Genomic DNA, 57,671 nt, shown 5'->3' with positions numbered 1-57,671 from the left:
GGTAAGAGAATCTTGCATCAACAAATGACAAATCCCCAAGGCATTGTAACCTTGGGGATTTGTGATGCGTCTCGTGTAAAACGGAATTAGGCCATTGAATGATCCATAGACAGATGGACAATGTCATAAATGTGAATCTGCTGCTCTATATTCTCTGGCAATGAGTCCATAAAAGAATATTTGACGCATTTCCATTTATCGGGGTTATATACGATGACTTCACCCTTATTGTCGTTAAAATGGGAAAAGAGATGGGCGATATCTAGGTTTTCAAGGCAATCAGTAGGATGAATCGTCACATACTCTTCAAGAACGAATGTGCTACGATGAAAATCATCTGTTAAATGAACGGAATACGTGATGCCAATATTGATTTGTTTCCAGCCAAAAGAACGTAAAATATGATCAAATGACCCCTTAAACACAAAATCCGTCATGCCCTCAGATTGTTTCCAAATATACAATGGGCAATAGCCATTGTGTAAACTTCTATTTTTGTCTTTTTCAGTGATCAAATAAGCTTTAAATAATAAATCCTGATATCCATCTGTTTTCCATCCATTGTTCAGTACTCTTTTTCTAATGATATTCATATCATAATCCGCAGGCAGATCCACATGATATTGCATGGCATGCATTGAAACACTCCCTTTCAATAGCCATCATAATCGACTTCAAACCAGTTGAATAATACATATTTGTGTTATTGTTATCACAAAAAGTGATAGGTGATCATGATGAATATAAATGATTTGATTATTTTTATAGAGGTGTATCAAAAAGAATCGATTAATCAAGCGGCTAAAGCTTTAGGGTATGCGCAATCCAATATTTCTCAAAGAATTAAAGCGCTTGAAACTTTATATGATGCAACATTTTTTATCCGGCATCATCATGGAATCAGTTCAACAGGACAGGGGGATTTATTTTATCAATACGCTCAAAAAATCGTAAAAGAAACGAAGGACATTCAACAAAAATTGACTTCACAGAAAAAGACCGTTTTATGCTCTGAACTTCTATTTAACGTTTTATACGAGCAGCATGTTTTAGAGGATATTCAAGCCACTGATTTTATCATTGCTTCATCAAGTACGATCAACAAAAAGTTAACAGAGGATGTGTATGATCAAATTATTTCTTTTAATCAAATGGAAAAACCGGAATATCAATTAAAAGAGGTAAAGAGCTTGGCATTGAACGTGTATGGAAAATCTAAAGAAATATACGATGATGATATTTCATTGGTCGTGAATCGTGATCAGATTTGCCCATTAAGACATGAGGCAAGACGTATGCTGGGTGATCGAACCCTATTTGAGTTAGATTCGTTTGAAGGAATGATCAAAATCGTTGAACAGGGAGATGGTATTGCGTTACTTCCAACCAACTTAAAAAGCATTCAAACACTCGTGAAATTGCTAGAAAAAAATATTCACATCAACTATTACGTTTATGAAAGAATGTGATCGTAACACTCCTCTATGGGGATAGTCCCGTCAAAGGAGTGCCACGATTCATCTACATGAGCTGTTTTATTTCCCATAAATCGAGTCATACAGGCGTTTCACCGCTGGCTTAATATCCTCTGGCCGCATATGAGAGAAACCGAGGACAAGCGGGACAAAGCCTTCTTTGTGACCAGGCACATGCTCATCAAGGGTAAAACGGTCCATCCCGTACATTTTCAGCTTTCGGTCTTTGGCACGCTGTAAAATCTCATGCTGCGTCCGATCTGAGCGGAATTCTGCGATAAAATGCAGCCCTGCATTTTCCCCGATAATCCGTACGTTGTCACAAAAGACAGTGTCGAGCTCTCCAATGAGCTGTTTTCGTTTTTCCTCGTATAGCCCATTCATTCTTTTAATATGCCGCTGATAGGCGCCATCTTTTATAAAATAAAGAAGGGTGTATTGTGTAAAAAGGTTGGCCGTTTGGATGAAAAAGTGCTGTTCTTCCTTATAGCGTCTTAATAAATGTTGCGGTAGCACCATGTAGCTGATCCTCAAGCCGGGCAGCAATGATTTCGAAAAGGTCCCCATATAAATGACTTTGTCATAGCGGTCAAGGCTCTGCAGCGCCGGTATGCTGTCTGTGCCGTACTTAAATTCACTGTCATAATCGTCCTCAATGATATAGCGATCTGGCTGATCAGCTGCCCAGTTTAATAGCTGTATCCGCCTAGAAATCGGCATGATCACCCCTGTTGGGAACTGATGAGAAGGCGTAATGATCAAGACATTTGGCTCTTTCTTCTGAATATCGCTCATCCGCACCCCTTTTTGATCAATGCCAATCGTTTCAATCCGGTGATGATTGTTTTTCAGCATTTGATACAGTCTGCGGTAGCCGGGGTTTTCTAATCCATATATTTGATCAGCTGGAAGGATGCTAGATAACGAATGAATGAGCGACTGTGTACCTGCACTTAAAATGAGCTGTTCAGGGTAGCATTTGACCCCTCGTGCAAGTCCAATCAGCCGGGCAATCGTTTCCCGCAGCTCATAGACGCCTTGTGGGTGCGGCAGCTCACCAAAGGCGTCTTGGTGGAGATGAATCGCTTTTTGCTCACTTTTCAGCCAGCTTTTAAAAGGAAAATTGGCTGTATCAACAGAAATATGTGAAAAGGAATACCAGTCATCTCGCTCAATCGGATTTTCCTTTAAATCTGCTGGAAGGGAAGAGGGTTTCAGTTGACCTGATTCATGAAATGTTTCCAGTGATTCCACAAAAAAGCCTTTCCGTTCAACTGAATATAAATATCCCTCGGCAAGCAGCTGCTGATAGGCGCCATTCACTGAATTGACGCTGACGTTTAAAGTATCTGCTAACTCTCGTTTAGATGGTAATTGATCGTGTGGTTGCAGGTTACGGTTTAAAATTTCCTCTTTAATTTTTGTATAAATTTGATGATAAATAAATCCGTTTTCCCCTGTTTGATCTAGTTGAATTGTCAGCATCTCGTCATTCCATCCTCTCTGGTACCATGAAAAAAATGATATTGGTACTTTCTATCATACCAAAAAATATTCAGAATAATAAAAAAGACATAAAGGGGATGGATGACAATGAGTCAAACGACAACAAACCGTTTTTCAACAGAGGAATGGCAGGGGAAAAGAGATCAATACGTCGCAAGAGGCGTAAGTAATGGCAACCGTCATCTTGCAGCGAAAGGAAAGGGAGCCGAGCTTTTCGATATTGATGGCAATCGTTTTATCGATTTTGCAGGGGCCATCGGTACATTAAATGTAGGACACTCTCATCCAAAGGTTGTGGAAGCAGTCAAAGCGCAGGCAGACAGCCTGATTCACCCAGGATTTAATGTCATGATGTACGAATCCTATATCGAATTAGCAGAAAAGCTATGCCACCTTACACCAGGCGACCATGACAAAAAAGCCATTTTCTTAAATTCAGGTGCAGAAGCGGTTGAGAACGCAGTGAAAATTGCCCGTAAATATACGAAAAGACAAGCGGTTGTCTCATTTACAAGAGGGTTCCACGGAAGAACGAATATGACGATGAGCATGACAAGCAAGGTCAAGCCTTATAAATTTGGATTCGGCCCATTTGCATCAGAGGTCTATCAAGCGCCGTATCCTTATTACTATGAAAAACCTGAAGGATTAAGCGATGCAGCCTACGACGAATACATCATTGATCAGTTCAATCAATTCTTTGTCGCAACCGTTGCACCAGAAACGGTCGCTTGTGTGGTGATGGAGCCAGTCCAAGGGGAGGGCGGATTCATTGTACCATCGAAGCGTTTTGTCCAGCACGTCGCTTCATTCTGTCAGCAGCATGGAATCGTATTCGTGGCAGATGAAATCCAAACAGGATTTGCAAGAACAGGGAAATATTTTGCGATTGAGCACTACGATGTGGTGCCAGACTTAATCACTGTGTCAAAATCACTTGCAGCTGGCCTGCCGCTGAGCGGTGTTGTTGGCAGAAAAGAATTGCTGGATGCAGCGGACCCAGGGGAGCTAGGAGGGACGTATGCTGGCAGTCCATTAGGCTGTGTGGCAGCTTTGGCTGTACTTGATATTATTGAAACAGAACAACTGAATGAACGATCTGAACACATTGGACAAGTCATTGAGGACAAAGCGAATGAGTGGAGAAGTAAGTACTCATTCATCGGGGAAGTCCGGCGATTAGGGGCAATGGCGGCCATTGAAATTGTGGAAGATCAAACAACGCGTACACCAGATAAGAAGACAGCCGCAGCGATTGCAGCCTATGCAAACAAGCACGGACTACTCTTATTAACGGCAGGGATCAATGGGAATATTATTCGCTTTTTAACACCACTTGTCATCACAGATGAGCTGCTGCAAGAAGGACTAGGGATTATCGAAGACGCCTTCACAGCACGCTAAACAACAAAGGGGGATGGTTGTATGCAAAAACAACAAATGGCTAAAACCATGTCGCAGTCAGACGTACTGTTTTTATCCATTGGTGCAATGCTTGGCTGGGGCTGGGTTGTACTTTCGGGAGATTGGATTTTAACAGCTGGATTTTTAGGAAGTGTGATTGCCTTTGTCATAGGGGGCATTCTCGTGATCTTTATTGGACTAACGTATGCAGAGCTTTCCTCTGCGATTCCAGAAACAGGCGGAGGACTCGTCTTTGTCCAGCGGGCATTTGGGATCAAATCAGCGTTTGTCTCCGCATGGGGCGTATTGTTCGGTTATGTGTCCGTGATTACGTTTGAAGCGGTCGCACTTCCGACAGTCATTGACTATGTCATTCCAACACAGCATGTTGGTTTCCTATGGAATATAGGAGGATGGGATGTTTACTTTACATGGGTGTTGATTGGATCTGGCGGTGCGCTGTTTTTAACAGCTCTGAACTACATTGGCGCAAAGCCTGCTGCCATTTTTCAATCGGTGTTCACAGTGGCCATTATCCTGACAGGTTTTCTTCTATTAGGCGGAGCTACATTTAATGGAGATTTTGCAAACCTTGAGCCGATGTTTCAGGGCGGGGTTGGCGGTCTGATGGCTGTGTTAGTGATGATTCCCTTTTTATTCGTTGGGTTTGATGTCATCCCGCAGGTAGCGGCGGAGATTAATGCACCTAAGAAGATCATCGGGAGAATTTTGATTATCTCCATTGTGAGTGCGGTTGTATTTTATCTACTCATTGTCTTTGGAGTAGCGGCAGGATTGTCAAAAGGTCAGCTTGAGGCTTCATCACTGGCAACAGCAGATGCCATGGTACAGCTTCTTGGTCATCAGGCGTTTGGGACTGTGCTTGTCATTGGTGGTGTAGCAGGCATTGTGACGAGCTGGAATGCATTTATCATTGGTGCAAGCCGTATCCTCTACGCAATGGCGGAAAGAGGCATGATTTCCAAATGGTTTGCGTATATTCATCCGAAGTATAAAACACCGACAAATGCCATTTTGTTCTTAGGTGCACTTGCATTTTTTGCACCATTACTAGGCCGACCTGCCCTCGTGTGGATTGTTAATGCAGGCGGTGTGGGCATCATCGTTGGGTATTTGATTGTGTCCATTGCCTTTATGAGACTTCGCAAGAAAGAACCTGAGCTTGAGCGACCATACCGCATTAAATATTGGCGGACGACCGGCGTTTTAGCCATTGGACTTAGTTTCCTTTTTCTTTCATTTTATTTTCCAGGGATGCCGGCCTCCTTATCATGGCCAGCTGAATGGATTTTGCTTTTAGGTTGGGCACTCATTGGGTATATACTATATGTAATGAATCCAAGAACGAAGGAGAAGGTAGAGCATGACAAACGAACTCAAAGTGTATAATCCTGCAACCGGAGAAGAAATTGCCTCAGTTGCTCAGCATACAAAAAAACAGATTGAAGCTGCGATCACTCGCTCACACAAAGCATTCAAAACATGGGCAAAAACGTCAGCCCATGAACGTGCAAATATCATTCGCAAGTGGTTTGATCTCATGATTGAGCATAAAGAAAGGCTTGCAAAAATCATCACAGAAGAAAACGGGAAGCCGTATCAAGAAGCATTAGGGGAAATCGTCTATGCCGCTGGATATATTGAATGGTACGCAGAGGAAGCAAAGCGGATTTACGGCAGAACGATCCCGTCTCATACGACAAACAAGCGCCTATTTGTCACAAAACAGCCAGTCGGTCCTGTTGCCGCCATTACACCATGGAATTTCCCTGCGGCGATGATTACAAGGAAGGCTGCACCAGCGCTTGCGGCGGGCTGTACGTTTATCGTGAAACCTGCTGAAGACACGCCGCTTACGGCCATTGAGCTTGTGAAATTAGGCCATGAAGCCGGAATTCCAGAGGATGCCTTGCAATGGGTGATTGGAGATGGAAAAGAAGTGGGGGAAATCTTCACAGATAGTCCATTGATCCGCAAGATCACGTTTACTGGCTCAACACCAGTTGGAAAACATCTCATCAAAAACAGTGCGAGCACAGTGAAACACGTTTCTATGGAACTTGGCGGTCATGCCCCGCTGATCGTAGATAAGGACGCCAACCTTGAATTGGCTGTGAAACAAGCAGTGGCATCTAAATTCCGTAATGCAGGTCAGACGTGTGTTTGTGCCAATCGATTAATTGTCCATGAAGAAATTCATGAAGCATTTGCGCAAAGTTTCAGCAAAGAAGTGGAAAAGCTGAAAGTAGGAAATGGGTTTGAGGAAGGCACGTCCATCGGACCGATTATCAATAAGCGAGGCTTCGATAAAATTGTCGACCAAATTCAAGATGCCGTGGATAAAGGGGCGAAAGTTCTTGTCGGCGGCGATACACATTTTGACGATGAGAAGTCGTATTATTTTGTTCAGCCGACGGTGCTAACTCATGTCGATCCTTCAATGAACATTATGCATGAAGAGACGTTTGGTCCAGTTGCACCCATTACGACATTTAGCACATTAGATGAAGCCATTGAATTAGCGAACGATACACCTTTTGGACTTGCGGCTTATTTCTTTACAGAGAATTACCGCAATGGTCTCTATATATCTGAGAATCTAGATTACGGGATTATTGGCTGGAATGACGGCGGACCATCCGCTGTGCAGGCACCTTTCGGCGGTATGAAAGAGAGCGGTATTGGCCGTGAAGGTGGCATCGAAGGCATCGAGCCTTATTTAGAAACGAAGTATGTGTCAATTGGTTTAGACGAATAACATGTGAAAAAGACTGTCCGAGAAGCCTCGGTAGTCTTTTTTATGTTAAACAGCCGGTGGGAAAAGTTGATCCACCGTTTCTTTTGTTTCTTTGAGAATCTCGTGGATGTCGTCTGCAGATGCTTGTTCCATGCTGCTGAACAAGAGCCGTTCGACTGGCTCAACGCCGATCAGATCGAAGGCGGCTGTATCTGTCGTCATGTGATGGCTGGGGGTGATGATCATATTTGAATCAAGAAAGGTCCTCGGTGCATCATGCGTATTAATAATGACCCCTTTTTTGTCTCGAAGCAGATTTTTCACCACTCCGTTTTCATTGATCTCATACGCAAACCCCTCTGAAAAAACGCGCTCCACATAACCCTTTAGCATCGCCGGCAAGCCTGTCCACCATATTGGAAAGATAAACGTGAGGACATCAGCTTGTTGAATCAGCTTCTGCTCTCTTTGAACCGGTACCGGCACATGTCCGTTTCTCATGGCAACCTTTTCTGCTGTTGTCAGCTCTGGCGGAAAGCCAATGCTATACACATCACGAACCGTCACATCATGACCATTGTTCAAAAGAGTGCTTACAACAAGATCTAATAGGGTTTGATTTAAGCTTTGCTGGGGATGAGCAAATATGATTAGATGGTTCATCTCATAGCCTCCTAGGTGGTCATGTGTCTCATTATGGCATGCACGAGTATCCTATTCAATCCTATATTGGAAATGATAGGTTGGGAAAATAAAAAGCGACCGCTTGAAAAAACGATCGCTCATGTAAGGCTTATTTCTTTCTAAAAGCAAGTCCAAGTGCAATCAATGCCACAACTAAGGCTGCAATGGACAGACCAAGAACAAGTGGTGAAGAAGAAGAAGAGGCTGTTTCAGATGCCTTTTCTTCTTTTGGTTTTTCTTGACCATGTGAATCCGTTACGGTATTAGACGCAACAATGTTTGTGATCGAATGAGGCTTATCAGCGTCCTTGTCGCCAGTCCATTCAACTACTGTTCCATCCTTGTAATATTGATAGGCATCCCATGCCGCTTCGCCGGCTTTTTCAGGGTTTTTTGCGACAAACACGAATTGCTGGAACTGGCCAGCAAGGACACCATCGCCAGTTGCTTCCCAAGTGACTCTTGTGACTTTTCCGTTTTTCTCTTCAGTTGTTGTTTTCCAGCCAGGCACTGGCTCGTATTGCTGGAATTCTACGCCTTTAGGCATCGTGATGACAACCTTTGTTGTCGGACTGTCGCTTTCAGAAGGTACTTTTAACGTATAGGTTTCCCAAGCATTCGTTGCAGATGTATCAGGTTTGACTGTCACGTGTGCACTCACAGGAATCGCCAGTAAAAATGAAGCGAGAAGCATTGGTAATAAAGCTTTAACGTATTTTTTCATATGATATGAACTCCTTTTAGTTTCTTCTAATGAATGTCGTATCGATGTTGTCAAAAGAACCAGTTAATGCATGAATCTCAATTTTCCAAGTGCCTTTTTCATTTAGTAAGAGGTTTTCAGCCGAGAAGTGTCCATTCTTTAATCGTTTCAGCTGAAATTCGTTTGGCGTTTCATCACCGAACAAGGAGACTTTGTGGATCTTAGCTGTCACAGATTGAATGTCTGTGATCGTTTGTCCATCCTTCTTCGTAAATGCCACCTCGAACGTGTTTTTACCAGGAGCATTCGGGGTAATGCTCAAAGACACAAGGTCACGATGCTCCACCTGATTGGCTCCAAAGAATGGCTCTGGTGCAGGCGGCGGAGGGCTTGGGATATTGGTGAATACGGCTGTTAATAGTAAAATAGCGATCCCAATGATCCACTCTGCTCGTAAAGATACGTTTCGTTTCTGCTTCTTTTCCCATCTCAGCATCAAATAATGGACGAGCCCAAGTAGACCCATGATGATAAATAAACCAAGTTTGATTAAGAAGGTGCGTCCATAGGCTGATTGGAAAAGGGCATCAAATGATTGCAGGATAAAAATCGCATTCACAAACCCAGAAAACACAATCAGTCCAACTGAGAGCAGTGCCCACGGATGAAAAGCTGTCAGGGTGCTGCGTATGAGCGGCTGATCTTCATTCGGCAGTTTCTTCATCAAAAGAAGGACAATGGCTGTTAAGCCGCCGACCCAAATAGATGCAGAAACGAGATGAATGAAATCGAGTGACGTTGTCAGTATTTTATTATCTGTAGCGGCTGGATGACCGATTTGTGCTTTCAGCCAAAGAAGCACGATGAAAATGAGCAGTGGAAACAGCCATACCCGGAAGGAAGTGAAGTTTCCTTTTTTCATCGCCACAATTGTCCAGATCGTCAGTAGAACAAATGACGCCATTAGCATCATCCACAGACTCCCGCCCGAAGTCGACGCAATGGTTTCTTGTAAAAGCGATGGTTGAAATGCCCCTAAAAAGGACACGTCTGCTGCTGATTTTGTTTGAATCGGTAGCTGAAACAAGAGTGCTCCGCCCATCATGATCAGTGAAACAGTCAAAAGTCGCTTCATTCGCCGGGCTAAAACGTCGGTTATGGCCGCTTTAAACCATAGAAGCCCAAATAAAATGGTTCCAAGAAATAAGCTAAATGACGTATACAGAAAGGCTTTGTCAATGGTTGAAGCCATGTCGATGGATTCACTTGATTGTCCTTGATCTAATTGATCAAATCCTCCATCCGCTTTTCCGATACTAAACGGAATCATGCCAGCCACAGAGTGTCCATCGGCTGATACCGCATTCCATTGAATGGTGTAAATTCCTTTAGGTAAATTCTTTTTTAAAGCTGCTTCCATGATCTTTTGCTCTTTGATGACCGTATCTCCTTGATCGACACGATCCCCTTTTGCATTGAACACCTTAATGGCATGAAATCCGCTTTCGATTCCTTCACTAAAGGTGATCGAGACTGCAGGAGGCTGCTGATCCAGCTCTTCATTTGCTACTGGATTTGAGCTCACCACATATGCATGAGCAAATGCTTCTTTTGGAATGAAAAATGAGAACATGAAGATGAGCAGCAGAAGCCACTTACGATATTTCAACAATGTGAATAACCGCCTTTCTACCTATGAAAATGTCTCATGTATCAGAAAGAAAGCGGCAGTAAACTGTGAGTCACAGAAAAAACCGCTCTTTCTATTGTACCGCCCACTCTAAAAGGTAAACGAAACAAATAGCAAGATGGTTCACTTTTTCTGTGTCATGTCTTGTCTGCGCAGACGTTTCTTGAATGTTTGATCAATATAAGCCTATTCGATTTATGTAAAGGAAACAAGAAGTGACGATTTGAAAGTTGTGAAATTCCAATGAATTTTCGAGAAAATGCCGGCTGATTCACCTTTTCAGCCACTATCTTCTATGATCTGAAAGAGAATTCACATCATTTTTCAATTTTGTCACACACTAAGTGACAAAGTGACATTTAGTTTCAATTGAAGGGAAAGTGAAAGCGTTTTACGATAGGTATAAGGGCTTCACTGACTCTTGTTCTTATATCTTTTGACCTATAAAGCCCGAAATAAAGGGAGAGAAGAAAGGGGTTTTCACAGATGCAGGAAAAAAGCGGATTCCGCGTGAAAGTACAGCGCTTTGGAAGCTATTTAAGCGGCATGATTATGCCGAATATTGGTGCATTTATTGCATGGGGACTCATTACAGCTTTGTTCATTCCAAGTGGTTATCTTCCGAATGAACAATTAGCTACACTCGTTGGACCGATGATTAACTACTTACTACCGCTCTTAATTGGTTACACAGGCGGTAAACTCGTCTATGACCATCGAGGCGGAGTGCTCGGTGCTACGGCTACGATTGGCGTCATTGTTGGCTCAGACATTCCAATGTTTTTAGGTGCCATGATCATGGGACCGCTTGGCGGTTATCTCATAAAGAAAATTGACCAGCTGTTCAAAGACCGAATCAAATCTGGCTTTGAAATGCTTGTGAATAACTTTACGGCAGGTATCCTCGGTGCCATTCTCGTTGCCATTGCATTCTATGCCATCGGCCCAGTGGTACTAGGTCTGAATAAAGCCCTTGCGGCAGGTGTAGATATCATTGTCAATGCTCATTTACTACCGCTGGCAAGTATCTTCATTGAACCAGCAAAAGTATTGTTCTTAAACAATGCGATTAACCAAGGTATTTTAGGTCCGTTAGGGGTGGAGCAAGCAGCGAAGACAGGGCAGTCTGTTCTGTTCTTGCTTGAAACAAACCCAGGGCCAGGTTTAGGTGTTCTTCTTGCGTATATGTTCTTTGGAAGAGGAAATGCGAAACAGTCTGCACCAGGTGCCATTGTGATTCAGTTCTTAGGAGGAATCCATGAAATTTACTTCCCGTACATCTTAATGAAACCAAAACTTATTTTGGCTGTCATTGCAGGGGAGCAAGTGGTGTCCTGACGTTCACATTATTAAATGCAGGATTAAAAGCTGTGCCGTCACCAGGGAGTATTATTGCGCTTATGCTGATGTCGCCAAAAGGCGGTCATCTTGCGGTTTTAGCAGGGGTTGTCGTAGCAGCCATCGTATCGTTCCTTGTTGCATCTGTCATTTTGAAAGCGTCTAAAGAAGTTGACGAAGACTTAACAGCAGCAACAGAAAAGATGCAGGACATGAAAGGCAAGAAAAGTGCAGCGGCCGCTGCTCTTACAGCACAAAATGAAAACGCTGAAGCAAACGAGCAAGCAGCATCTCCAAGTGACGTCAATCCAGATGACGTGAATAAAATCATCTTTGCCTGCGATGCAGGGATGGGCTCAAGTGCAATGGGTGCGTCCATTCTGAAAAACAAAGTGAAAAAGGCAGAGCTTGATATCGATGTGACAAACACATCGATCAGCAACATCCCAGACGATGCGGATGTGGTCTTTACTCATAAAGATTTAACAGACAGAGCCAAGGCAAAGCTGCCAGGCGCTGTGCATATCTCAGTGGATAATTTCTTAAACAGCCCGAAATATGATGAGCTGATTGAGAAATTGAAAAAATAACATGACGAAACGGGTTGAGTCCAATTTTTCCTAATTGAACTCCCCGTTTTGGTTGTTTTCCTGATTTTTATTCTAAAAAAGGTGTGTGATCATGTATGAAACAAGTACTTTCTAAAGACAATATTTTTCTAAACGAACAAGCAGGTTCTAAAGAAGAAGCCATCAAAAAAGCAGGCGAAGTCCTCGTAGCAAACGGCTATGTCACAAGTGATTATGTCGACAAAATGTTTGAAAGAGAAAACATCTCTTCTACATTCATGGGGAACGGCATTGCGATCCCTCATGGAACAGAGGATGCGAAAGCGGCTGTCCTTCATTCAGGGATTTCCATTATCCAAATTCCTGATGGCGTTGAATACGGTGAAGGAAATATGGCCAAAGTCGTCTTTGGGATCGCTGGGAAAAACAACGAGCATCTTGATATTCTTTCTCAAATTGCGATTGTCTGTTCAGAAGAAGAAAATGTAGAACGGATCATTCATGCAAAGGATCAGGATGAACTGATCGCCATCTTTAACGAGGTGAACTAACATGAAGGCACTTCATTTTGGAGCAGGGAATATTGGCAGAGGGTTTATCGGATCTTTGTTAAAGACATCAGGCTTTGAGCTTGTCTTTACCGATGTGAATGAAGCGGTCATCAATGAGCTGAATGAAAGAGGAGAATACACGGTTGAACTCGCAGCACCAGGGCAGAAGCAAGAAGTAGTCGGGCCAGTATCAGCGATCAATTCTTCGCAAAACCCAGCGGCATTAACAGAGGCCGTTGCCACAGCCAATTTGATTACAACAGCTGTTGGACCAGCCGTATTGAAGATCATTGCCTCATCGATTGCTGAAGGATTAAAACAAAAAAAGCCGGACCATATCATCAACATCGTGGCATGTGAAAATATGATTGGGGGAAGTGCTCATTTAAAAGAAGCGGTGTTCTCTCATTTAACAGCAGATGAGCAAGCAGCGATATCACAAACCGTTGGCTTTCCGAACGCTGCGGTTGATCGCATTGTTCCGATTCAGCACCATGAGGACATTCTCAAAGTGTCGGTTGAACCATTTTTCGAGTGGGTCATTGATGAGACGGGCTTTATTGGAGATGTTCCTCAAATTGACGGAGCGACCTTTGTCCAAGATTTGACGCCGTATATTGAACGGAAGCTCTTCACCGTCAATACAGGACATGCACTAGCGGCTTATGTCGGGTATCAGCAAGGCGTAAAAACCATTAAAGAAGCTGTTGATACACCAGACATTCGTCAGGTTGTCGAAGGTGCCCTTCATGAAACGGGCAGTTATTTAATTGACGCGTATGGCTTCCGAAAAGAAGAACATGATGCGTATATTCAAAAAATCATCAAGCGATTTGAAAATGCTTTTATTTCCGATGAAGTGACTCGTGTCGCACGCTCTCCTCTTAGAAAGCTGGGAGCAGATGACCGTTTAATCGGTCCAGCGAAAAAGATCAAGCAGCCAGTGTACTTAATCAAAGGGATCGCTGCCGCTTTGGCTTACGACTTTGCAGAAGACGAAGAAGCGGTTCGCTTGCAGGCATTAAGGAAAGAAAAAGGCATTGAAGGTGTGCTTCAAGAGGTATGTGGACTCAAACCTGAAGACGATCTCTATCAAGACATCCTCAAAGAAACCGAGCGATAATCAAAAAATCCCTTTCTAACGTGAAAGGGATTTTTCTATGACTTTTTTAATACTTTCCCCTGCATGACGATATATGTAGTAAGGGGGAATTAGAACATGAAAAAGAAAGCGTTTGCTTCAAGGAGTGTCTTTTTTCAATTGATGTCAGCCATTATCGTTATTACAATTTTAACAGGCGGACTTGTAGGAACAACGGGGTATTTTTTAGCGAAAAATGTCTTAATTGATGCAGGGAAAGCAGATTTAAAACACATCGTAAATGGAGCGATGGCCACTCTTGAACAATTGAACGACCGTGTGGAGAACAAAGAACTGACGCTTGAACAGGCGCAGGAACAAGCCCGTATTTACTTGAGCGGGCCTAAAAATGACAACGGCAAAGGGTACCAATTTCAAAAATCAGATTTTATCTATAAAAATAAAGGCTACCTTGTCGCATATGGAGCCGATTATTCATCACAGGTTCATCCGGTTAACGACATCGACGTCATCCCAGATAACACGACAAATCGTCAAAAAATGGTCGCTGGCGCCACAGCAAAAGGCGAGGATGCACACTATATCACCTATATGGATAAAGACGATGCCACGGGGGAAGAAAAGCAAAAACTCGCTTATATGAACCAGTTTACACCGTGGAATTGGAGTATAGGAATCGCCGTATTTCAGGATGAATTTTATAAAGAACTAGAGCAGATGAAGCTCTATATTATTCTCATTACAGCAGGTGTTGCTCTTTTAAGTATGGGTGTCTTTTATTTGGCAGCCCGAGGTAAAGTGAGACTGCTCAAGCAAGTCACGGCTGCTTCAAAAGAAATTGCGGCGGGCAATCTTGAACGCACCAGCTTAAAAGAAACCTCGGATGAAATTGGGCAGTTGGCAAAAGGCTTTAATCATATGTCAGGAGAGCTCAGAACACTTGTGAGCGGTTTGCAGGAAACGAGCAGCCAGCTCGTCGAATCTGCGACAGATCTATCCGCCATCTCTGAAGAAACATCCGCTAGCAGTGAAGAAATTGGCAGAGCGATTGGAGACATCTCAACAGGGACCCTTCATCAGGCATCAGACCTTGAGGTAGCCAATCAACAAATGACTCAGTTCAATCAATCCATTGAAAATGTCAAAGAACAAAGCGACCAGATCAAACGAATTTCAGACCAGTCGAACCAATCTTCCCAGCAGGGTCAGCAAATTGTCCAGCAATTAAAACAATCAAATGAGCAATCCATTCAGGCATCTCAAGGCATTCGATCAGGGATTGAGCAGTTAAGTACAAAAGTACAAGATATTTCTCAAATCACAGATACCATTGAAAGCATTTCAAACGAAACGAACTTACTGGCCCTGAATGCGAGCATTGAAGCAGCTCGTGCAGGAGAGCATGGCAAAGGATTCTCGGTTGTGGCGAGTGAAGTGCGGAATTTAGCTGAACAGACAAAGCAATCAGCTGTTCAAATACAGCAGATGATTCAAGGCATTAAAGAAGAAACGACGGCTACAGCTGGCATGATGTCCAAAACAATGGATCGTTTTGCCGAGCTTGATGAAGCGGTTCATGCAACAGAACAAGAATTCAATTCCATCTCTACATCGATTTCACAAACCATCGTTGAAACGAATGCGATGGCAAAAGAGCTGAATACATTACTGGAACAAAACGACCTCATCACAAAAGCGATGCATGGTGCAGCGCATATTTCTCAAGAAAATGCCGCAGCGATTGAAGAAATCACTGCATCTACTGACGAACAAGTCACCGCCATCTCCAATGTGGCGAAGGCAGCAGAAAGGCTCAATGAGCTAAGCATGCGATTGAATCAAGATATTGCACGTTATCGTTTATAAGGTATGGTCAAACGGACGTCGAAAAGTCGATGTCCGTTTTTTTTATTTAGACTTTCGTCCTTATTGCCCGTCGCTTTTGATTTGTTTGGTACGTTCGATAGGCTTTCCAAGCATTGGCACATAAAAGCCCTGTGAGTAAGTAAGATAAGCTATTAAATAAATAGAAGTCCACACATGAAACGACAGCACAGAGGATACCAAAGATGATTTGATCACGATTCTTTGCTGGTGAAGTAGGTGGATCAGTCAACATAAAGAATGCAAGGAACAAGACGGCATTTAAATAGGGCGTAATAAAAGCAGATGAAGCATCCGTTAGGCCGATGAATCCCAATATGAGGTGAATGAGTCCGTATGCGGCTAGAAAGGCGAAAACTTGCGGGAACTTTTGTACGCGGCTTGTCACCAAATAACCGCCGACCACCACAAGGAATAGGGTCCACCAAGGTAGAAGAGACATGCCGCCCCACCAGCTTTGATTGGAAGAAAATAAAATGACTGAGAGCCATAAACCAAACGCAGCTGGATTCAAAATCGGCTTCTTTTGATAAGTGATGACATGCTTAGATAAAATGGCTGCTGCAGCTGTGAAAGCAGATACAGCAAAAGAAGTGGCTGGACTGAGAACAATGCCAATAATCAGCCCTGTGAGCAGAGCTCCATCAGGGAATGTGTGTTTATGATGTTTCCGAATCACTCTTGTAATAAAAGTGTCAAGAATTAGTGCTGTCCCGATGCTGGTGGCAACTGTAGTGAGACCACTAAGAAATCCAGTGTGCAGACTGCCGGCGGCTAGAAGAACCAAAAGAATGGCAATGACATACCGTTTCGGCGTCCGAATGTAGGTTTTTAGTGAAGGCGATGATTTCAAAAATGTTTGGTCTGTGGTTGGTGCTGGCTGTAATTCCATGATGGAACCTCCTTCATCTCCGGTGTTAGGGTCATATCAGCATCTTGATCCACCATCACGGCAGGTATTTCATGTTCGGCTAAAAAAGAATAACCTCCTTCTCTACCTAATAAAAAAGCAGCTGTAGAGAGACTATCGGCGAGCATACCGAGTGGTGCAATGACGGTACAACTTAACAAACTTTGTTCAGACTGTTTCGTTTGAGGGTGAATCAAATGGTGCGTATGAGGATCATTACGGCTGATCCGTTCATAGCTTCCAGATGTACAAATCGCACAATTAGTCGTTTGAATGACCGAGATGTTGGTCTGTTTGTGAATGGGATGCCGAATCCCAATTGTCCACTCTTCTTGTTGTTCGTTAAATCCAGATACCAACACATCCCCACCAGCATTCATCATAAAGCCTTCCCATGCTTCAAGCTCTTTTGCGGCAAGATCGCACGCAAATCCCTTTGCAATAGAACCAAAATCCAAAATCAGCGGTTTGTTCAAATAAATCGTCCGATTCGTCTCGTTTAACTGGACGTCACGGTAATGAACAGCTGTATGTGGTACGTCATCTGATGAAAAAGTTTGTCCTGTCGTATATAAACGATCGAATCCTTTTTGTTCCATGACTTTCCCGATGGTTGGATCATACTTTCCATTTGTTAATTCAGCTAACTCTAACGCATAGGCTGTTAAATCGAAAAGCATTTCACTGACTAATACCTCTTGCTTGGAGCGATTGGCTAACTTCATGACTTCCGAATCAGAGCGGAAACGGCTAAACCGATGTTCGATATCGTAAAAAATGGAAAAAGCGCGATTGATGTCTTCTAAAACAGCTCGTCGATCTTCTTCATAGGCAACCACTTGAATATTGATAACAGTTCCCATAGCCAGCATGGATTTTTGATAAGTTATCAGTTTTTGTTGTCCTAACCATTTCATCATAGTGTCTCCTCTCTATGCCTTTGCCTGCTCTAAAGCCTGAGCAACGGCTGTTTCAAAATCCTGAGTACTTAATGTTGCACCGCTCACCGTATCTACATCAGCACTTTGTCTGATAACCACTTCATTAGGTAATGATGAAATGGAGCTTTGCCCGTATCTAGTGTTATCACTCGTAATCTCGACAGAAGTGATATTTCCTTGTTTGATGGTAACAGATACACTGATAGAGCCAATCTCATTTGATCCAGTACCAGAAAAAGTACCATCCTTGAGTTCAGTTTCTGAAGTGGTATCTTCTGTTTGAGTGGCGGTAGTATCTGATGTGAGAGATGTATTGTTTGAAGAAGCGTCTGCTTGTGTATTTGATTGTGCTGTTTGAACGGCTTGAGCGTGATGGGTAGTTGCATAACCAGTGATGTATAAGCTGCTGATGGCTGCGGTGCAAAGACTAATCATTTTCTTATTTATTTTTGCCATGATGTATCCTACCTCCTATTACGATCTACTATATAGAAGAAATTTGAACAAACCATGAACAAGAAAAGAACGATTTTAGATAATGGGTATGAAGAATCAAAATATTGCACGATATCATTTATCATTTATTTTTGACTGTGGTTCATTTATCAGGTAGGATGAAATAAATCTAAACCTTGCTCACGCAATCAAAAAGGGGTGTTTCGGCCATGAAAAAGAAAATATTGATGTTCTTACCTTGTGGCTACGGATACTCCACTGCTGTTTTCTTTTAGGATAGACAAAAATTGGTGAAGTCTGTCTGCAGGAGGAAAAACACGCAGAAAAATCATAGTGAGTGAGGGATGTACATGGAAAAAATCACGAGAAAAAACCCAGAAAGTATGCCGAAACCCGTTGGCAACTACAGTCATATCACAAGGGTGCCAAAGGGTGCGGGGTTATTTGTGACATCAGGTCAAGTAGGGACAGGAGCGGATGGACAGATCCCATCAAGCTTAAACGACCAAGTCACCAATACGTTTGAAAATATAAAGAGAATCCTTGCATCAGAAGGATTGAATGAAGAACACGTCATCAAAGTCAATATTTGGGCAACAGAAGAAATTGATTGGGATCATCTATATCCACAGTGGGATGCAATCTTCAAAACGGCATATCCATCAATGACCGTTGCCTATGTGACTGCATTAGGGTGGCCAGAGCTGAAAATCGAAATAGAGCTATGGTGTGCGGATATTTAATCAAAAAAAGAACAGTGCAAACTGTTCTTTCAGCGTGTAGCCAAACCCTCGCATTCTTTGTCAGTCCTGCGTGCTGGTGCTCACGAATGTCAAATTCGCTCCGCTCCAGTACTCGTCCTTCCTAGGGCTGCAAAGGTTTTCTATCACGCTGAAAAGAAGACAAAGGGCTAAAATAAAGAATCATTTTAGCCCTTTGTCAACAATCTGAAAGAACAGTGCAAACTGTTCTTTTTTTGATGAGTATTTATGAAACAGCTTTGAATCGCTTTGTAATGAATGCACCGAGAAATGCACAGACTGTGTAGACGATGACCCAAATGAGAAAGGTTTTATTTCCACCAATAGAGGTGAACATCAGAATCACACTCGCTACCAGCACAATCAAGGTGGGAAACCAAATGTTCTTTAAAAACAATGTGCCGAAAATACCAATCAGCACAGAGATCATAGGTAAACCAAATACAACGAATAAGACAAAAACAGCCATGTTAATTACTCCTTTGAATCAAATCAACTATTTACATAAAAACATATAACAGTGCTGCACCCATATGCGGAAGGGCAAAGATGATGAAAAGAAAAGCCGTATCAAGACGAAACATCCGGTGTTCTTTTGTTTCAGAGTGATAGGCCGCTCGTGCCTCTTCCCCGTTGGTCCATGCACCCATAAGAAATCCAGATGCAACGAACGCAATAATAGAGATTCCACCACTGACGAATCCAATCCATTCATGGTGCTGTAATATGAGCGCCGCACTGCAAATCAACAGCATGGAGCAAACACCAACAAAAAAAGCATGTTTCTTTCTCATTACGCTTCACTCCTTCGGACAGCTATTAGGAGACCGCATCACATATTTCAATGAAATGTCCATCAGGATCAGACACATAACTGACCGTTTGTCCCCACGGCTTCTTAGCAGGTTCCTTGATGACAGGTACCCCTTTTTCCTTCAAGGACGCAATGGTTTCATTCACATCATCCACAACAAAGCCAATCTCAAACGTTTGTGATGAGCTGACTGCCTCTGGAACAGGTAGACCAAGTGCCTCTTTCACATCTTGGCGTGAATTAATTGATAGGGTGACTTCTCCTGTATCAAACTCAACATAGGATTCAACCCTCAATTTAATCGGGAAACCGAGGATATGATGGTAGAACTGAATACTTGCCTCAACATCGTTTACATATAGAATGGTATATTTCATTTTCATATGGAAAGCTCCTCTCTTCATATACGTGTCAAAACCGGAAAGGTTTCCCACTCATTTTAACATATAGGTCATAAGAATTATTAAATTCCAAAAAAACCAATATTTTCACCTCGATCGTCTTGAAAAACAAAATGTGGTGACATATGATAAAAATGTAAAATGAGAAAAAATAGGGGGAACTTACATGTTAAAAAAAATCATGGTCGCTGTCTTGTCTTTCGGTCTTTTACTTAGCTTTACACAAGTTGACACTCACACAGCGGATGCAAAGACAGTCAAGTACAAAAACTGCAAAGCACTCAACAAAGTATATAAAGGCGGCGTAGCAAAAAGCAAAAATACGAAAAACAAAGGTGGAAAAACGAAGTACAAGCCTTATGTATCAAAAGCACTTTACTTAAAAAATAAACACCTTGACCGTGATAAAGACGGCATCGCATGTGAACGTTAAGAAGAAGTAAAAAGACCTGTCACAAGGTCTTTTTTCTATGGGATCAAACTCGTCCCTTTGTGCCATCTTCATCTTTATATTAAAATAAAGATAGATTCAAAAAATGATACAAAGTGGGGTACTCAATTTGTCAACACAAGCTGATAAGAAAGACATCCGATTGATTGCCATTGATATGGATGGCACGCTGTTAAACAGTGAGCACGTCATTCCTGAGGAAAATAAACAAGCCATTAAAGAAGCAGAAGCCAAAGGGGTCCATGTGGTGATTAGCACAGGACGTACGCTGATGACATGTCGAGAGCTGGTCGAGCCGTTGAAACTCTCTTCTTATCTTGTCACAGCGAACGGAAGTGAAATTTGGGATTCAAACTTCCAGTTGATCGAACGGGAACTGCTGCATCCCGATCACGTTCAGATGATGTGGGATCTAAAAAACAGATACGAAACCGATTACTGGGCATCTACTGTGGATAAGGTGTGGAGGGGAGAATTCCCAGAACGCATTCATGACCACGAATGGTTGAAATTTGGTTTTGATATTCATGACGATGCTGTTCGTGAGGAAGTCCTCCATACATTGAAAACAAATGGACAGCTAGAAATCACGAATTCCAGTCCAACCAATATTGAAGTCAATGCAGCAGGCATTAACAAAGCGGCAGCTCTTGCAAAAGTAGCAGAACGCATTGGCTGCACAATGGACAACGTCATGTCACTTGGCGACAGTCTGAATGATATGGCGATGATTCAAGAAGCCGGATTAGGCATTGCAATGGGCAATGCACAAGAAGTTGTGAAAGAAGCCGCTGATTGGATTACGGCTCCTAATACAGAGCACGGGGTAGCAAAAGCCATCCAGCATTGGGTGCTGTCTAAATAAACGAGTAGAAAAAGTGAGAGGATATGACCTCTCACTTTTTTTGTTTTCTACTAGTTCTATTGTTATATTTTCTGACAATTTCATGTGCAGTCTATCCAAAGTTGGTATAATCAATATAAATTCGAATATTCGGACTTTATATTCCGTAATTCGGAACGACAAGGAGGGGTCCTATGTATCAAGTGGATATTAACTGTGATTTGGGAGAAAGTTTTGGTCAATACACCATCGGTTCAGATGAACAAATTCTTGAATATGTTACCTCAGCCAATATTGCATGCGGTTTTCATGCGGGAGATCCAACTGTGATGAGAAAGACGGTTAAAATGGCACTGGATAAAGGGGTTCAAATTGGTGCACATCCAGGTCTGCAAGATTTAGTCGGTTTTGGCAGACGTCCAATCGCGATCTCAGCAGAGGAAGCCTATGATCTTGTGATCTATCAAATTGGTGCACTATCAGCCTTTCTGAAAGCAGAAGGCGGTACGATGCAGCACGTCAAACCACATGGCGCCCTTTACAACATGGCGGCTAAAAATACTGAATTATCTGAATCGATTGCGAAGGCTGTGTATGATATTGATCCTAACCTTGTGTTATTTGCGCTGTCAGGCAGTGAACTTGCGTTAGCAGGGGAAAGAATCGGTCTTCAAGTGGCACATGAAGTTTTTTCTGATCGGACGTATCAACCAGACGGGACACTGACATCACGCCGTGAACCTCATGCACTTATTGAAGAGGATGAAAGGGCAGTTCAGCAGGTCATCCGTATGGTAAGAGAGGGGAAAGTGCGGACAGTGCAAGGGGAAGATGTTCAGCTCAAAGCAGATACGGTGTGCATCCACGGGGATGGCAGTCACGCGCTTCAATTTGCAAAAACCATTACAGCGAAGCTAAAAGAAGCCACTATTCAACTCAAGGCCTTTCGATAAATCGTCATCAAAGGGGGAAACAGCATGAAAAGAGAGAAAGCCAAACAGATGAAAGCTCCAAAAGGGAACCGTTCTATGCTGATGGGCGCAGCCTTTTTAATGGCAACGTCCGCCATTGGACCGGGATTTTTAACACAAACAACGGTGTTCACACAGCAGCTCGCAGCTAGCTTTGGGTTTGTCATTTTGATTTCCATTTTGCTAGACATTTTTGCGCAAACAAATGTATGGCGTATCATTGCCGTCTCGGAAAAAAGAGGACAGGACATTGCCAATATGGTTCTGCCGGGTCTTGGATATGTGTTAGCCTGTTTGATTGTCATTGGGGGTCTTGCCTTTAATATTGGAAATATCGCCGGTGCGGGTCTCGGTTTTCAGGTCATATTCGGCGTCGATCCCCGCATAGGGGCTGGGGTCAGTGCAGTCATTGCCATTCTCATTTTTGTCATCAAAGAGGCAGGAAAAGCGATGGACCGATTCACACAAATCGCTGGTTTTGTCATGATTGGTCTGATGCTGTATGTGGCTATTTCCACAGCACCGCCAGTTGGAGAAGCTGTCATGAGAACTTTCGTGCCAGAGAAAATTGACATGTTATCAATTGTCACACTTGTCGGCGGAACGGTTGGCGGCTATATCGTTTTTGCTGGTGGTCATCGTCTGCTGGATGCTGGCATTAAGGGGAAGGAAGCATTGCCGCAAGTGACGAAAAGTTCCATTTTCGGTATTTTAATCACATCCGTGATGCGTGTGGCTTTATTTTTAGCCGTTCTAGGAGTTGTCTCAAAAGGCTTGCAGATTGATCCGTCGAACCCGCCTGCGTCTGTTTTTCAATTAGCATCTGGAAATGTTGGATATAAAATGTTCGGGATTATTATGTGGGCTGCTGCCATTACCTCAGTCATTGGAGCGGCATACACCTCCGTTTCCTTCTTTAAAACCTTCTCACCAAAAATCGAGAAAAATCAACGAGGCATTATCGTTGGTTTCATTGCGCTCTCGACCATTTGTTTTATCACGATTGGAAGACCTGTGAACATATTGATTTTGGTTGGGGCCATCAATGCATTGATCTTGCCGCTTGCACTCGGAACATTGCTGATTGCTGCCTATAAAAAAGAAATTGTCGGTGATTATCGCCATCCATTCTTTTTGACAGCAACAGGTGCGTTTGTTGTTGTCATCATGGCAATCATGGGCGGATATACCATCATGAATGAAATTCCAAAACTATGGAGCTGATCACATGAAAGCATATCAAACCTATAAGCCGTCACAAATCAGGGAATTGATTCGTAAGCAGAAGATCACAGGCCCAACGGCTGGCTTTGCTGAGGGATTTGCGCAAGCCAACTTAATGATCGTCAAAAAAGAGCTAGCCTTCGATTTTCTTTTATTTTGTCAACGGAATCCGGCTTCGTGCCCTTTGCTTGATGTGCTCGACCCAGGTGATCCAGTGCCAAGGCGTTCAGCACCTGATGCGGATATTCGAACGGATTTCCCTAAATATCGTGTTTACAAAAAAGGGGTTCTTCAAGAAGAGGTAACAGATATTTCTTCCTATTGGGAGGATGATATGGTGGGCTTTCTCATCGGATGCAGCTTTACGTTTGAGCATGCACTGATGCTGAATGACATTCCTGTCCGCCATATTGAAGACGGTCATAATGTCCCAATGTATCAAACGAACATTTCATGTGAAAGGGCAGGTGTATTCCATGGTCCGATGGTTGTCAGCATGAGGCCGATCCCAGCGCATCAAGTCACAAGAAGTGTTCAGGTGACGTCTAGATTCCCATCGGTACATGGCGGTCCTATCCATATAGGTGATCCAGCTGTAATTGGCATTGAACATGTAGATCAGCCAGACTTTGGAGAACCATCTGTGATCAAAGAAGGGGAAGTCCCGGTGTTTTGGGCATGTGGTGTGACGCCGCAAGCCATCGTCATGCACACTAAGCCAGACATTGCGATCACCCATGCACCCGGTCATATGTTTATCACAGATGTAAGAGATCAAAAGCTCGGTGTCCTGTAGAAAGAGAGGTGTCATAAAAGTGGCATTTTCAACGATAAAAGATACGATCACGTTCCACCCGCTAGGAGACGCAGCCATTGTCATCCAAGCCGGGACTGACATAAGTGAAGACATTCATGAGCGTGTGAAGCAGCTGTTTTCATGTATTGAACAGCATCCATTTGAAGGATATGTGGAAGCTGTTCAAGCTTTTACAAACGTGACCGTCTTTTATGAGCCCTATACGGTCTATCAATCTGCTCAGCTTAAGCAACGTGCGATCTCTCCGTATGAATGGGTCAAAGACTATATTGAAAACCTCCTTGAAGACAACTGGCAGGAGGGGAATCAGGCAAAGCGCCGGATCGTCGACATTCCTGTATGTTATGGAGGAGAGCTCGGTCCTGACTTAGAAGAAGTCGCCCGTATCAATGATTTGACGCCTGAAGAAGTTGTACGCATTCACACATCCGGGACGTATCTTGTCTATATGATTGGGTTTGCTCCTGGGTTCCCGTTTTTAGGCGGACTTTCTGAAAAAATTGCAGCTCCGCGCAGACAAACACCAAGAATGTCGATTCCAAAAGGGTCTGTGGGTATTGCGGGGAAGCAGACAGGGGTTTATCCGATATCTACACCCGGAGGCTGGCAGCTCATTGGACAAACCCCTTTGTCCTTATTTCGGCCGAATGCTGAGAGACCTAGTCTACTAAAGGCAGGGGACGAGGTTCGATTTGTTCAACTGTCTGAAAAGGAATTTTTCAGCATGAAGGAGGAAGATCGTTGAGTATTCATGTCATCAAGCCAGGAATGTTCACCACCATTCAAGATAAAGGGAGAATAGGCTATCAGAAGTACGGTGTTTTAACGAGCGGCGGCATGGACCCGCTCTCGCTCCGAATCGCCAACATCCTCACTGGGAATCAAGAAAACGAAGCGGTGCTGGAAATCACATTAATGGGGCCCGGTCCAGTGTTGACATGTCAGAAGGATCAGCTGATCGCCGTGACCGGTGCTGATGTGGAGGTTGAGATTGACGGGGAACAAGTGCCTCTATGGAAACCGCTCTTCATTCGAGCAGGAAGCACGATCACCTTTGGCCCTTGTAAGAGGGGATGCCGCTCCTACCTCGCTGTAGCCGGTGGATTTGATGTTGAGCCGGTGATGAAAAGTAAAAGTACGTACGTCAGAGCGAAGATAGGCGGGATAGAAGGGCGTCCGCTAGAAAAAGGAGACGTCCTGCCGATTGGAGAACCGTCACCACTGGCGGTGAGCCTCGTTCACATGTTAAAAAGCAAAGGGGAACGTGCGCCAGACTGGACAGTCAATCATGCTCATTTTTTGCCTCTCGGGAAATCACCAGTCATTCGGGTGCTGGCAGGGAGACATCTGTCTCATTTTCAGGAAGAATCGCAGCAAGCTTTTTTCGAACGGTCTTATCAGGTCACTCCCCAATCTGATCGTATGGGATGCAGATTGAAAGGAGAACCGATACGTTTAAAGCAAAAGCTTGAATTGATTTCAGAAGCGGTTGCTTTTGGCTCTATTCAAATTCCTCCTGACGGCCAGCCGATTATTCTGCTCGCAGATCGCCAGACGACAGGTGGATATCCCCGTATTGGTGAGGTGGCAACAGTCGATTTGCCGCTCATTGCGCAGGCGATGCCTGGAGCGAATCTCACGTTTCAACAAATTGACCGCCAAGAAGCAGAGCAAGCCTTATTCACACAAGAAGCAGAAATGAAGGACCTGACGGCAAGATTAAAACTCGAAGCATTTTCGTTTTAGAAAAGGTGAGAAACATGCAGAACACAAATAAAACCGTTGTGAAATCAATGGAGATATTACGGCTTTTTATCACACACGAACAATTAACGTTAAATGACATGATTGAGCTCTCGAGCATGCCCAAAACATCTGTACACCGAATGGCCAACTCGTTAGCCGATATGGGATTATTAGAAAAGCATCCTTCAGGTGTTTACCGATTAGGATTGATGTTCCTTGAATACGGTCAGCTTGTCGCCGATCGCCTCGATATCCGTAGAATTGCAAGGCCCTTTATGGAAAACTTGCGTGATGAGGTAGGTGAGGCTGTTCAGCTCATTATTCGTGAAGGAGATGAAGCCATTTATGTGGAGAAAATGGAAGGAACGCAGCCTGTCCGGCTCTATACCGCTGTCGGAAGAAGATCCCCATTATATGCGGGAGCTTGTGCGAGAAGTATTCTTTCCTTTTTGCCAGAGGAAGAGAGACTTGCCTATATTGATTCGGTAGAGCTCGGGAAAATCGGGATCGGAACCATTACCGATAAAGATGTCCTGCGAAACATGATCGAAGAATCAAACAGGCGCGGATATACGTTAAGCTATTCAGAGCTTGAAAACTATACTGCGGCTATTGGAGCGCCCATTTTCAATCATCACGGAGAAGTGGCAGCAGGCATTAGTATTGCGGGGTTTGAGGCAGGCTATCAAAAGGAACGGCTTCCTTATTTAATTGAGCAGGTCAAAAAAGCGGCCAGCGGCATTTCAAAAGAATTAGGTTTTGCATCTGAACAAATAAAAAGCCAATGACCGTTAAGATCATTGGCTTTTTGCGTGTTAATAATTAGAAAGTTTTACCTAAAGCTTTTGCACGTTCGATCGCATCTGCTTTAATTTGTTCTGCTTTTGCAGGCTCAGCATTGTGACCTTCAACAATAAGACCTTCGAAAGAAGGAATACCGAAGAAGTTTGCAATTGTTCCAAGGTAACGGTGACCTGCTTCTAGTTCAGCAGCAGGACCTTCAGTGTAGTATCCGCCACGTGCTTGGATGTGTAGCGCTTTTTTGTCTGTTAGTAATCCAACAGGACCTTGCTCAGTGTATTTGAATGTTTTACCAGCTACAGCAACAGAGTCGATGTATGCTTTAAGAACTGGTGGGAATGAGAAGTTCCAAAGTGGTGAAACAAATACGTATTTGTCAGCAGAAACGAATTGATCGCTTAATTCGTTTAGGCGAGCAACTTTCGCTTGCTCTTCAGCTGAAAGTGTATCGAAGCCAGCACCAGATTGAAGCTTGCCCCATCCAGCGAATACATCTGCATCAATGTGAGGAATGTTTTCTTTGTACAAATCGATATGTACAACCTCGTCACTTGGATTTGCTTCCTTATAAGATTCGATAAATGCTTTAGCAGTAGCCATACTGTAAGAAACTGTTTCATCATGCGGATGTGCAGTGATGTATAAAACTTTTGCCATGTTCATTCAATCCTTCCTGTTTCAATGATTTTTTTAGCGTATCCCAAAGATACACTGAATATGTGGCATCTTTAATCATATTGGAATGCTATGAAAAAGATGTAACAAGCACAGTTACATAAAAACTGATATTTTCATTGTAATCACTATATAGTTTGAAGTCAAGGTATAAAGTCTTGAAATCAAGATAAAAAGTTTGTAAATTTTTCTGAAACGCTTCAAAGCTGCGATTTAAGCAAAAAAACCCTACTCCCATTGAACAAAAAATGGATCGATATCGCAAGTAAAGTGTTTGTAAATGCGCTCATCCTGCGTCTTTGAAAAAAAGGTGGATGCCTTTAAGCCATCTGCTACAAGCATTTGTTCTTCTTTTTCGTATATATAAGAGAAGGCAGGAGAGAGTGAGGGATAAGAGTGGGACGATCCTATGTTGCGATTGGAGATTCCTTAACGGTTGGGGTGGGGGCACGTTTATTTGGCGGCGGTTTTACGGAGCGATATGCGGCGAAGCTTGAAAAGAAGCTGCATATACCGGTGAAACTGTCCGTATTTGCGAAATCAGGGTTAACAACGGAAGAGATCTTGCAGCTTTTTCGGCGGTCTGATGTAAGACGGGCGATTGCTCATGCTGACATCATCACCATCACAGGCTGCGGGAATGATCTTGTTCAAGCTGTTCTGCAGTATGAAAAAGGTGAAGATGAAAAGACACTGCTGCAAGCGTCTATGCATTGTCAGGCGAATTTTAGCAAAATGGTTCAAGAAATCGCTCTGATAAAAAGAGGTCAGCATCATCCATACTGCGTATATTTATTGAATTTATATAATCCTTTTCCTGAGATTCCGATCGCAGAGAGATGGCTGAAGCAATACAACCATCACCTTCGCCAGCTTGCTGCGAATCCACATGTAGAAGTGGTGGATATTTACGGTGTATTTGAAGGTCATCAAAGCGCATACTTATCGATTGATCAATTTCATCCGAACCACAAAGGATATGAAGCAATGGCAGAAGCGCTGTTTCAACAATCCGCTAAGCAACTGTGATCCCGCGGGATTGCAGTTTTTTTCATTCTTTTAAATGAAGGGCTGTTTCGATATGATAAAAGAAACAAAGACAAAAGAGGTGTATGCATGCAGGAGATGAGCGCGTATTTTCATGAATTGAAAGGAACAGCTTATGAGATAGGAAAGCAGCAGGCTGTCTGGCTGAAGGAGCACCCTTTGCTTAAAAAACAATACATTCAATCAGAACCGTTATTAAAAGAGGCTGTGAAGGAAACGAAGCAGCTGATTCGACCGTTTCTTCCTCAGTTAGAGGAAGAACTCACGGGATTTTGTGATGAAATGCAAATGGATGAAAGCAATTTGACCTTTTTCTATTCTTCGCATCTTCAGCCAGGTTGTTCCCATTGTGTGATGCAGGGAAATGAGGCTGCCAATCAACAAACGGTGATGCTTCGCAACTATGATTTTTCTCCGCTGTTTGATGATATGCGTCTTGTATCTACACATGTGAAGGGCTCAGCAGTCCATACAGGCTCATCATTAATCTTATTTGGTCGATCGGATGGGATGAATGAACATGGTCTATCGGTGACATTTTCTGCATGCGGTCCGCCTATTGGCAACGAACCAGGCTTAAAGCCGCCGGCTGTTGCTGGCTTGCAAGTATATCATGTTATTCGTGCTGTGCTAGAGTCCTGTAAAACGGTGGAGGATGCCGTCCGTTTGGTACAGGAAATGCCCGTCGCGTCTAATGTTCATCTAATGCTTGCTGACCGGCAGGGAGAGGCGGCTGTGATTGAAATGATTGATGGGCAAAAAAAGGTGAGAAGGCCGGAGCGTGGATTTATTGCGGCTACGAACCATCCGCTCGCTGATCACACGGCAAAAGGGTTGACGAAACATCATTCTGTTGTCAGGTACGACATGTTAATTCAAGCTTTAGAAGAACAGCCGTCAAGCGAGTCTCTTACGGAACTATTTCAGGCAGAATACCCTGCTGGTCTGACTGTGCACAATTATGAAGAGCTGTTTGGGACGATGCGAACCGTCATGTTTCGGCCGGAGGAAGGGACGATGGAGTATTGCTTTGGCTCTCCCGTCTATCATCCTACCTATTCATTAAAGGTCGGGGGCACACTGCCATTTCATGAACAAACGATTCAATTTCATCAAAAGGATTATGGACCTTCCTTTTGGAGAAACGTGTGAGTCTTTCATTTTGTCACAACCTGTGTGCCAAATTTAGATCAACTTCAGGTTGCATCGATCAGTGAAAGCGTTTTATATTAAAGTGTGACAATAGACCTATTTAAGCAGAAGGAGGCATTTCATGTACATAACGGCACGAGAACAGAAAGTGATCAAATATATGATTCAGCAAAATCGTTATGTCACCATTCGTGAGATCGCCGATTCTGTTCAAGTAAGTACAAGAACCATTCATAGAGAACTTAAATCCATTAAACCTATTTTAAAGAATTACAACCTATCACTTGATAAACAGCCGGGGAAGGGCTTGAAGGCGGTCGGTGAACAGGAAGACAAACAGCGGCTTCTGTCTCATATTTCAAATGAAGATCAAATTGAATATAGTTCTGATGAACGGAAGCTCTTAATCCTGTGTGCCCTGCTTGAAGCAAAAGAACCGGTGAAATTATATACACTTGCAGCCGACTTGCAGGTTACAAATGCGACCATCAGCTACGACTTAGATGAACTGACGGACTGGATCGCTCCCTACGGTTTACTGCTTATCCGCAAGCGTGGGTACGGCATTGAATTAAAAGGACCGGAGGAAGCCAAACGAAAAATTGTCGGGAACCTGATCGTTGACCGTCTCGACATTCAATTATTTCTCGAAACGATTGAGATGAATATTAAACATCGAACGAAAGCGACTGAAAAGGTGTTTGGGGTAGTCAGTCGAGGACAGCTGCTCAAGGTAGAAAGGCTGCTCTTTCATTTGAAAAACAGACTCTCTCTCTCGTTGTCAGATAGTGCCTATATTGCACTTGTCGTTCACTTAACCTATGCCATTGAACGCATTCAAATCGGTGAAACCATTCGGATGGAAGAGGAAGAATTGCTTGAATTAAAGCGGACGAAGGAATTTGAATCTTCACTCAGAATCGCACGAGCATTAGAACGCATGTTTAATGTAGAGATTCCTGAAGCGGAGGTCGGCTACATGACCATCCATTTGCGTAGTGCAAATCGAAGCTTTACGGCAGAATACCGCATTGATGAGATTGAGTTAGATATTGCGCTGAGAACGAAGAAACTCATTGACTTTATTTCTCATAAAACAGGCTACCATTTAAATGAAAACGATTCATTGTATGAGGGACTCGTGTCTCATCTTGAACCAGCTATGAACCGTTTAAAAGAAAAGATGCGGATTTATAATCCGCTCACACAACAAATAAAAAAAGACTACTTCTTGCTGTTCATGGCGATTGAAGAAGGTGTGGAGCGCTTCTTTCCTGAGATCGAATTTCCAGAGGATGAAATTGCCTTTATCGTGCTTCATTTTGGTTCGGTGCTTGAAATTAAAAAAGAAGAAACAAAGATTCATGCATTGGTCGTTTGCTCAAGCGGCATCGGTTCGTCCAAAATGCTCGCATCACGATTAAAAAAAGAATTGCCTGAGATCGCCAAATTCGATCTATCTTCCTTAATGGAGCTAAAGGAAATCGACGCTGCGAGCTATGACATGATCGTATCAACCGTGCCGATCCCCTATGAGCATATTGATTACATTATGGTCAGCCCGCTCTTAAACGAGGATGACGCAGTGCGGGTCAAGTCTCATATTAAACGAAAAATTCCTTATCTGATTGAGAAAAAAAGAGCGCAGGAATCTGCAAAAGAATCGGTGGAGGAAACGGTTGATATGATAGGAATGGCAGAGCAAATCACGAATTATATGTCAGTGATTCGCAGCATCTTGTCCCATTTTACAATCGAAAAAAAGAGGACGACGGAGCAGCATGAGTCAACAATGAGAGAGCTGATGCGTCAGGTTGAAAGTCAAGGCTATTTAGAACGTGCAGACGAAGTGACAGTCGGTTTACTTGAGCGTGAGCAGCAAGGTGGTTTAGGCATTCCGGGAACTGAGTTTGCTCTTTTTCACTTAAAGCATGATCTCATTAAGAAACCGGTCTTTCATATCTATGATCTTGATGAGGCATATGAGATCAAAAGCATGGATGGCGGGCAACAGCTCATGTCCAGAATGCTCCTCATGCTGGCGCCGCTAGAGCTTGGCAAAGAAGGGTCTGAAATGTTTAGCCTGATCAGTTCATCCATCATTGAAAGCGAAGAAAGCATGGCGCTTTATGGACAAGGAACAAAGGAAGAGATTGAACAGAAATTACATCAACTTTTTTATCAATTTGTCAAAGAGGCAAAATGGTAAGAAAAAAGCCGAGAGCTTATTCGCTTCTCGGCTTTTTTGCTGTGACACAGACAGCGAGGGTGGGACGAATCTCTTCATATTCAACAGAAAACTGATCAAATCCAGCAAATTCTAAGTCATTGAGGATGCTTTCGCCCATTTCTTTTGTCCGATTGGCGTCTGCTCCTTTTTCTCTTGGCTGCATCACAATGACGAGTTTTCCGCCAGGTTTCAAGGTGTGATAAAGGTTGAGTGCGCCAGCCTTTGGGTCATCCCAAATCGTATAATTGTTAACAGAGAGTACTTTGTCATACTGATCCGCCGGCAGGCGTGTTTTTTCAATTTTCCCGACATACAGCCGGACCTGCTTCTCTTTGGATCGTTTCTTTATACGCGAATGCGCCTGTTCCTTCATAGTTGAAGAAGCATCTAGTCCATCAATGTGAAGATCGTCATAATGCTTGAGCATATGTTTGATGCTATAGCCGGGGCCATAGCCTATTTCCAATATGTTTTCACCATCTGATAAATCTAAATGCTGGATCGCCCATTGATTCAGTGCCTTATTTTCATTTGCCATAATAAAACCTGCGATGCTTCCGAGCCAGCCTTTTGGTCTGCTAAAGGTTTTAGAAATGGTTGACAGCATGTGAGAACGCTCCTTTTTTATGTTTATGTAACCGATTTTTCCCATCCTGAAACCTGTCAGTTTTCAAAACGCATTGATGAAGCATAGGGATGTTTGAGTGAAAAAATGAAGTGGTAATGAAAGGATACATCAACAAATCAAGGAGGAGCTTACACATGGATTTACGTGAATACTTAACAAATGGCATTCCGCGCCAAACGCAGGATCAGCAGCCAGGCAGTGAAAGAGAAATGAATCCTGCGCCGATCTATGAGGATGAATCGTATAAAGGGTCTGGTAAGCTAAAAGGAAAAGTAGCGCTGATTACAGGGGGAGACAGCGGAATTGGACGTGCCGTTTCTGTTGCGTATGCCAAAGAAGGAGCTCATGTCGCGATTGTATACTTAAATGAACATGAGGATGCAGAAGATACGCAAAAACGTGTAGAACAGGAAGGCGTTAAATGTTTAACGATTGCAGGGGATGTCGGGGACGAAGCCTTTTGCGAGAAAGCGGTAGAAAAGACAGTTGAAGCCTTTGGGAAGCTGGACATCTTAGTCAATAATGCGGCCGAACAGCATCCGAAAGAACGTATTCAAGATATTTCTAGTGAACAGCTTCACCAAACCTTTAGAACCAATTTCTATTCTTATTTTTATTTTACGAAGAAGGCACTCGATTACTTAAAACCGGGAAGTTCCATTATTAATACAACATCTATTAACCCGTATCGAGGCAACAAAGTGCTCATTGATTATACGGCGACAAAAGGGGCCATCAACGGCTTTACTCGTTCTATGGCACAGTCGCTTGTGAAAGATGGAATTCGGGTCAACGGTGTAGCACCCGGTCCAATTTGGACGCCGCTCATTCCATCTACATTTGATGAAGACAGTGTCGAAAACTTCGGGGCCGAGACCCCAATGGGAAGACCAGGACAGCCTGTGGAGCATGTAGGCTGCTATGTACTGCTTGCTTCGGACGAATCGTCTTATATGACGGGACAGACACTTCACGTCAACGGCGGTTCCTTTATGAATACATGATCAATAAACACGCCGCCCAGCTTTGATTGGGCGGTGTATTTAGTATTTCTTCCGATTCTTCTGTACAGATGAGACAGACCATATGATAATGCCCACAACAACCGCTGCAATAACAAGTGAACTCAAATGGAACATCGTTTCATGATGCATGTTCAACTTCCCCTTTCAATGTGTCCGTTTTTTATAGCATCAGCTAGAAGATGTCTTTTTATGAAAAACACATTTCTTTGTTTAATGAATGGGTTGTCGTGGAAACCTAAGAGTACGGATGACATTTTGAAGGAGTGAAGATACATGTCACAAGAAGAGTTAAAACAAAAGGTAATGAATTTATTAGACGAACAAAAAGTCGGAACATTGGCGACTGTTGAACAAGATAAGCCGCATACCCGCTATATGACTTTTTTCCATGAAGGACTGACATTATATACACCAACAAGCAAAGAAACACATAAAGCTGATGAGATTGAAAAAAATCCGAATGTTCATATTCTCATTGGTTATTCAGGTGAAGGATTTGGGGACACATATGCAGAAATCGCAGGTAAAGCCACATTAACTGATGATCCAGAACTGATCGACCGCCTTTGGTCTGATGAGATGGAGAAATGGTTTAAAGGAAAAGATGATCCAAACCTAGTGATCCTTAAGATTGACCCAACCTCCATTCGTTATATGAACGAAGGAAACCGGACACCAGCAGAATTATCACTTTAACACTTGCGTAAGTTGGGGGAACGTGTTATAGTTTTGTATTAAGTGTTGAAATAGCAAATAAATAAAGAAAGTAAACTTTCTTTTTTCTATGACATAATGAGAAGCAATAGAGCTTCTACTTGATAAGAACGAGACGCTGTCAAAGCGAACAAACTTATTCTTTTCCTTCTGCAACCGCCCCCTATAAAAGCGGAAGAATGGAAAAAAGACGTTTTGATTTACAATTCACACTGGCACGGCTTCGGAGCCGTAAGGACGAATGAGAGGTAGGGCTTTCGTTGTCTTGTTATCCAGAACTTCCATGGCGTTTACTTTCAAACGTAGGTTCACTCGGAACACATATGACACACTGATATGATCGAATCTTAATTCATACACTCCGTGACGGAGATTAAACATTGATTATTTATTTGCATGAAAAGAGTAAGAAACGGGCTGCCATCTATTTGGCAGCCTTTTTACGTTTTAAACAATAAAATAGGAAAAAGGAAGAAAAAAAGCGGACACCATCCGCATGACATCCCCTTTAACAGGATTCTCCGCTCACAATAGAACTGCTCATCGACAGAAAGAGGAAATGCTTCATCATCACTCACTTCGCCCTTTCTTCTGATACCTCCAAATCCGGCCAATAAAAAAGAACATCACCGTAAACAAAATAGAGAAGGTCAACATGTCCAGCAGTGTCACGCCTCTATCTGGATGCACAACCCCAAACCAAACCCATTGAAGAACAAAAGAGATAGCAAAATAAAAGATGGATTCTTTCATGAAATTCTCCTTTTTACTTGTTTTTTTGACTGTTTAGCCACACCATCCAGATGAAGAAGGAACATATGGCGCATGCGAGCAAAGTGACAGGCGGCAAGGTGTACCAGCTAGTCAGCCCCTTTACAAAGCACATATAAAAAAAGAAAATGGTCATAGATACGAGCAGCCATTGCTTGAGCCAACGGGGAACACGCAGCCAAGCCGCTAAAATGATCGATGATAGCTTATCCATTGAGATAACATCCTTTTTTTGAATCTGATTGGATTTTATCGTAAACAATCAAATATGTAAAATATGGATTTAGAAAGTTGGAATGGTATTCTTCTAGCATGAAACATTCTCGCTGCACTGACGTATAAGAAAAAGGAACTCCATGAAAGGAAGCGATCAAGTGAAAAGAATACCAGTGATTTTCCTCAGGTATATAGTCTTCTTTATTCCAGCGATCATTCTTAGTGTCTTGGTGTGGAACCATTACCAAGATGATTTGTCCGCAGGGAAAGTAACAGAGTATGACATCAAACGAATGTTTACATTCGATGAAGGAAAACGAGTGGTGAGTGCTGTATCAAAAAACCAGCAGCTCCATTTTGCAATGTATGATCCTCAATCAGGAAAAAGAATCAGTGAATGGACCACAGCAAGCGATTCGTTTAATGAAATGCTGCCATCTATTCAAGGGAACCATCTCTTACTTGCTTTAAAAAATAAAGACGAGCAGCTGTTGATCGAAAAACTGTCTCCAAGCGGAGCAAAGAAAGAACTCGTCAAGCAAAACTTACAGATTCCCTCATTTTTAAAAACGAATACATATCAATGGAATGGACGTCTCGTGTTTACAGGAGAAATGGAAGGCGCTGCTGCGGTCCTCGGTGAGCTAAAGAATGGTCAGTTTCATGTCCACAATCTCAGCGAGCTGAAGCTACCAGCAAGACCTGTTTCCATCGATGTCGTCATGAATTCTTTTAGAGGGCAGACCCCATTCCCTATGTTTGAATTGACTTTGAAAAATGACCAGAAAGCGTATGTCAGCGGAATCTCAAACGAGAAGCATCAGCTTGGGGTCTATGTCTCCAAAGGTGCCGAACCGTTTAGCCTCATTGAAGAAAAAGTCGTGCAGCAGCTGCAAAAAACGATCGGATCATCACAAAACGTGGCTGTCGCTGTCGAATCCAACTATCCAAAAAGACCAAGGAAAGTGGATGCAGAGGGAAGGCTTGGGGAAGTCGTCCCAACACCAAAACCGATGTACCAAACCTTTATCTACCAGCTGAATGAAGAAGAAGTTCTTCTTTTAGGCTCTACAGCAAAGGACGAAGCAAAAGGCAAGCTAACTGGTTATATTTATAATCATCGCACGAATAAGGCGACGTCTGCCAGCAAGCTGTCTCAGTCGTTGTCATATGAATCTTTACAAAAAGAAGATCTCTCTTTTCATAAAAATGTGAAGAGCAATTGGCTCTATTATTCACTTGGCAACCAATTAACGGGGGCATTTGAGACGAAAAGCAAACAGCTAAAGGAATTTTCTTTGCAAAAGGTCATCTCAATCGAAAATGCCAGTCCAGCCCACCAAACGTCTGTTGACACCTTTATGCAATATGTTATGAAGGGCGGACCACTCATTCTCAACTGGGCGATATGGCTCTTTATCCCACTGCTGTTATTTGTGCTAGCGATCTTCCTGCCACCGATTTTGAGACTGGTGAGAAAGAACAAGATAAAAGACAGTGTCACATTAGAAGCCAATATTGTATCAGTCAAAGAAACGGGTACCTACATCAACGAACAGCCGCTGGTCAACATGCAGCTTCAATTTCAATATGATGGGAAAAATATCGAAAAGGCGGTTAAAACGGTTGTATCCTATACTCAGATACCGCAACCGGGTCAGCGTATCGCCATTCTCTACAATCCGAAAAAGAAAAAAGCGATGCTCTTAAAAGAAGGTGACTTCTCGCAGCCAAGCGAGCCAAAATTCATCAAAGGCGCTATTTTAAGAAACATAGAATCATATGGAACCGTAGGACGAGGCACCGTCTTATCACTTACATTTGAAGCAGATCAGAAAAGGTATACCATTCCGATGATTCAAGCCGCTGGTTTTGAGTTTAGAACAGGAGAAAAAGCCGATCTCGTTGACATCAACGGCCAGCTCAAAATGGCAGCCTATGGGCATGAAGTGCGGAATCGATCGGGGAAAGATGTGACGTTAACAGGAACGATCCAACGGGTGAAGCAATATCCAGTCACAATTCATGATCAGAAGCCTATTATGCTGGATGTGACGGTTTCTAGCGGAGATCAATCCATTACAAAAACGGTCAGTCAATTCATACCTGACCATATGGAGGTCGCGCCAGGGACACAAATCACGATGCAGACAAAAAAAGAAGAGTTGAATAGAGAAATGGGACTCATGCAAGAGAAACAAGGAAGTGCAAAAGTGACCGAAGTGTCGTTTGTCGGGGTCATCGGCAATCTTCCGTTAGCGATCATTCAAGTCGAAAGAAATGGTGTGCAGTATGAGATCAAGCAGCCAATTGATCCAATTACTAGCGTATTGCCTGATGATGAATTATGGATAGCGTTTAACGACATGACACGTCAAGCAGCCATTGTGAAATATGCATCGATATAAAAAAGCGTTCCACTATCAGAACGCTTCAACATAAAGACAAAGGGCTAATACGACATTCGTTTTAGCCCTTTTGATTAAGCTTTTGTATCATACTGACGGAGCACCTTATCGTAGGCGAAGTTGCCGAAAGGAATGAATGCCGCAAAGAATCCGGCGATGGACCATTTCAAATGCCAGCGAACTTTAAATGTCACATATGCCAAAATGAGCATATAGATCACAAACAATGCGCCATGAAGAGAGCCCACAATGGTGACCGCCATCGGAATATCCGCAAAATATTTTAGAGGCATGGCAATTAAAAGAAGGGTTAAAAGAGACATACCCTCAATAAAACCCGCCTGTCTCAGACGGCTGATACTTGTATGCATATACAAATCCTCCTGTATAAAAGCTAGTTTCTCATCTTCTAATATAAACGAAAGATCGTCTGGACATGCGATAATCTACGAAAAATTCAAAATATGTTCATGTAATGCTTAAAAAATGGGAAATGACACGCATTACTTTTCGGTTGTTTCAGAGAGTACTTGCTTTAAATGTGCCACATCATGTATGAGGTGGTCTGTCATCGCCTGAACGGCTGCCGCAGCCCGGCGTTCTTTTATTAGAGTGAAAATGGCCGTATGCTCTTTTTGAATCGTCTCAGCTCGAGGCCCGCCGCTAAAATGAAAGATGCGGCAATAATGAATGAGCGCATTCACGTGATTTAATTGTTTAGATAAACGGTGATTGTGACTGGCTTGAATGATTGTTTGATGAAACGCTTCGTGTAACTGAACGATATCCTGAGATGGCAGCTGCTGTTTGATCGCTTCGTCTGCCTTCGTGAGCACCTGTTCAATGTCATCTATTTCTCTATCTGTGGCTTCTTTGCAGGCAAGCTTAACGGCAAGCGTTTCTAAAGCCATTCGGACTTGATAGAGTTCCTCGACATCCCGCTCTGTTAACGTATAGACAGAGTAGCCTGATTTGGGATCAGCGATTAAAAGTTCGTCCTTTTCTAAAAGCCGCATGGCTTCTCTCACTGGTGATCGGCTTACGCCAAATTGTTTGGCAAGCTGTGTTTCATTGATGCGCTCTCCTGGCTGAAACTGGCCATCAAAAATCATTTGCTTCAGCTGTTCATAAAATTGCATGTGATACGGTGCTGGTCTTTTCATCTCGAATGAATTCATCCCATCATTCCCTCTTTTGTACATGATCTTTTGTCTCATGTTATCCAAGTTCTTCCCTCTAGGCAAGCCTGCATCGAAAAGTCAATATCGTACAATCCAAGAGAAAAAGGGTGTGCTACACTAATGATCAGCTCAGTGAAAAGAGGGGATCGACATGAGAATACTAGAGGAACGAACAGTCCATTTTGACCAGGACTTGCAAATAGAGGCGTATCGCTTTCATGCCATCATCAAAAAGTTCCCAAAACATTTTCATCCATACAATGTGATTGGATTTATTGAAGGCGGTCAAAGACGAATGTTCTGCCAAAATCAAGAATACATCATTGAAAAAGGAGATATCCTTCTTTTCAATCCGTACGATAACCACGCATGTGAACAATTTGATCACATGCCGCTAGATTATCGCAGCTTAAATATTGAACCAGAGGTGCTGGAGAAGGTCTTTCAGCACAAGCCGCATTTTAAAGCCCCTGTGGTTTCACAAAGTGAACTAGCAAAGCAATTATATGATCTTCATCAAATGATCACAGAAGAAGCTCCTGCTTTGAATAAACAGGAAGCCTTTTACTTTTTGATGAAGCAGTTGATCGAAACCTATTCTGATACACCAGAGGAAAAAGCATCAGCAGCCAATGCCAATGAACAAAAAGTCCAAGACGTACAGCAATATATTGAAACACATCTCACGGAAAATATATCGTTAGATGACTTAGGTGAGCTTGTGTCCATGAACAAATATTCATTGCTGCGTGCTTTTACAAAGTTCAGAGGAATTACGCCGTATCGTTATTTACAGACAATCAGGGTGAACTATGCGAAGGAACTTCTCGCCCAAGGAATGAAGCCAATAGATGTAGCTGCTGCCGCTGGATTTTCTGATCAAAGTCATTTGACTCATTTCTTTTCGGAATTTATTGGGCTTACGCCAGGGCAGTATCAGCAAATTTTTGCAAAGCAGGTAACAGCTGATGATAAATAAACAGCTGCTCGGTCATTTAGCGGCCATGTTCACCATTTTTTTATGGGGATCTACCTTTATCTCTACCAAAATATTATTAACGGCTTTTTCTCCAACAGAGATTTTATTTTTCCGTTTTTTTATAGGGTACTTGGCTCTGATGATCATCTATCCGTTTACGATGAAGGTGCAAAGCAAAAAGCATGAAGGGATGTTTGCGCTGGCAGGTTTATGCGGTGTGGTCTTATATTACTTTTTAGAAAATGTCGCACTTACTTATACGTTCGCTTCGAATGCAGGTGTCATCAGCTCCGTTGTCCCATGCTTCTCTTTTTTATTGGCTTATTTTTTATTAAAAGATGAGCCACTGCACAGCCGGTTTTTCATAGGCTTTTTCATCGCGATGACGGGAATCGTGCTGATTAGCATGAATGGAATGACGACGTTTCAATTGAATCCACTCGGTGATGCCTTAGCATTAACAGCAACCATCGTCTGGGCATTCTATTCCATTTTATCGAAGATGATCAACCAATATGGCTACCATATCATTCAGGTAACAAGGCGTGTCTTCTTTTACGGACTGCTATGGATGATTCCACTGATCTGGCATTTTAAGGTTCGTTTAGACTGGGAGCGGTTGACCAATCCATCGTTTGCCTTCCACTTGCTGTTTTTAGGCGTCTTTGCATCTGCTATTTGTTTTCTGACATGGAGCTTTTCCGTGAAGACGATCGGAGTGGTGAAATCAAGTGTGTATATTTATGGAGTGCCTATTATCACGATGATCATTTCAATGATCGTTCTTCACGAGAGCTTGACCTTCATGTCTGGGCTTGGAACAGCACTGACCTTAGGAGGTTTGCTGCTTTCAGATAAAAAAAGTGCGGGAAGAAAGAAACAGAAGCCCCATGTGCTGATGCAGGATAAAAAGGCGCTTTGATCAAAAAAAGCGTCTTTTGTCCATTGTAAGAACACGCACTATTTAGTAAACTCAAATGAAACGGTCGACGGTCGACCGATAACAAAGGGGGAAAAATCAATGAAGCATGTTTCAATTGCAGCGATACCAGGTGACGGGGTTGGAAAGGAAGTTGTGCCTGAAGCTATTCGAGTTTTGAAAGCGGTATCAGATGTGCATGGCGGTCTGTCTTTCACCTTTCAGGACTTTCCGTGGAGCTGTGAGTATTATTTAGAGCATGGCGAAATGATGCCAAAGGATGGATTGGAACAACTAAAAGCCTTTGACAGCATTTTCTTAGGAGCAGTCGGAGATGCCAATTTAGTGCCGGATCATGTATCACTTTGGGGATTGCTCATTAAAATTAGACGTGAATTTGAGCAGGTGATCAACGTTAGACCGGCAAAACAGCTGAGCGGCATTCGCTCCCCGCTTGCTCACCCAAAGAATTTCGATCTTCTTGTTGTCAGAGAAAATGGAGAAGGCGAATATAGTGAAATTGGGGGCCGGATTTATCAAGGGGAGGATCAGCTTGCGATTCAAAATGCCGTCTTCTCTAGAAAAGGGACAGAACGTGCGATGCGTTTTGCTTTTCAATTAGCAGAAAAGAGACGAAACCATGTAACAAGTGCAACAAAGTCAAACGGCATCGTGCATACCATGCCATTTTGGGATGAAGTGTTTCAAGACGTCTCAAAGGACTACCCTAAGGTGGCGGCAGACTCTCAGCACATTGATGCGCTCTCAGCCTTCTTTGTCACAAGACCAGAGAAATTCGATGTGATTGTTGCCAGCAATTTATTTGGTGACATTTTGACGGATCTTGGTGCCGCTATAATGGGTAGTATTGGTGTCGCACCAGCAGCCAATATCAATGTAAATGGCAAATATCCATCCATGTTTGAGCCAGTACATGGATCAGCACCAGATATCGCTGGAAAAGGGATCGCAAACCCTATCGGACAAATCTGGACCGCTAAACTCATGCTTGATCATTTCGGAGAGGAAGAATTAGGCACACATCTTCTCGATACGATTGAATCTGTCACAGCAGACGGCTTTTTAACGGCAGACATCGGCGGAGCTTATCAAACACAAGAGGTCACAAACGAAATCATTAAACGATTGAAAAAATAATCCGTCATTAGAACCGCATCTCCACGTCTGCTATAATAAAAGGATGGATAGAAGAAAGAGATGTGAAATCTAGTGTCAAAAACAGTTGTATTAGCAGAGAAACCTTCGGTAGGACGTGACCTTGCACGTGTGCTGAAGTGTCATAAAAAAGGAAATGGTTTCTTAGAAGGAGATCAATACATTGTCACGTGGGCGCTTGGCCACTTGGTGACACTGGCTGATCCAGAAGGCTACGGGAAAGAATTTCAATCCTGGCGTCTAGAGGATTTACCAATTATTCCAGAACCACTCAAGCTTGTCGTGATGAAAAAGACAGGGAAACAGTTCCAAGCGGTCAAAGCGCAGCTGGCGAGAAAAGATGTAAAAGACATTGTCATCGCAACAGATGCTGGACGTGAAGGGGAGCTTGTGGCAAGGTGGATTCTTGAAAAAGCACATGTGAAAAAGCCTCTAAAACGTCTATGGATTTCGTCTGTTACAGACAAAGCCATTCAAGAAGGGTTCAAACGATTAAAAGACGGCAGAGAGTATGATAACCTGTATCGCTCGGCGGTTGCGCGTGCAGAGGCAGACTGGATTGTAGGAATCAACGCAACAAGAGCGCTGACAACGAAGTTCAATGCGCAGTTATCCTGTGGACGTGTGCAAACGCCAACGATTGCTATGATCGCCAAGCGTGAGGAAGACATTCAGCAATTCCAGCCGAAGCCGTTCTTTGGGCTGACGGCACAAGTAGACGGACTGACGCTGACTTGGCAGGATGCAAAGACCAAACAAAACCGTACATTCCAAGAGGATGTAGTGACGGAGCGCTTGGCAGCCTGTAAAGGAAAACCTGCAGTGATTGATGCACTGAAAAAAACAGCGAAAAAAGCCTTTGCTCCAGGATTGTATGACCTGACAGAATTGCAGCGTGATGCCCATAAACGCTACGGTTTTTCAGCAAAAGAAACACTGTCTACACTTCAGCGTCTGTATGAACAGCATAAGCTTGTGACGTACCCGCGTACAGATTCACGTTTTATTTCGGCAGATATCGTTCCCACATTAAAAGATCGACTCAAAGGAATGAACGTTAGACCTTACGCGCAGCATGTGAATCGCATTCTACAATCAGGCATTAAAGCACATAAAGGTTTTGTCAACGACGCCAAAGTGTCAGATCACCATGCGATCATTCCAACCGAGGAAGAGCTGTATCCGGGTGCATTAAGTGATAAAGAGCGTAAATTATATGACCTGATTGCCAAGCGATTCCTCGCTGTACTGATGACCCCTTTTGAATATGAGGAAACCACAGTGATCGCCAAGATCGGCAGTGAGACATTCACAGCGAAAGGAAAAATTGTGCAATCAGCCGGTTGGAAAGCCGTGTACGATGATTCCTATGAAGACGAGGAATCAGCTGAAGCAGATCAGCACTTGCCGGCATTAACAGAGGGGCAGTCACTTGACGTACGCCAATTAAAAGAGACAAAAGGCGAAACGAAACCTCCTGCTCGTTTTAACGAAGCGACCCTTTTATCTGCCATGGAGAACCCGTCTGCATTTATGCAGAACAAGGAAAAGGACTTAGTGAAAACCCTTGGCGAAACGGGTGGATTGGGAACAGTGGCAACTAGAGCTGATATCATTGAGAAATTGTTTAACAGCTTCTTAATTGAGAAAAAAGGCAAAGACATCTTCATCACATCGAAAGGGAAGCAGCTTCTTTCTTTAGTACCTGAAGATTTAAAGTCACCTGCGTTAACAGCGGAATGGGAACAAAAACTTTCTAAAATTGCGAAAGGTCAATTGAAAGCTTCTCAATTCATGAGTGAAATGAAGTCATATGCAAAACAAGCCGTATCTGAAATCAAACAAACGAACCAAACCTTTAAGCATGACAACATGACAGGCACACATTGTCCTGACTGCGGAAAACTCATGTTAAAAGTGAACGGGAAAAACGGCACCATGCTTGTTTGCCAGGATAGAGAATGCGGACATCGAAAAAATGTGGCAAAGAAAACAAATGCACGCTGCCCGAACTGTCATAAAAAGCTTGAGCTGCGCGGGGAAGGCGATGGCAAAATATTTGCCTGTGTTTGTGGTCATAGAGAGAAACTGTCTGTTTTCGAAAAACGCAAATCACAATCCAATCAAAAACGAGCCAGTAAGCACGATGTGTCTAAATATATGAAGAAACAAAAGAAAGTGGAAGAACCAATCAATAACGCACTTGCAGAACAATTGAAGAAACTAAAATTAGATCAATAGTTGTGTAAAAACCCATGTGAATTCGCATGGGTTTTTTGTTTGTTCGAGTATTTTGACATGTTGTTTTTCTGTAAATGGGAATATGTAAGCGAAAAGACTCGTAATTTGGTATAAAATATTTATTTTCATTTAAACAGAAACGCTCTATAATAAATCGTTAGATGCTTAGAGAGAACAAGGATTGAAAGGGGACACGAATGGATACACCCATACATCGTACAGCTATCGCTATACTCATTGTCATTCTACTAGGCGGATGTACCTGGAAACAGCAGCAACATTCAGCTCAACCAGAACCTGCAAAGCCAGTATTGTCAGGAGAGTACTTTATGACTCACCACTTAATGACAGATCAAGGCATGATTCGAACCTCGCTTGCGGAACAGCCTACTTACTTATCAGAATCGCTCGGACTTTGGATGGAGTATCTTGTTAGAAAAAAAGATCAAACATCTTTTGATCAACAGGTAGACGTCTTGCGCACTCAATTCTTACTGGAACATGATCTTCTTAGCTGGCAAATCGAATCTCATCAAAAAAGCAAAGTCAATGCTTTAGTTGATGACTTACGTGTAGTAACAGCACTTCAAAAAGCAGATCAATTGTGGCAGAAGTCAGTGTATCAAACCACAGCCAAAAAAATCGCAAAAGCGTTAAAAGACAAAAACATGTTCAAGGGTATGTTGACCGACTATTATGATGCATCGACAAAGCAAACTTCACATACAATCACACTTTCATATCTTGACCCAAAAGCAATCAAAGAACTAGTATCCCTCCACCTATTCACAGAACAAATGATGAACAACCAATTGGCCATTCTACAAAATGCACCGAGACAAAAAGGTTTTTTTCCAAAATCCTATGACATAGCGAAGAAAGTCTACTCATTTGATCAGGAAATCAACTTGATCGATCAGCTTTATACGGCTCTTTATGCCGAACGTGCACAGGTTGATACAACAGTCATCATGAAATGGCTGAAAACCAACTTCCAAAAGGAAGGAAAGCTGTACGGACGATATAAACTGAGCACATTACAGCCAGCAGTGACGTATGAATCGCCTTCAGTCTATGCATTGGTGATCTTATATGCACTCAAACAAGGAGAAGATGATTTTGCAAAAGACGTCTATCACCGAATGAAAGAGCTGCAAATCCAAGATCCTCTCAAGCCTTATTACGGAGGCTATATGAACGAAAAAGATACACACTCATTTGATAATTTATTGCCTCTAATTGCAGAAAGGGAGCTTCTAAATGAAAAGGTTATTCAGTAACACCTATCGCACGTATTATACGCTGCTCCTCACGTTTGCGGGACTCATTTTATTTATGGGCTACTTGAATGGACGTGATGCGGAGAGTGTCATGATCATCACACTCACATTTGTCGTGATAGGATGCGGTATTTTATTTGGTATTTTGCCAGCATTGGTTTTTACTTTGTTGATTTTGTTCTTTATAGGAAGCGGGATGTTCTTTACAGAGCTTGGTCACACAAATTCACTCTTTTCTAATCAAACGTTGCAAGATGTCGTGATATGGGGCGTGGCGCTTCTCTTTTTTGCTATTTCTGCTGGAAACGTGCATGAGCGAATCAAAACGATGCGTTACACCATTGACCAACAAAAGAGGGCCATCAAACAATTTGTAGCGATTGACTCAACCACAGGATTTGACAATGCAGAGCGAATGAGGCTCGAGTTATCTGAGGAAATGAAACGAGCAGAACGATATAAACAGCCATTCGTCTTTATCCTTCTTCATATGCACTACTCAGCTGAATTCAAAACATTATATGGAGAAAAAGAAATGCAGCATCTTTTCCAGCAACTCAGTATGAAGATACGCGAAAGTGTGAGAGAAACGGATAAGAAATTTCGATTATCGGAAGAACGAATCGGGCTGCTGCTCACTCACACACCTGCAGAAAACGTCTCGATCGTTCTTGAAAAGCTAAAGGATAAACTGCAAACGCATGTCCTGCTAAATGGTCGTGAAGTGACCTTAACTTTTCATGTCTGTCATTTAACAAGCAGATCGGATTATCGGACACCAGAGCAATTTTTAGAAGAACTAGAAAACGAGATGATGATGAATGAACTTTAATGTTTTGACGAAATGTTGTTTGTTATTCGTTCTTTTCTCTATGCTTTCGATCAAAGACAGTACATCAGCCGGTGCACTTGAGAAAGAGTCCAGGACCCTCATCGTCTATTCCACACAGTCAGGTGAGACAACGCCAACTGTTCATATGCTTGATGTACTTGTGGGGCATTTTTCCACACGAACGACCATTTTATCTGATGAACAAATCACTGAAAAGATCCTCAATGACTCTCAGCTAGTTATCTATATAGGTGAAGAAAAGAGAACGTTGAAAGCACAAACCATTCGTCTCATAAACGAATCAAAACGCTTAATTGCAATAGGATACAATGCGGAACAGCTTCGCCCATTCTCCAAGCTTACTTTTCACAAACAAGATCACATCAGTCAAATCAAAGAGACCGATGATCAAGAATACCGTCAGCTAGAGAGAGGAATCACAGCTCAGGCGGTTCAAGGGACAGATCTGCAACGTAAATTCTTATTGAAGAAAAATCAAACTGAGCAGCCATTTGTGATTCAAACAAAAGAAGGTGCGGCATATGTCGGAATGCTAAATATCCTTCAGCACGACAAGCTGCTTGCAGAGGTGCTGGAAAGTCTCCTGCCGGCTTCTAATCAAACGACGACAAAGTACTTACAGATTGGGAAGATTAACCCCGTCACGGATGAGAAGAAGTTGCTTGAACTTGGACGATACGTAACAGCTCGCCATATCCCTTTTCTGCTGGCGGTGACCCCTATATGGATTGATCCAGCAACAGGGGATGAAGTGACGCTCAGTGACCGGCCTAAACTTGTCCACGTGTTAAAACAATTGCAAAGCAATGGAGCTAGTGTCGTTCTTCATGGGTTTAGCCGTACGTATCGAGCGGAGGAGTCGGGTAAAGGCTTTGAATTTTGGGATGTCAAGTACGATCAGCCCGTTACGTCAAATGAACCAGAGAAAGCTGATCAGCAGCTGAACAAAAGCTTTTTTTCGAATGAAAAAGATTTTAATACGTATATCACATCCAATCAACATCAAGAAGCCATCTATACAGAAGAAAAGCTGACAAAAGGCATTGAACTGCTCGCGCAGCAGGGATTATATCCGCTTGCATTTGAAGTACCAAATGATGCCATATCCCTGCAAGGCTATGAAGTGATTTCCCGCCATGTGTCCAGTCTATTTGGACAGGTGCAGCTCTCAGACCGTACATGGAAAACAAGAAGTGCATCACCGTTTTTATCGACACCCGCCATGCTTCATGGCATGACTTTATATCCTGAACTGTCTATAGATACAGCGTCTGACCAAGAAGGTGTAAACATACTGGCTGAGCAGACAATTCAATCCATGCAGCATATCCAATCCGCCGCCATTGGGCTGTCCTATGATGTGGAAGCGGGGATAGATGGGCTGCAAGATGTAATCACACAAATGGATGCGATCCCTTCTAGTGAATGGCTAGATTTAAAGAAAACAAAACAGACTGTTGAAACCCCGCATGTCCAGATCAAAACAACAGGAAATGGACATATTCAAATAGAGCAATCCAATATAGCTGAACCAAAAACAAACAAACGAAGCGGGATGGAAAATATGCTTCGAATGCTCACAATGGTGGTGCTGCTCTTTATTGTGGCATTTGCTTTTTACACATTGTATTTAAGGCTGACGATGAAAAAACGGATCTTTAAGGAGAGAAAATCAGGTGGCTGATATCTTATTTTACCTATCATTAATACTGATTTGGATCATGCTCCTATATCATATGTTTCTGATGCAGGGAGGCTTTCAGCACTATTTAACTTACGAAAAAGTACTGCCTAAATGGACGAAACAAGGGAAAGATCTGCCGACCGTCAGCATTCTCATTCCAGCACATAATGAAGAAGTGGTCATTCGGCAGACGCTAAAAGCCATGGTCCAGTTATCCTATCCCAAACACCTTCTTGAAATCATTGTGATTAATGACAATTCCACTGATCATACAGGGGAGATTGTGCAATCATTTAGTGAGCAATACGATCATGTTCATATGATTGAAACAAAGCCGCCATTTGCAGGGAAGGGGAAATCTACTGCACTGAATGAAGGCTTAAAGGCTTCGACAGGAGACGTTATTTGTGTATACGATGCAGATAATATGCCTGAAAAGAAAGCCGTCTACCATTTGGTTCTTGGATTATTGAATGATCCTAAAGCGGGTGCTGTTGTCGGGAAATTCAGGGTCATTAATGCAGCCAAAAACCTCCTGACAAAATTCATTAACATAGAAACGATCTGCTTCCAGTGGATGGCGCAAGGCGGGAGATGGAAATGGTTTGGCATTGCGACGATACCAGGCACCAACTTTGCGATCCGCCGGCACATTTTAGAAGAGCTTGGCGGCTGGGATGTCCATGCACTAGCTGAAGACACTGAATTAACAATTCGTGTGTATAATCTGGGCTATGTGATTCGATTCTTTCCTGCTGCGATTACATGGGAACAAGAGCCTGAAACATGGAAAGTCTGGTGGCGGCAACGAACACGCTGGGCTAGAGGCAACCAATATGTTGTGCTCAAATTTTTAAGACAGTTTATGAAATTAAAACGAAAACGAATGATTTTCGATTTATTTTATTTTTTCTTTACGTATTTCCTATTTTTCTTTGGTGTACTGCTCTCCAACGGCATTTTTATCGTAAACTTATTCGTTGATCTTCACTTATCTGTGGGAGCTGTGGCACTCATTCTATGGGGCTTAGCCTTCTTCCTCTTTTTAACAGAAGTGATGATTACGTTAAGCATAGAGAAAACAGAGCTGACCAAACAAAACATTCTCATTGTGATTCTCATGTACTTTACCTATTCCCAAGTATGGATTGCGCTTGTTGTGTACTCCTTATTTGTAGAGGCGAAAAGCCGATTATTGAAACAAGAAGTGAAATGGTACAAAACCGAGCGTTACAATCAACAACAAAAGAAAAGCGGGTGACATATTGAAATCGTTAAAATGGTTGATTTATATATTAGGATTATCCTTAGCGATCCAGCCTTTTTTCATGGCAGGTCAAGCAATGGCGCAATCCAACCGAGTTCAAGTCAAAGATGATTGGGTTCAACCTTCAAAAGAAAGCAAAACAAAAACGCAGCATCTATCAGAAGACGTAGTGACCTTATATGGACAAGAAGACCGCACTGAATTTACCTATCAAGTGGATCAGGAAAAAACAGAGTCAAGCACATTGACGTTCAATATAGAGGCTTCACCATTATTGATTTCACCTTCTTCATTCACTGTTATGATTGATGGAGAGATCGAAAAGACCATCCCTGTATCAGGGAAAAACCAGAAGAAGTCGATTCAAATCAAGTTGAACAAATCACAATTGAAAAAAGGTACTCACCGCATTCAGGTCACATTTTATGGTGTTTTAAAAGAAGGCGTGTGTATCAACCAAGAGACATCTGCTAATTGGCTAAAAGTGTATCCTGAAAGTGAACTTGTATTCAAAGGAATTCAGACAAAAGATTTCACATTAGATAGCTTTCCATCACCTTTTATTCAATCAGGTGATCAGAAAGGACAGACAGACATTGTCATTCCTAATTCACCGGATGCAGCTGAATTAGAAGCAGCCATCAAAGTATACCGTACGTTGAAAAACAAAGATCGCCAAAAAGAGATCAAACTTATCCAAGAAAAGGACATCAAGCAAGTGGCTCATCCAACGATTGCTGTGGGAGCTAAAGGAAGCTGGGATGGACGGATGAAAACGATTGAACAAGCTGCAGGAATTAAAACGAAAAGCAGTCATCTTACGTTAGCGATGAGAACTTTGACAGCAAAGAAAACAGAACAGTCCATTCTATTTGTGACAGCGGAAAAGCCTGTGACAATCGCTGGAAAAATCAATGTTCTAACTCAGTCAGAATTAACGGATCAACTGACTGGAACAGACCTGCTGCTTCAAAAGGCTGCAACTCAAACGTCTAAACCATCTCACAAGATTCGTTTGAAAGATTTTGGCGGAGATGATGTCACGGTTGGGACCAACAAGACGGCATCCGACCACTACTATTATCCGAAAGCGCTACTGGCTAACCAAAAATCAGGTGCAAAGCTCAATCTTTCATTCAAAAAATCTGATACAGCAGCAAGCAAAACAGAACGGTTAACTGTTATGATCAATGACGAACCGCACGACGTACCATTAACAAAACTAGGCAACAAAGATGCGAATGGATTCTATCATGTCTCGATTCCAGTAGATTCAAAGATACTTCAAAAAAATGAATATATTGATTTGCAATTTGTCACAAGTGGTTTTAAAAACATGGAATCCTGCAGACATACAGATGAAGAAGGCTGGATATTCATTGACAAAAATAGCACTTTACAAATACCAGAAGGAACAACGAGTGCAAAGCCAGATTTAGCCGCATGGCCGCTCCCGTTCACTTCAAAAAATACATTGATCATCATACCAGATCAAATCAAGCGTGAAACAATCAATCAAATGGCCATGCTGACGGAATCTTTTAGTCAGCCAGAAGTAGCTCAATATCATTTAATAAAAGCTTCTCAAGTGACAAATGAACAATTGAAAAATCACCCTCTCATTTTCATCGGAGGCATTCAAACATTCTCTCTTCTGAAAGAAAACGCAGCCGATCTCGTTGTTCCGGTGAAAAAGGATCAGTATGATGTATCTTCTTTCGGCATGATCAACGAAACAACGGCTCGAATTGTATGGACGCAGCCATCTGTTTGGAATAAAGAACAGACAATGACAGTCTTTTCAGGAATGACTGCAACTGAAGCTAACGTGTCAAATGCAGTCATGCAATTTCTTCAAACTAATACAGAAAAAGCAACAGTTGCAATAGAGAGTAAAAACAAAGGCGTGTTTTCTAATCATCAATCCGTCAGCAGCACATCGAACAGTCTGAAAACAAATGAAAAACAAAGCAGCAGCGAGTCTTGGATTTACTTTGTGTGTATCGCTGCACTCATCCTTTTTGTGCTTGTGATGATTGTCTATTTCGTACGAAAAAACCGTAAAAAGACTGAGTTCTAAACGATCAAAAGACCTTAAAAAAATCTCTTTACTTTGGTGTCAAACGGGAGTATGATCTCTTTTATAAAAGACCAATCGCTGAATCATTTCGATGAGCGGGGGAACCAATTGTGGTGGTATAAAACACCACGTGGGGTGAATCCTTTTAAGGTAGGGCAAAATCTCATGCGCCCGAATCCGTCAGCTAACCTCGTAAGCGTTAAAGAGAGCAAAGACCAACCTGTGATCTAAACAATAGGCACAGGGGCATTCTATTGCCTCTGTGTCTTTTTGGCGATCCCAATTTTGTAACTCAAATCGTTTGACACTAAAGGAGCGGGCATCACATGTACAGTTTGATGAAGCGTATTTTAATTGGTAAACCATTAAAATCACAGGCAGCAGGAGAACAAAAACTATCAAAAATCAAAGCTTTGGCATTATTGTCATCAGACGCATTGTCGTCAGTCGCATACGGTACAGAACAAATCTTGATTGTTCTATCAGTTGTTAGTGCGGCAGCGTTTTGGTACTCACTCCCGATTGCAGGTTGTGTATTAATTCTTTTAATGGCGTTGATTCTATCTTACCGCCAGATTATTTATGCTTATCCAGAAGGCGGCGGGGCGTATGTCGTCTCCAGCAGAAACTTAGGTGAAAAACCAGGGCTGGTTGCTGGTGGATCATTACTCGTCGATTACATTTTAACCGTAGCAGTGAGCATTTCTGCTGGGACCGATGCGATCACATCGGCTTTTCCAGCTCTATATCCATATCATGTCATGATCTCAATCGTATTAGTCCTATTGATTATGGTGTTAAACCTTCGTGGACTGACAGAGTCGGCATCTATTTTGGCTTATCCTGTGTACCTATTTGTCTTTTCATTGCTCATTTTAATTGGGGTGGGCGGATTTAAACTATTAACTGGGCAAGTGCCGCCAGCACCTGAACATACAGCATTTGGCACACATGTATCAGGCATCACGTTATTTCTTTTATTAAAGGCATTTTCGTCTGGCTGTTCTGCTTTAACTGGTGTTGAAGCGATTTCTAATACAATTCCATCCTTTAAAAAACCAGCTGCACAAAATGCAGCGAGAACTTTATTGATGATGGGGGGATTACTGGCCGTTCTATTTGTAGGAGTGACATTGCTTGCGTTTGGTTTTGGCATCTCGCCAAAGCCAGAAGAAACGGTTGTGTCACAAATTGCATCAGACACATTTGGACGGACGTTTTTCTACTATGTCATTCAGGCTGTCACAGCATTAATTTTAATATTAGCGGCAAACACAGGCTTTTCAGCTTTTCCATTATTGGCTGTCAACTTAGCAAAAGATAAATATATGCCGCGCATGTTTACAGTGAGAGGAGATCGGCTCGGTTATTCCAATGGTATTATCTTTTTAGGTGTAGCTTCTATGCTGCTCATTTGGCTATTTGATGGGAAAACGGAACACCTCATTCCACTTTATGCTGTCGGTGTGTTTATTCCATTTACCTTGTCTCAGACAGGTATGTGTGTAAAGTGGATTCGTGAAAAACCACAGGGGTGGAAAGTGAAAATGCCTATCAATATCGTAGGAGCACTTATTTCATTTACGGTTTTCATGATTCTCATTTTGACCAAGTTCCATCTTGTATGGCCAGTATTTGTTTTCATGCCAATTGTTCTATTTATTTTTTATTCTATTAAGAAACATTATCTGTCTGTTGGAGAACAATTACGTTTATTGAATGAAACCGAGCCTGTCGAAATCAAAGGAAATGTGGTCATCGTCCCAATAGCAGGTGTCACACGTGTCGTCGAACAATCTGTGCAATATGCAAAATCCTTATCAGATCAGGTCATAGCGGTTCATGTATCGTTTGATAAAGAGAAAGACAAGAAAATTGAAGCTGATTGGGAAAAGCTGAATAGTGATGTGCGTCTTGTGATTTTACATTCGTCTTATCGAAGTCTCATTCACCCGCTTGATAAATTTCTTGAAACGATTGAAGCGAAAGCAAATGCACATCAATATAGAGTGATGGTGCTCGTCCCTCAATTTATTCCGAAAAAAAGATGGCACACCATTTTGCATAATCAATCTGCTTTCTTATTAAGATTCCGTTTATTATGGAAACGGGATATTGTTGTCGCCACTCTTCCATATCACTTTAAAAAGTAACAAGAGCAAGTTGAAACGTTTGATCAAAAGGATGCGGTGGTATGGAGTAAGAAAAAAAGGAGTTTTCTCACATGCCGCAAAGAACCGCAGGAAAAGAAGTAACAGCGCTATTGGAAGAGTGGGGCGTGAAACATATATATGGAATGCCCGGCGACAGTATTAACGAATTAATCGAAGAACTAAGGCATGAATCAAGCAAAATTCAATTTATACAAACAAGACATGAAGAAGTGGCAGCACTTTCAGCAGCAGCTGATGCGAAACTAACAGGCAAACTTGGAGTTTGTTTATCAATTGCTGGGCCAGGTGCTGTCCACTTATTAAATGGACTATACGATGCAAAAGCGGACGGTGCACCTGTATTAGCGATAGCAGGGCAGGTTGCCTCAACTGAAGTAGGCAGAGATGCATTTCAAGAAATCAAATTAGAGCGGATGTTTGACGATGTTGCTGTCTTTAATCAGCAAGTACAAACAGCAGAAGCTCTGCCTGACTTATTGAATCAAGCCATCAAAGCTGCTTATACCCATAAAGGGGTGGCGGTACTCACTGTCTCAGATGATTTATTTTCTCAGAAAATTAAGCGGAGTCCCGTTTATACATCACCTCTTTATGTAGAGGGAGATGTGCGGCCGAAGAAAGATCAACTGCTAAAGGCTGCTCAACTCATTAACAATGCGAAGAAGCCAGTCATCTTAGCAGGAAAAGGATTAAGAAATGCTAAAGAAGAACTTCTTTCGTTTGCAGAAAAGGCAGCTGCACCAATCGTCATTACACTTCCTGCAAAAGGTGTTGTTCCAGACAGGCATGCATACTTTTTAGGGAACCTAGGTCAGATCGGGACGAAGCCTGCATATGAAGCGATGGAAGAGTGCGATTTATTAATCATGCTTGGAACCTCCTTCCCATATAGGGATTACTTACCGGAAGACACACCTGCCATTCAATTGGATATCAAACCGGATCAGATCGGTAAAAGATATCCGGTAGAAGTGGGGATTGTAAGTGACAGTAAGACTGGTCTTCATGAACTAACCTCTTATATTGAATATAAAGAGCAGCGCGGTTTCCTTGAAGCTTGCACAGAGCATATGATGAAGTGGCGAGAAGAAATGGATAAGGAAAAATCTATTGCCACATCACCGCTTAAACCGCAGCAAGTCATCGCTAGATTAGAAGAAGCGGTCGATGATGATGCCATACTTTCAGTTGATGTTGGTAATGTGACGGTATGGATGGCACGTCATTTCGAAATGAAACAGCAGGATTTCATTATTTCCAGCTGGATTGCCACAATGGGCTGTGGTTTACCTGGCGCAATATCAGCTAAATTAAACGAACCAAACCGCCAAGCTATTGCTGTCTGTGGTGACGGAGGCTTCACAATGGTGATGCAAGATTTTGTAACGGCGGTAAAATATAAACTGCCAATTGTCGTTGTGATCTTAAACAACAACAACCTTGGTATGATTGAATATGAACAACAGGTAAAAGGCAACATCAACTATGGTATAGAGCTGGAAAATATTGATTTTGCAAAATTTGCAGAAGCATGCGGTGGTAAAGGAATCTCGGTGTCATCACATGAAGAACTAGCACCAGCCTTTGATCAAGCACTTCAATCTGATAAACCTGTGATCATTGATGTTGCGGTGACCAATGAACCACCGTTACCTGGTAAAATCACGTACACACAAGCAGCAGGCTTTAGTAAATATTTATTGAAAAAATTCTTTGAAAAAGGTGAGCTGGATATCCCTCCACTCAAGAAAAGCCTTAAACGTTTTTTCTAAACAGCAGGTAGTCGGTCCTCCAATTAGGGGGACTGACTTTTTTGTTGAACAAGGAAAAACATTTCAATTGTCACTTGTTTTCTTTTGTATAAAAATATACAGACTGGATTTTTGTAACTTAAAGCCTATTTTTCCAATTCGATGAGAAAGGTAAAATAGACTTTATGATCAATAATGGAGGGAGTGGATTTTTCTGGGTAAGATACTTGATGCAAAAGCACTAACCAGTGCCATGGATACAAGGGCGAAACACTATCAGGCACTCCGTGAAGAAATGGTTGATTTAAAAAAAGCGCTACAGGGCGTGGCGAATCTAGGTGATGACTTCACTGGAAAAGGTGCCGATAATATTAAAAGCTTCTACAAAGAGCTCGCAGGAAATGTGGACATGTTCATCAGCTTTATTGATAAGCAAAAAGCCTTTCATGAAGGTGTTTCTGGAACGCTTGATGATACAAACTTTGGCGGCGATACCTTTGTAGAAGAACACTTTTTAGACAACGCTGTACATATGGGAATCAAGAATGCGAAAAGCATCGTGAAGGATCAAAAAAAGGCACTCAAAACGATTTTTCAAGATATTGATGACCTCATTTCTCTGGAGGTATTTGATAGTAAAACCTTTGACGAAAAGATTGCAGATGCGGAAGATGAACGCAAGAAAACGGTTAAAGATTTAATAGAACTTGATCAAAATCTAAAAGATGAATATGCTTTGTCAGAAACGGAGCAGCAAGCTACAATGGCATTGTACGCTGAAATGATGAATGCGACAAATGACGGAAAATCCATTTCGCCTATGAATTTTGACAAGAGAGCGTATCAAAATAGCGAAATCTACAAGGCAAAAAGCGATATTGAGAAGCAAACTTCTGAATATCTAAAAATCAAAAAAGATCAAGAAGAAGCCCGCGAGATCGCAAAGGAACAGGAAGCGCTCGCCAACCGTCCTTGGTATGAAAAAGCCCTTGATTACGGTGGGAATATCGTTAATGAGCTGACAGGCGTGAACGATGCAAAACGTGCCGCAACAGGTGTCGATCCGATCACAGGTGAAGAACTCACCGCAGGACAGCGAGTCGCCGCAGGCGGCATGGCAGCAGCAGGCTACATCCCGATTGTCGGCTGGGCAGGACGCATTTTCAAAGGCGGAAAGGCTGTCTATAAAACGACTCAAGCCACGTCTGCCGCAGTTAGAGCAGTCGACATTTACAAGACATCACAGAAGTCTTTTGACGCCCTGAAAACATCTCAAAAAGGCTTATATGGACTCACCGCAACAAACGGCTTCAGCGAAGCGATTACGGGTCGAGATATGTTTGGAAATAAAGTCTCGAAAGAACAGCAGGAAGCCAGTATGAATGCGGCTCTGGGGATGCTTTTGCCGTTTGGGGCGAAAGGGTTTCATGGGAAGATGGGGATTAAGGGTGCTGAAAAATATAATACCCATACGATGAAACACATTTATCATGGTGAAATTAATAAAAGAGGAAAAGCAGTTGGTTATCATCATGAAAGTATGCAAGGTGGTAAGATTATTCCAGGAAGTGAAAGTTTACCTGATAAAAACGGTATTTATAGAGCTAAAGTTGAAATTGAAGGAGTTGAAAAAGTAGCTAAATCAAGTTTCTTTCCTAAGGAATGGAACCGCATTGATGTGTTAAAAGCTATCGATGAAGCTTACCAAAATAAACAACAGATAGGTCCTAATAAATTTAAAGGTATAACATCGTCAGGAATTAAAATAGAAATGTATTTGAAAAAAGATGGATCAATAGCTACAGCATATCCATTATATAAAAAATAATATGAAGGTGATTAACTTATATGAGATATCCATATGAATTTAAGGAAGACCAATTTGGTGATTTAGCAATCATACTACCCGAAGAAATAAGTATTTTCTCAGATTTTATACAAGATATTTCATCGATAGAAGAAGTGGATGAATATATAGGATATATTCAAAATGTTATAGATGGAGTATATGAGAAATTTGAAATTACATTGAATGCTACCAGTGTAAATATTAAAAAAGATGAGACAGTAGTTGAACATCATTATAGGATTGAAGAACCTCTTGAAAATAAAATTGAAACGAAGGAATTCATAGAATTGTTGTTAATTTGGAGAGAGAAAATACCGGAAATATTCGAAGATTAAACATCATTGTCGAGACTGAAAAATAAAAAGCACTTTATTGTTATTCAAGGCAAAAAGTGCTTTTTGTTATGAAAAAGCACTCGATTTATGGGAAATAATTTTAGATGACTCCGTGGAGACAGCTTACTACCATTAATAAAGAATGCTGTGTATATGCCTTGAAAGGAGACATGATGATGTTAAGAGTAACAGAATATAAAGACAGTCAGCATATAAATATTGAAAATGATCTTTA

54 protein-coding genes, 1 pseudogene and 1 riboswitch (2 of these 56 running past the window's edge) are annotated in these 57,671 nt (G+C 42.4%); of the genes and pseudogenes, 38 read left to right on the top strand and 17 right to left on the bottom strand.

Going from position 1 to position 57,671, the window contains the following annotated elements:
• Positions 1-5 carry the 3' portion of an ArsR/SmtB family transcription factor gene (locus tag KFQ09_RS07445; protein ID WP_007498144.1) on the top strand. Its footprint begins 307 nt before the window's first position, so 5 of the gene's 312 nt are visible here — the last part of the coding sequence; the start codon falls outside the window, past its left edge; the stop codon is at positions 3-5.
• 81 nt (positions 6-86) lie between these two features.
• Here KFQ09_RS07445 and KFQ09_RS07440 read toward each other — a convergent pair whose 3' ends face one another.
• Complete coding sequence (locus tag KFQ09_RS07440) at positions 87-638, bottom strand: DUF4865 family protein (RefSeq protein ID WP_048002393.1); 552 nt, start codon at positions 636-638, stop codon at positions 87-89.
• Between the two features lie 99 nt (positions 639-737).
• Here KFQ09_RS07440 and KFQ09_RS07435 point away from each other — a divergent pair, with 99 nt between their 5' ends.
• Positions 738-1,469: a LysR family transcriptional regulator gene (locus tag KFQ09_RS07435; RefSeq protein WP_255836169.1), complete on the top strand. Its 732-nt coding sequence runs from the start codon at positions 738-740 to the stop codon at positions 1,467-1,469.
• Between the two features lie 66 nt (positions 1,470-1,535).
• Here the strand turns inward: KFQ09_RS07435 and KFQ09_RS07430 are convergent, their stop codons facing one another.
• Positions 1,536-2,960: a MocR-like transcriptional regulator GabR gene (locus KFQ09_RS07430; protein ID WP_255836168.1), complete on the bottom strand. Its 1,425-nt coding sequence runs from the start codon at positions 2,958-2,960 to the stop codon at positions 1,536-1,538.
• Between the two features lie 108 nt (positions 2,961-3,068).
• Here KFQ09_RS07430 and gabT point away from each other — a divergent pair, with 108 nt between their 5' ends.
• The 3 genes from gabT to KFQ09_RS07415 are packed head-to-tail and all read left to right on the top strand — an operon-like array spanning position 3,069 to position 7,164.
• Positions 3,069-4,385, top strand: a complete 1,317-nt coding sequence (gene gabT, locus KFQ09_RS07425) for a 4-aminobutyrate--2-oxoglutarate transaminase (protein WP_255836166.1) — start codon at positions 3,069-3,071, stop codon at positions 4,383-4,385.
• 21 nt (positions 4,386-4,406) lie between these two features.
• Positions 4,407-5,795: an APC family permease gene (locus KFQ09_RS07420; RefSeq protein WP_129548094.1), complete on the top strand. Its 1,389-nt coding sequence runs from the start codon at positions 4,407-4,409 to the stop codon at positions 5,793-5,795.
• Complete coding sequence (locus tag KFQ09_RS07415; RefSeq protein WP_108611487.1) at positions 5,770-7,164, top strand: NAD-dependent succinate-semialdehyde dehydrogenase; 1,395 nt, start codon at positions 5,770-5,772, stop codon at positions 7,162-7,164. Before KFQ09_RS07420 ends, KFQ09_RS07415 begins: the two co-directional genes overlap by 26 nt.
• Before the next feature lie 45 nt (positions 7,165-7,209).
• Here the strand turns inward: KFQ09_RS07415 and KFQ09_RS07410 are convergent, their stop codons facing one another.
• From KFQ09_RS07410 to KFQ09_RS07400, 3 genes are all read right to left on the bottom strand, one after another.
• A complete protein-coding gene (locus KFQ09_RS07410) occupies positions 7,210-7,806 on the bottom strand; it encodes an NAD(P)H-dependent oxidoreductase (protein WP_065459847.1) in 597 nt (198 codons plus the stop codon).
• A 130-nt stretch (positions 7,807-7,936) separates the two neighbouring features.
• The gene (locus tag KFQ09_RS07405) at positions 7,937-8,551 is read right to left on the bottom strand and encodes a YcnI family copper-binding membrane protein (protein ID WP_017358509.1); all 615 of its coding nucleotides are present in this window, start codon (positions 8,549-8,551) and stop codon (positions 7,937-7,939) included.
• Between the two features lie 16 nt (positions 8,552-8,567).
• Positions 8,568-10,202, bottom strand: coding sequence for a copper resistance CopC/CopD family protein (locus tag KFQ09_RS07400; protein WP_255836165.1), 1,635 nt, complete (start codon positions 10,200-10,202; stop codon positions 8,568-8,570).
• 504 nt (positions 10,203-10,706) lie between these two features.
• On the opposite strand from KFQ09_RS07400, the pseudogene KFQ09_RS07395 reads away from it, so the two are divergent.
• From KFQ09_RS07395 to KFQ09_RS07380, 4 genes and pseudogenes are all read left to right on the top strand, one after another.
• A pseudogene (locus tag KFQ09_RS07395) lies at positions 10,707-12,148 on the top strand (PTS mannitol transporter subunit IICB).
• A 95-nt stretch (positions 12,149-12,243) separates the two neighbouring features.
• Complete coding sequence (locus KFQ09_RS07390) at positions 12,244-12,678, top strand: PTS mannitol transporter subunit IIA (protein ID WP_046527414.1); 435 nt, start codon at positions 12,244-12,246, stop codon at positions 12,676-12,678.
• 1 nt (position 12,679) lies between these two features.
• A complete protein-coding gene (locus KFQ09_RS07385; RefSeq protein WP_017366623.1) occupies positions 12,680-13,801 on the top strand; it encodes a mannitol-1-phosphate 5-dehydrogenase in 1,122 nt (373 codons plus the stop codon).
• Between the two features lie 96 nt (positions 13,802-13,897).
• Positions 13,898-15,646, top strand: a complete 1,749-nt coding sequence (locus tag KFQ09_RS07380) for a methyl-accepting chemotaxis protein (RefSeq protein WP_255836164.1) — start codon at positions 13,898-13,900, stop codon at positions 15,644-15,646.
• A 46-nt stretch (positions 15,647-15,692) separates the two neighbouring features.
• On the opposite strand, the gene KFQ09_RS07375 is transcribed toward KFQ09_RS07380, so the two are convergent.
• The 3 genes from KFQ09_RS07375 to KFQ09_RS07365 are packed head-to-tail and all read right to left on the bottom strand — an operon-like array spanning position 15,693 to position 17,971.
• Complete coding sequence (locus KFQ09_RS07375) at positions 15,693-16,556, bottom strand: RnfABCDGE type electron transport complex subunit D (protein WP_144610455.1); 864 nt, start codon at positions 16,554-16,556, stop codon at positions 15,693-15,695.
• On the bottom strand, positions 16,514-17,491 hold the full coding sequence (locus tag KFQ09_RS07370; protein ID WP_052746857.1) for an FAD:protein FMN transferase: 978 nt from the start codon (positions 17,489-17,491) through the stop codon (positions 16,514-16,516). The genes KFQ09_RS07375 and KFQ09_RS07370 overlap by 43 nt, the downstream gene beginning before the upstream one ends.
• A 15-nt stretch (positions 17,492-17,506) precedes the next feature.
• Entirely contained in the window at positions 17,507-17,971 is a 465-nt protein-coding gene (locus KFQ09_RS07365; protein ID WP_025206760.1) for an FMN-binding protein, read from the bottom strand.
• 350 nt (positions 17,972-18,321) lie between these two features.
• On the opposite strand from KFQ09_RS07365, the gene KFQ09_RS07360 reads away from it, so the two are divergent.
• Positions 18,322-18,714, top strand: coding sequence for a RidA family protein (locus KFQ09_RS07360; protein ID WP_007498112.1), 393 nt, complete (start codon positions 18,322-18,324; stop codon positions 18,712-18,714).
• A gap of 244 nt (positions 18,715-18,958) precedes the next feature.
• Here KFQ09_RS07360 and KFQ09_RS07355 read toward each other — a convergent pair whose 3' ends face one another.
• From KFQ09_RS07355 to KFQ09_RS07345, 3 genes are read right to left on the bottom strand one after another with little or no spacing between them, the layout of a single operon-like run.
• Positions 18,959-19,201 carry a DUF2651 family protein gene (locus tag KFQ09_RS07355; RefSeq protein ID WP_046342672.1) on the bottom strand — a complete coding sequence of 81 codons (243 nt, stop codon included), beginning with the start codon at positions 19,199-19,201 and terminating at the stop codon, positions 18,959-18,961.
• Between the two features lie 31 nt (positions 19,202-19,232).
• A complete protein-coding gene (locus KFQ09_RS07350) occupies positions 19,233-19,526 on the bottom strand; it encodes a DUF5316 family protein (protein WP_046342674.1) in 294 nt (97 codons plus the stop codon).
• A 25-nt stretch (positions 19,527-19,551) separates the two neighbouring features.
• On the bottom strand, positions 19,552-19,929 hold the full coding sequence (locus KFQ09_RS07345) for a VOC family protein (protein ID WP_008347199.1): 378 nt from the start codon (positions 19,927-19,929) through the stop codon (positions 19,552-19,554).
• A 184-nt stretch (positions 19,930-20,113) separates the two neighbouring features.
• Here KFQ09_RS07345 and KFQ09_RS07340 point away from each other — a divergent pair, with 184 nt between their 5' ends.
• The 8 genes from KFQ09_RS07340 to KFQ09_RS07305 all read left to right on the top strand — a co-directional run bounded on the left by KFQ09_RS07340 (position 20,114) and on the right by KFQ09_RS07305 (position 26,788).
• The gene (locus tag KFQ09_RS07340; RefSeq protein WP_017366629.1) at positions 20,114-20,380 is read left to right on the top strand and encodes an excalibur calcium-binding domain-containing protein; all 267 of its coding nucleotides are present in this window, start codon (positions 20,114-20,116) and stop codon (positions 20,378-20,380) included.
• Positions 20,381-20,483: 103 nt separating this feature from the next.
• Positions 20,484-21,263: a Cof-type HAD-IIB family hydrolase gene (locus tag KFQ09_RS07335; protein WP_370539173.1), complete on the top strand. Its 780-nt coding sequence runs from the start codon at positions 20,484-20,486 to the stop codon at positions 21,261-21,263.
• Between the two features lie 173 nt (positions 21,264-21,436).
• Positions 21,437-22,195, top strand: coding sequence for a LamB/YcsF family protein (locus KFQ09_RS07330; protein ID WP_017366630.1), 759 nt, complete (start codon positions 21,437-21,439; stop codon positions 22,193-22,195).
• A gap of 24 nt (positions 22,196-22,219) precedes the next feature.
• On the top strand, positions 22,220-23,437 hold the full coding sequence (locus tag KFQ09_RS07325; RefSeq protein ID WP_007498097.1) for an NRAMP family divalent metal transporter: 1,218 nt from the start codon (positions 22,220-22,222) through the stop codon (positions 23,435-23,437).
• Between the two features lie 4 nt (positions 23,438-23,441).
• A complete protein-coding gene (locus tag KFQ09_RS07320; RefSeq protein WP_017366631.1) occupies positions 23,442-24,233 on the top strand; it encodes a putative hydro-lyase in 792 nt (263 codons plus the stop codon).
• 19 nt (positions 24,234-24,252) lie between these two features.
• Positions 24,253-24,999, top strand: coding sequence for a 5-oxoprolinase subunit PxpB (gene pxpB / locus KFQ09_RS07315; RefSeq protein ID WP_017366632.1), 747 nt, complete (start codon positions 24,253-24,255; stop codon positions 24,997-24,999).
• A complete protein-coding gene (locus tag KFQ09_RS07310; protein ID WP_017366633.1) occupies positions 24,996-26,000 on the top strand; it encodes a 5-oxoprolinase subunit C family protein in 1,005 nt (334 codons plus the stop codon). Before pxpB ends, KFQ09_RS07310 begins: the two co-directional genes overlap by 4 nt.
• Before the next feature lie 14 nt (positions 26,001-26,014).
• The gene (locus KFQ09_RS07305; RefSeq protein ID WP_007498093.1) at positions 26,015-26,788 is read left to right on the top strand and encodes an IclR family transcriptional regulator; all 774 of its coding nucleotides are present in this window, start codon (positions 26,015-26,017) and stop codon (positions 26,786-26,788) included.
• A 34-nt stretch (positions 26,789-26,822) separates the two neighbouring features.
• On the opposite strand, the gene KFQ09_RS07300 is transcribed toward KFQ09_RS07305, so the two are convergent.
• Positions 26,823-27,458 (bottom strand): FMN-dependent NADH-azoreductase, encoded by a 636-nt coding sequence (locus tag KFQ09_RS07300; protein WP_024720223.1) that lies wholly within the window; start codon positions 27,456-27,458, stop codon positions 26,823-26,825.
• A gap of 414 nt (positions 27,459-27,872) precedes the next feature.
• Between KFQ09_RS07300 and KFQ09_RS07295 the strand changes: the two genes are divergently transcribed.
• The 3 genes from KFQ09_RS07295 to KFQ09_RS07285 all read left to right on the top strand — a co-directional run bounded on the left by KFQ09_RS07295 (position 27,873) and on the right by KFQ09_RS07285 (position 31,884).
• Positions 27,873-28,505, top strand: coding sequence for a GDSL-type esterase/lipase family protein (locus KFQ09_RS07295; RefSeq protein ID WP_017366635.1), 633 nt, complete (start codon positions 27,873-27,875; stop codon positions 28,503-28,505).
• Between the two features lie 87 nt (positions 28,506-28,592).
• A complete protein-coding gene (locus KFQ09_RS07290; RefSeq protein WP_017366636.1) occupies positions 28,593-29,675 on the top strand; it encodes a C45 family autoproteolytic acyltransferase/hydrolase in 1,083 nt (360 codons plus the stop codon).
• A 121-nt stretch (positions 29,676-29,796) separates the two neighbouring features.
• Complete coding sequence (locus KFQ09_RS07285) at positions 29,797-31,884, top strand: BglG family transcription antiterminator (RefSeq protein ID WP_017366637.1); 2,088 nt, start codon at positions 29,797-29,799, stop codon at positions 31,882-31,884.
• A gap of 16 nt (positions 31,885-31,900) precedes the next feature.
• On the opposite strand, the gene KFQ09_RS07280 is transcribed toward KFQ09_RS07285, so the two are convergent.
• Positions 31,901-32,512 carry a class I SAM-dependent methyltransferase gene (locus tag KFQ09_RS07280; protein ID WP_017358489.1) on the bottom strand — a complete coding sequence of 204 codons (612 nt, stop codon included), beginning with the start codon at positions 32,510-32,512 and terminating at the stop codon, positions 31,901-31,903.
• A 155-nt stretch (positions 32,513-32,667) separates the two neighbouring features.
• Here KFQ09_RS07280 and KFQ09_RS07275 point away from each other — a divergent pair, with 155 nt between their 5' ends.
• Both KFQ09_RS07275 and KFQ09_RS07270 read left to right on the top strand, forming a co-directional pair.
• On the top strand, positions 32,668-33,537 hold the full coding sequence (locus tag KFQ09_RS07275) for an SDR family oxidoreductase (protein WP_008347170.1): 870 nt from the start codon (positions 32,668-32,670) through the stop codon (positions 33,535-33,537).
• Positions 33,538-33,831: 294 nt separating this feature from the next.
• Positions 33,832-34,254: a pyridoxamine 5'-phosphate oxidase family protein gene (locus KFQ09_RS07270; RefSeq protein ID WP_008347166.1), complete on the top strand. Its 423-nt coding sequence runs from the start codon at positions 33,832-33,834 to the stop codon at positions 34,252-34,254.
• Positions 34,255-34,842: 588 nt separating this feature from the next.
• Here KFQ09_RS07270 and KFQ09_RS07265 read toward each other — a convergent pair.
• On the bottom strand, positions 34,843-35,025 hold the full coding sequence (locus tag KFQ09_RS07265) for a hypothetical protein (RefSeq protein ID WP_017358485.1): 183 nt from the start codon (positions 35,023-35,025) through the stop codon (positions 34,843-34,845).
• Positions 35,026-35,038: 13 nt separating this feature from the next.
• On the bottom strand, positions 35,039-35,257 hold the full coding sequence (locus KFQ09_RS07260) for a hypothetical protein (protein ID WP_008347160.1): 219 nt from the start codon (positions 35,255-35,257) through the stop codon (positions 35,039-35,041).
• Positions 35,258-35,417: 160 nt separating this feature from the next.
• Between KFQ09_RS07260 and KFQ09_RS07255 the strand changes: the two genes are divergently transcribed.
• On the top strand, positions 35,418-37,667 hold the full coding sequence (locus KFQ09_RS07255; protein WP_255836160.1) for a hypothetical protein: 2,250 nt from the start codon (positions 35,418-35,420) through the stop codon (positions 37,665-37,667).
• Between the two features lie 74 nt (positions 37,668-37,741).
• Here the strand turns inward: KFQ09_RS07255 and KFQ09_RS07250 are convergent, their stop codons facing one another.
• Both KFQ09_RS07250 and KFQ09_RS07245 read right to left on the bottom strand, forming a co-directional pair.
• On the bottom strand, positions 37,742-38,038 hold the full coding sequence (locus KFQ09_RS07250) for a DUF3817 domain-containing protein (protein WP_008347156.1): 297 nt from the start codon (positions 38,036-38,038) through the stop codon (positions 37,742-37,744).
• A 132-nt stretch (positions 38,039-38,170) separates the two neighbouring features.
• Positions 38,171-38,845 carry a GntR family transcriptional regulator gene (locus KFQ09_RS07245; RefSeq protein WP_255836239.1) on the bottom strand — a complete coding sequence of 225 codons (675 nt, stop codon included), beginning with the start codon at positions 38,843-38,845 and terminating at the stop codon, positions 38,171-38,173.
• A 154-nt stretch (positions 38,846-38,999) separates the two neighbouring features.
• Here KFQ09_RS07245 and KFQ09_RS07240 point away from each other — a divergent pair, with 154 nt between their 5' ends.
• The 14 genes from KFQ09_RS07240 to KFQ09_RS07175 all read left to right on the top strand — a co-directional run.
• Positions 39,000-39,827 (top strand): helix-turn-helix domain-containing protein, encoded by an 828-nt coding sequence (locus KFQ09_RS07240; RefSeq protein WP_255836159.1) that lies wholly within the window; start codon positions 39,000-39,002, stop codon positions 39,825-39,827.
• Complete coding sequence (locus KFQ09_RS07235; RefSeq protein WP_098680871.1) at positions 39,817-40,749, top strand: DMT family transporter; 933 nt, start codon at positions 39,817-39,819, stop codon at positions 40,747-40,749. The genes KFQ09_RS07240 and KFQ09_RS07235 overlap by 11 nt, the downstream gene beginning before the upstream one ends.
• Before the next feature lie 99 nt (positions 40,750-40,848).
• Entirely contained in the window at positions 40,849-41,904 is a 1,056-nt protein-coding gene (locus tag KFQ09_RS07230) for a tartrate dehydrogenase (protein ID WP_255836157.1), read from the top strand.
• A gap of 72 nt (positions 41,905-41,976) precedes the next feature.
• Entirely contained in the window at positions 41,977-44,163 is a 2,187-nt protein-coding gene (gene topB, locus KFQ09_RS07225; protein WP_144626434.1) for a DNA topoisomerase III, read from the top strand.
• Between the two features lie 197 nt (positions 44,164-44,360).
• Complete coding sequence (locus KFQ09_RS07220; RefSeq protein ID WP_255836156.1) at positions 44,361-45,443, top strand: glycosyl hydrolase family 8; 1,083 nt, start codon at positions 44,361-44,363, stop codon at positions 45,441-45,443.
• On the top strand, positions 45,424-46,275 hold the full coding sequence (locus tag KFQ09_RS07215) for a GGDEF domain-containing protein (protein ID WP_144610479.1): 852 nt from the start codon (positions 45,424-45,426) through the stop codon (positions 46,273-46,275). Before KFQ09_RS07220 ends, KFQ09_RS07215 begins: the two co-directional genes overlap by 20 nt.
• A complete protein-coding gene (locus KFQ09_RS07210) occupies positions 46,265-47,980 on the top strand; it encodes a DUF2334 domain-containing protein (protein ID WP_125590212.1) in 1,716 nt (571 codons plus the stop codon). The genes KFQ09_RS07215 and KFQ09_RS07210 overlap by 11 nt, the downstream gene beginning before the upstream one ends.
• A 37-nt stretch (positions 47,981-48,017) precedes the next feature.
• A complete protein-coding gene (locus tag KFQ09_RS07205; protein WP_235701436.1) occupies positions 48,018-49,241 on the top strand; it encodes a glycosyltransferase family 2 protein in 1,224 nt (407 codons plus the stop codon).
• Between the two features lie 4 nt (positions 49,242-49,245).
• Positions 49,246-51,327, top strand: coding sequence for a cellulose biosynthesis cyclic di-GMP-binding regulatory protein BcsB (locus KFQ09_RS07200; RefSeq protein ID WP_255836155.1), 2,082 nt, complete (start codon positions 49,246-49,248; stop codon positions 51,325-51,327).
• A gap of 66 nt (positions 51,328-51,393) precedes the next feature.
• A riboswitch (cyclic di-AMP (ydaO/yuaA leader) is annotated at positions 51,394-51,541 on the top strand.
• Between the two features lie 112 nt (positions 51,542-51,653).
• The gene (locus tag KFQ09_RS07195) at positions 51,654-53,480 is read left to right on the top strand and encodes an APC family permease (protein ID WP_048001265.1); all 1,827 of its coding nucleotides are present in this window, start codon (positions 51,654-51,656) and stop codon (positions 53,478-53,480) included.
• A 71-nt stretch (positions 53,481-53,551) separates the two neighbouring features.
• The gene (locus KFQ09_RS07190) at positions 53,552-55,273 is read left to right on the top strand and encodes a pyruvate oxidase (RefSeq protein WP_255836154.1); all 1,722 of its coding nucleotides are present in this window, start codon (positions 53,552-53,554) and stop codon (positions 55,271-55,273) included.
• A 232-nt stretch (positions 55,274-55,505) separates the two neighbouring features.
• Positions 55,506-57,080 carry a T7SS effector LXG polymorphic toxin gene (locus KFQ09_RS07185; RefSeq protein ID WP_255836153.1) on the top strand — a complete coding sequence of 525 codons (1,575 nt, stop codon included), beginning with the start codon at positions 55,506-55,508 and terminating at the stop codon, positions 57,078-57,080.
• A gap of 20 nt (positions 57,081-57,100) precedes the next feature.
• On the top strand, positions 57,101-57,436 hold the full coding sequence (locus KFQ09_RS07180; RefSeq protein ID WP_017366649.1) for a hypothetical protein: 336 nt from the start codon (positions 57,101-57,103) through the stop codon (positions 57,434-57,436).
• A 176-nt stretch (positions 57,437-57,612) separates the two neighbouring features.
• Positions 57,613-57,671: the beginning of a hypothetical protein gene (locus tag KFQ09_RS07175; protein WP_019744198.1), read on the top strand. Its footprint extends 124 nt past the window's final position; the window shows 59 of its 183 coding nt (coding positions 1-59); its start codon is at positions 57,613-57,615; the stop codon falls past the right edge of the window.

Origin of the sequence: Bacillus sp. FS02 (genome assembly GCF_024398395.1) — a bacterium.
In the GTDB taxonomy this organism is placed as follows: Bacteria; Bacillota; Bacilli; order Bacillales; family Bacillaceae; genus Bacillus; species Bacillus altitudinis.
The sequence above is the reverse complement of the archived record's forward strand: the minus strand, read 5'-3'. Positions and strand labels throughout refer to the sequence as shown.

Coding starts and splice junctions, on each gene's coding strand:
- KFQ09_RS07330 (WP_017366630.1), top strand. CDS start 21,437: ATGTATCAAGTGGATATTAACTGTGATTTGGGAGAAAGTTTTGGTCAA.
- KFQ09_RS07440 (WP_048002393.1), bottom strand. CDS start 638: ATGCATGCCATGCAATATCATGTGGATCTGCCTGCGGATTATGATATG.
- KFQ09_RS07250 (WP_008347156.1), bottom strand. CDS start 38,038: ATGCATACAAGTATCAGCCGTCTGAGACAGGCGGGTTTTATTGAGGGT.
- KFQ09_RS07290 (WP_017366636.1), top strand. CDS start 28,593: ATGCAGGAGATGAGCGCGTATTTTCATGAATTGAAAGGAACAGCTTAT.
- KFQ09_RS07420 (WP_129548094.1), top strand. CDS start 4,407: ATGCAAAAACAACAAATGGCTAAAACCATGTCGCAGTCAGACGTACTG.
- KFQ09_RS07385 (WP_017366623.1), top strand. CDS start 12,680: ATGAAGGCACTTCATTTTGGAGCAGGGAATATTGGCAGAGGGTTTATC.
- KFQ09_RS07435 (WP_255836169.1), top strand. CDS start 738: ATGAATATAAATGATTTGATTATTTTTATAGAGGTGTATCAAAAAGAA.
- KFQ09_RS07195 (WP_048001265.1), top strand. CDS start 51,654: ATGTACAGTTTGATGAAGCGTATTTTAATTGGTAAACCATTAAAATCA.
- KFQ09_RS07335 (WP_370539173.1), top strand. CDS start 20,484: ATGATACAAAGTGGGGTACTCAATTTGTCAACACAAGCTGATAAGAAA.
- KFQ09_RS07300 (WP_024720223.1), bottom strand. CDS start 27,458: ATGGCAAAAGTTTTATACATCACTGCACATCCGCATGATGAAACAGTT.
- KFQ09_RS07275 (WP_008347170.1), top strand. CDS start 32,668: ATGGATTTACGTGAATACTTAACAAATGGCATTCCGCGCCAAACGCAG.
- KFQ09_RS07265 (WP_017358485.1), bottom strand. CDS start 35,025: ATGAAAGAATCCATCTTTTATTTTGCTATCTCTTTTGTTCTTCAATGG.
- KFQ09_RS07350 (WP_046342674.1), bottom strand. CDS start 19,526: ATGAGAAAGAAACATGCTTTTTTTGTTGGTGTTTGCTCCATGCTGTTG.
- KFQ09_RS07365 (WP_025206760.1), bottom strand. CDS start 17,971: ATGGCAAAAATAAATAAGAAAATGATTAGTCTTTGCACCGCAGCCATC.
- KFQ09_RS07230 (WP_255836157.1), top strand. CDS start 40,849: ATGAAGCATGTTTCAATTGCAGCGATACCAGGTGACGGGGTTGGAAAG.
- KFQ09_RS07210 (WP_125590212.1), top strand. CDS start 46,265: ATGAACTTTAATGTTTTGACGAAATGTTGTTTGTTATTCGTTCTTTTC.
- KFQ09_RS07325 (WP_007498097.1), top strand. CDS start 22,220: ATGAAAAGAGAGAAAGCCAAACAGATGAAAGCTCCAAAAGGGAACCGT.
- KFQ09_RS07360 (WP_007498112.1), top strand. CDS start 18,322: ATGGAAAAAATCACGAGAAAAAACCCAGAAAGTATGCCGAAACCCGTT.
- KFQ09_RS07390 (WP_046527414.1), top strand. CDS start 12,244: ATGAAACAAGTACTTTCTAAAGACAATATTTTTCTAAACGAACAAGCA.
- KFQ09_RS07370 (WP_052746857.1), bottom strand. CDS start 17,491: ATGAAATGGTTAGGACAACAAAAACTGATAACTTATCAAAAATCCATG.
- KFQ09_RS07235 (WP_098680871.1), top strand. CDS start 39,817: ATGATAAATAAACAGCTGCTCGGTCATTTAGCGGCCATGTTCACCATT.
- KFQ09_RS07430 (WP_255836168.1), bottom strand. CDS start 2,960: ATGCTGACAATTCAACTAGATCAAACAGGGGAAAACGGATTTATTTAT.
- KFQ09_RS07215 (WP_144610479.1), top strand. CDS start 45,424: ATGAAAAGGTTATTCAGTAACACCTATCGCACGTATTATACGCTGCTC.
- KFQ09_RS07245 (WP_255836239.1), bottom strand. CDS start 38,845: ATGAATTCATTCGAGATGAAAAGACCAGCACCGTATCACATGCAATTT.
- KFQ09_RS07270 (WP_008347166.1), top strand. CDS start 33,832: ATGTCACAAGAAGAGTTAAAACAAAAGGTAATGAATTTATTAGACGAA.
- KFQ09_RS07355 (WP_046342672.1), bottom strand. CDS start 19,201: ATGGCTGTTTTTGTCTTATTCGTTGTATTTGGTTTACCTATGATCTCT.
- KFQ09_RS07220 (WP_255836156.1), top strand. CDS start 44,361: ATGGATACACCCATACATCGTACAGCTATCGCTATACTCATTGTCATT.
- KFQ09_RS07205 (WP_235701436.1), top strand. CDS start 48,018: ATGCTCCTATATCATATGTTTCTGATGCAGGGAGGCTTTCAGCACTAT.
- KFQ09_RS07345 (WP_008347199.1), bottom strand. CDS start 19,929: ATGAAAATGAAATATACCATTCTATATGTAAACGATGTTGAGGCAAGT.
- KFQ09_RS07410 (WP_065459847.1), bottom strand. CDS start 7,806: ATGAACCATCTAATCATATTTGCTCATCCCCAGCAAAGCTTAAATCAA.
- KFQ09_RS07375 (WP_144610455.1), bottom strand. CDS start 16,556: ATGGAATTACAGCCAGCACCAACCACAGACCAAACATTTTTGAAATCA.
- KFQ09_RS07185 (WP_255836153.1), top strand. CDS start 55,506: ATGGATACAAGGGCGAAACACTATCAGGCACTCCGTGAAGAAATGGTT.
- KFQ09_RS07260 (WP_008347160.1), bottom strand. CDS start 35,257: ATGGATAAGCTATCATCGATCATTTTAGCGGCTTGGCTGCGTGTTCCC.
- KFQ09_RS07415 (WP_108611487.1), top strand. CDS start 5,770: ATGACAAACGAACTCAAAGTGTATAATCCTGCAACCGGAGAAGAAATT.
- KFQ09_RS07190 (WP_255836154.1), top strand. CDS start 53,552: ATGCCGCAAAGAACCGCAGGAAAAGAAGTAACAGCGCTATTGGAAGAG.
- KFQ09_RS07405 (WP_017358509.1), bottom strand. CDS start 8,551: ATGAAAAAATACGTTAAAGCTTTATTACCAATGCTTCTCGCTTCATTT.
- KFQ09_RS07285 (WP_017366637.1), top strand. CDS start 29,797: ATGTACATAACGGCACGAGAACAGAAAGTGATCAAATATATGATTCAG.
- KFQ09_RS07340 (WP_017366629.1), top strand. CDS start 20,114: ATGTTAAAAAAAATCATGGTCGCTGTCTTGTCTTTCGGTCTTTTACTT.
- KFQ09_RS07280 (WP_017358489.1), bottom strand. CDS start 32,512: ATGCTGTCAACCATTTCTAAAACCTTTAGCAGACCAAAAGGCTGGCTC.
- KFQ09_RS07305 (WP_007498093.1), top strand. CDS start 26,015: ATGCAGAACACAAATAAAACCGTTGTGAAATCAATGGAGATATTACGG.
- KFQ09_RS07320 (WP_017366631.1), top strand. CDS start 23,442: ATGAAAGCATATCAAACCTATAAGCCGTCACAAATCAGGGAATTGATT.
- KFQ09_RS07180 (WP_017366649.1), top strand. CDS start 57,101: ATGAGATATCCATATGAATTTAAGGAAGACCAATTTGGTGATTTAGCA.
- KFQ09_RS07380 (WP_255836164.1), top strand. CDS start 13,898: ATGAAAAAGAAAGCGTTTGCTTCAAGGAGTGTCTTTTTTCAATTGATG.
- KFQ09_RS07240 (WP_255836159.1), top strand. CDS start 39,000: ATGAGAATACTAGAGGAACGAACAGTCCATTTTGACCAGGACTTGCAA.
- gabT (WP_255836166.1), top strand. CDS start 3,069: ATGAGTCAAACGACAACAAACCGTTTTTCAACAGAGGAATGGCAGGGG.